The sequence below is a fragment of the Polaromonas sp. genome (genome assembly GCF_029945925.1).
Classification (GTDB): Bacteria; Pseudomonadota; Gammaproteobacteria; order Burkholderiales; family Burkholderiaceae_C; genus Polaromonas.
This window is the reverse complement of record NZ_JAQSDN010000010.1, coordinates 1-57671: the sequence shown is the minus strand read 5'-3', so window position 1 is coordinate 57671 and position 57671 is coordinate 1. Positions and strand designations below refer to the sequence as shown.

General features: G+C 59.1%; 55 protein-coding genes and 2 pseudogenes. 37 read left to right on the top strand and 20 right to left on the bottom strand.

Going from position 1 to position 57671, the window contains the following annotated elements; genetic code table 11:
- Positions 1–14: 14 nt before the first annotated feature.
- Positions 15–344: a DUF4148 domain-containing protein gene (locus tag PSV40_RS03230; RefSeq protein ID WP_300534101.1), complete on the top strand. Its 330-nt coding sequence runs from the start codon at positions 15–17 to the stop codon at positions 342–344.
- A gap of 10 nt (positions 345–354) precedes the next feature.
- Here PSV40_RS03230 and PSV40_RS03225 read toward each other — a convergent pair whose 3' ends face one another.
- Both PSV40_RS03225 and PSV40_RS03220 read right to left on the bottom strand, forming a co-directional pair.
- A complete protein-coding gene (locus tag PSV40_RS03225) occupies positions 355–1713 on the bottom strand; it encodes a heavy metal sensor histidine kinase (protein WP_300534098.1) in 1359 nt (452 codons plus the stop codon).
- A 5-nt stretch (positions 1714–1718) separates the two neighbouring features.
- Positions 1719–2408, bottom strand: coding sequence for a heavy metal response regulator transcription factor (locus PSV40_RS03220; protein WP_096699570.1), 690 nt, complete (start codon positions 2406–2408; stop codon positions 1719–1721).
- 270 nt (positions 2409–2678) lie between these two features.
- On the opposite strand from PSV40_RS03220, the gene PSV40_RS03215 reads away from it, so the two are divergent.
- Positions 2679–3191 (top strand): cupredoxin family protein, encoded by a 513-nt coding sequence (locus PSV40_RS03215; protein ID WP_300534094.1) that lies wholly within the window; start codon positions 2679–2681, stop codon positions 3189–3191.
- 241 nt (positions 3192–3432) lie between these two features.
- Complete coding sequence (locus PSV40_RS03210) at positions 3433–3873, top strand: hypothetical protein (protein WP_300534092.1); 441 nt, start codon at positions 3433–3435, stop codon at positions 3871–3873.
- 61 nt (positions 3874–3934) lie between these two features.
- Here the strand turns inward: PSV40_RS03210 and PSV40_RS03205 are convergent, their stop codons facing one another.
- Positions 3935–5182: an MgtC/SapB family protein gene (locus tag PSV40_RS03205; RefSeq protein WP_300534089.1), complete on the bottom strand. Its 1248-nt coding sequence runs from the start codon at positions 5180–5182 to the stop codon at positions 3935–3937.
- A gap of 844 nt (positions 5183–6026) precedes the next feature.
- On the opposite strand from PSV40_RS03205, the gene PSV40_RS03200 reads away from it, so the two are divergent.
- The 29 genes from PSV40_RS03200 (at position 6027) to PSV40_RS03060 (ending at position 33321) form a co-directional block, all read left to right on the top strand.
- Positions 6027–6449: a hypothetical protein gene (locus PSV40_RS03200; RefSeq protein ID WP_300534087.1), complete on the top strand. Its 423-nt coding sequence runs from the start codon at positions 6027–6029 to the stop codon at positions 6447–6449.
- Positions 6450–6460: 11 nt separating this feature from the next.
- Positions 6461–6721 carry a DUF5676 family membrane protein gene (locus PSV40_RS03195; RefSeq protein ID WP_300534086.1) on the top strand — a complete coding sequence of 87 codons (261 nt, stop codon included), beginning with the start codon at positions 6461–6463 and terminating at the stop codon, positions 6719–6721.
- Between the two features lie 71 nt (positions 6722–6792).
- Positions 6793–8430 (top strand): multicopper oxidase domain-containing protein, encoded by a 1638-nt coding sequence (locus PSV40_RS03190; protein ID WP_300534083.1) that lies wholly within the window; start codon positions 6793–6795, stop codon positions 8428–8430.
- Between the two features lie 59 nt (positions 8431–8489).
- Positions 8490–8720 carry a heavy metal-associated domain-containing protein gene (locus tag PSV40_RS03185; RefSeq protein WP_293595803.1) on the top strand — a complete coding sequence of 77 codons (231 nt, stop codon included), beginning with the start codon at positions 8490–8492 and terminating at the stop codon, positions 8718–8720.
- Positions 8721–8868: 148 nt separating this feature from the next.
- Complete coding sequence (locus tag PSV40_RS03180; RefSeq protein WP_300534080.1) at positions 8869–11340, top strand: heavy metal translocating P-type ATPase; 2472 nt, start codon at positions 8869–8871, stop codon at positions 11338–11340.
- A 171-nt stretch (positions 11341–11511) separates the two neighbouring features.
- Entirely contained in the window at positions 11512–13233 is a 1722-nt protein-coding gene (locus tag PSV40_RS03175) for a DUF3141 domain-containing protein (RefSeq protein ID WP_300534077.1), read from the top strand.
- Positions 13234–13409: 176 nt separating this feature from the next.
- A complete protein-coding gene (locus tag PSV40_RS03170; RefSeq protein ID WP_300534074.1) occupies positions 13410–13712 on the top strand; it encodes a DUF2933 domain-containing protein in 303 nt (100 codons plus the stop codon).
- Between the two features lie 21 nt (positions 13713–13733).
- On the top strand, positions 13734–14396 hold the full coding sequence (locus tag PSV40_RS03165) for an isoprenylcysteine carboxylmethyltransferase family protein (protein WP_300534071.1): 663 nt from the start codon (positions 13734–13736) through the stop codon (positions 14394–14396).
- A gap of 45 nt (positions 14397–14441) precedes the next feature.
- Positions 14442–15188, top strand: coding sequence for a lycopene cyclase domain-containing protein (locus PSV40_RS03160; RefSeq protein ID WP_300534068.1), 747 nt, complete (start codon positions 14442–14444; stop codon positions 15186–15188).
- Positions 15189–15336: 148 nt separating this feature from the next.
- Positions 15337–16392 (top strand): type II glyceraldehyde-3-phosphate dehydrogenase, encoded by a 1056-nt coding sequence (locus PSV40_RS03155; RefSeq protein ID WP_300534066.1) that lies wholly within the window; start codon positions 15337–15339, stop codon positions 16390–16392.
- Between the two features lie 108 nt (positions 16393–16500).
- Positions 16501–17862, top strand: a complete 1362-nt coding sequence (locus PSV40_RS03150; protein WP_300534064.1) for an MBL fold metallo-hydrolase — start codon at positions 16501–16503, stop codon at positions 17860–17862.
- A complete protein-coding gene (locus PSV40_RS03145) occupies positions 17859–19367 on the top strand; it encodes a thymidine phosphorylase family protein (RefSeq protein ID WP_300534061.1) in 1509 nt (502 codons plus the stop codon). Before PSV40_RS03150 ends, PSV40_RS03145 begins: the two co-directional genes overlap by 4 nt.
- A complete protein-coding gene (locus PSV40_RS03140; RefSeq protein ID WP_300534059.1) occupies positions 19364–20251 on the top strand; it encodes a ribose-phosphate pyrophosphokinase in 888 nt (295 codons plus the stop codon). Before PSV40_RS03145 ends, PSV40_RS03140 begins: the two co-directional genes overlap by 4 nt.
- Positions 20248–20751, top strand: coding sequence for a hypothetical protein (locus tag PSV40_RS03135; RefSeq protein ID WP_300534057.1), 504 nt, complete (start codon positions 20248–20250; stop codon positions 20749–20751). Before PSV40_RS03140 ends, PSV40_RS03135 begins: the two co-directional genes overlap by 4 nt.
- 134 nt (positions 20752–20885) lie before the next feature.
- Positions 20886–22157, top strand: a complete 1272-nt coding sequence (locus tag PSV40_RS03130) for a cyclopropane-fatty-acyl-phospholipid synthase family protein (protein ID WP_300534133.1) — start codon at positions 20886–20888, stop codon at positions 22155–22157.
- Complete coding sequence (locus tag PSV40_RS03125; RefSeq protein WP_300534055.1) at positions 22158–22868, top strand: DUF6629 family protein; 711 nt, start codon at positions 22158–22160, stop codon at positions 22866–22868.
- Between the two features lie 176 nt (positions 22869–23044).
- Positions 23045–23677 (top strand): LemA family protein, encoded by a 633-nt coding sequence (locus tag PSV40_RS03120; protein WP_300534052.1) that lies wholly within the window; start codon positions 23045–23047, stop codon positions 23675–23677.
- Complete coding sequence (locus PSV40_RS03115) at positions 23677–24525, top strand: YgcG family protein (protein WP_300534132.1); 849 nt, start codon at positions 23677–23679, stop codon at positions 24523–24525. Before PSV40_RS03120 ends, PSV40_RS03115 begins: the two co-directional genes overlap by 1 nt.
- Before the next feature lie 2 nt (positions 24526–24527).
- Complete coding sequence (locus PSV40_RS03110) at positions 24528–25025, top strand: TPM domain-containing protein (protein WP_300534049.1); 498 nt, start codon at positions 24528–24530, stop codon at positions 25023–25025.
- A gap of 2 nt (positions 25026–25027) precedes the next feature.
- Complete coding sequence (locus PSV40_RS03105; protein ID WP_300534129.1) at positions 25028–26095, top strand: cytochrome D1 domain-containing protein; 1068 nt, start codon at positions 25028–25030, stop codon at positions 26093–26095.
- A 74-nt stretch (positions 26096–26169) separates the two neighbouring features.
- Positions 26170–27465, top strand: coding sequence for an MFS transporter (locus PSV40_RS03100; protein ID WP_300534047.1), 1296 nt, complete (start codon positions 26170–26172; stop codon positions 27463–27465).
- Positions 27466–27483: 18 nt separating this feature from the next.
- A complete protein-coding gene (locus PSV40_RS03095) occupies positions 27484–27927 on the top strand; it encodes a hypothetical protein (RefSeq protein WP_300534045.1) in 444 nt (147 codons plus the stop codon).
- A 217-nt stretch (positions 27928–28144) separates the two neighbouring features.
- Complete coding sequence (locus PSV40_RS03090; RefSeq protein WP_293595786.1) at positions 28145–28555, top strand: hypothetical protein; 411 nt, start codon at positions 28145–28147, stop codon at positions 28553–28555.
- Positions 28556–28676: 121 nt separating this feature from the next.
- Entirely contained in the window at positions 28677–29000 is a 324-nt protein-coding gene (locus PSV40_RS03085; protein ID WP_300534042.1) for a hypothetical protein, read from the top strand.
- Between the two features lie 11 nt (positions 29001–29011).
- Positions 29012–30430 (top strand): TolC family protein, encoded by a 1419-nt coding sequence (locus PSV40_RS03080; protein WP_300534039.1) that lies wholly within the window; start codon positions 29012–29014, stop codon positions 30428–30430.
- Between the two features lie 27 nt (positions 30431–30457).
- A complete protein-coding gene (locus tag PSV40_RS03075; RefSeq protein WP_300534036.1) occupies positions 30458–31870 on the top strand; it encodes a copper oxidase in 1413 nt (470 codons plus the stop codon).
- A 68-nt stretch (positions 31871–31938) separates the two neighbouring features.
- Positions 31939–32436 (top strand): cupredoxin family protein, encoded by a 498-nt coding sequence (locus tag PSV40_RS03070; protein ID WP_300534034.1) that lies wholly within the window; start codon positions 31939–31941, stop codon positions 32434–32436.
- Positions 32437–32462: 26 nt separating this feature from the next.
- On the top strand, positions 32463–32951 hold the full coding sequence (locus tag PSV40_RS03065; RefSeq protein WP_300534031.1) for a DUF411 domain-containing protein: 489 nt from the start codon (positions 32463–32465) through the stop codon (positions 32949–32951).
- A gap of 13 nt (positions 32952–32964) precedes the next feature.
- Positions 32965–33321: a copper-binding protein gene (locus tag PSV40_RS03060; RefSeq protein ID WP_300534029.1), complete on the top strand. Its 357-nt coding sequence runs from the start codon at positions 32965–32967 to the stop codon at positions 33319–33321.
- A gap of 643 nt (positions 33322–33964) precedes the next feature.
- On the opposite strand, the gene PSV40_RS03050 is transcribed toward PSV40_RS03060, so the two are convergent.
- Positions 33965–34750 (bottom strand): AraC family transcriptional regulator, encoded by a 786-nt coding sequence (locus PSV40_RS03050; RefSeq protein ID WP_300534026.1) that lies wholly within the window; start codon positions 34748–34750, stop codon positions 33965–33967.
- Positions 34751–34867: 117 nt separating this feature from the next.
- On the opposite strand from PSV40_RS03050, the gene PSV40_RS03045 reads away from it, so the two are divergent.
- Together PSV40_RS03045 and PSV40_RS03040 are read left to right on the top strand one after the other, a co-directional pair.
- Positions 34868–36454, top strand: a complete 1587-nt coding sequence (locus PSV40_RS03045; protein ID WP_300534023.1) for a molybdopterin-dependent oxidoreductase — start codon at positions 34868–34870, stop codon at positions 36452–36454.
- Positions 36455–36462: 8 nt separating this feature from the next.
- Positions 36463–37362 carry an alpha/beta hydrolase gene (locus PSV40_RS03040; protein WP_300534020.1) on the top strand — a complete coding sequence of 300 codons (900 nt, stop codon included), beginning with the start codon at positions 36463–36465 and terminating at the stop codon, positions 37360–37362.
- A 441-nt stretch (positions 37363–37803) separates the two neighbouring features.
- Here PSV40_RS03040 and PSV40_RS03035 read toward each other — a convergent pair whose 3' ends face one another.
- Positions 37804–37998: a heavy-metal-associated domain-containing protein gene (locus PSV40_RS03035; RefSeq protein ID WP_300534018.1), complete on the bottom strand. Its 195-nt coding sequence runs from the start codon at positions 37996–37998 to the stop codon at positions 37804–37806.
- A gap of 175 nt (positions 37999–38173) precedes the next feature.
- Between PSV40_RS03035 and PSV40_RS03030 the strand changes: the two genes are divergently transcribed.
- Positions 38174–40603: a heavy metal translocating P-type ATPase gene (locus tag PSV40_RS03030; protein WP_300534015.1), complete on the top strand. Its 2430-nt coding sequence runs from the start codon at positions 38174–38176 to the stop codon at positions 40601–40603.
- A gap of 4 nt (positions 40604–40607) precedes the next feature.
- On the top strand, positions 40608–41054 hold the full coding sequence (gene cueR / locus PSV40_RS03025; RefSeq protein WP_300534126.1) for a Cu(I)-responsive transcriptional regulator: 447 nt from the start codon (positions 40608–40610) through the stop codon (positions 41052–41054).
- Positions 41055–41137: 83 nt separating this feature from the next.
- On the opposite strand, the gene PSV40_RS03020 is transcribed toward cueR, so the two are convergent.
- The 13 genes and pseudogenes from PSV40_RS03020 to PSV40_RS02960 all read right to left on the bottom strand — a co-directional run bounded on the left by PSV40_RS03020 (position 41138) and on the right by PSV40_RS02960 (position 54700).
- Positions 41138–41506 (bottom strand): DUF305 domain-containing protein, encoded by a 369-nt coding sequence (locus tag PSV40_RS03020; protein WP_300534013.1) that lies wholly within the window; start codon positions 41504–41506, stop codon positions 41138–41140.
- A gap of 23 nt (positions 41507–41529) precedes the next feature.
- Positions 41530–41865 (bottom strand): annotated as a pseudogene (locus PSV40_RS03015) (four-helix bundle copper-binding protein).
- Positions 41866–41997: 132 nt separating this feature from the next.
- Positions 41998–42453: pseudogene (gene lspA, locus PSV40_RS03010) on the bottom strand (signal peptidase II); the annotation flags it as partial.
- Positions 42454–42455: 2 nt separating this feature from the next.
- Positions 42456–44627, bottom strand: coding sequence for a heavy metal translocating P-type ATPase (locus tag PSV40_RS03005; RefSeq protein WP_300534123.1), 2172 nt, complete (start codon positions 44625–44627; stop codon positions 42456–42458).
- 190 nt (positions 44628–44817) lie between these two features.
- Positions 44818–45189: a hypothetical protein gene (locus PSV40_RS03000; protein WP_300534009.1), complete on the bottom strand. Its 372-nt coding sequence runs from the start codon at positions 45187–45189 to the stop codon at positions 44818–44820.
- A gap of 12 nt (positions 45190–45201) precedes the next feature.
- A complete protein-coding gene (locus PSV40_RS02995; RefSeq protein ID WP_300534007.1) occupies positions 45202–45606 on the bottom strand; it encodes a hypothetical protein in 405 nt (134 codons plus the stop codon).
- Positions 45607–45683: 77 nt separating this feature from the next.
- Entirely contained in the window at positions 45684–46067 is a 384-nt protein-coding gene (locus tag PSV40_RS02990; protein ID WP_300534005.1) for a hypothetical protein, read from the bottom strand.
- A gap of 39 nt (positions 46068–46106) precedes the next feature.
- Positions 46107–49220: an efflux RND transporter permease subunit gene (locus PSV40_RS02985; protein WP_300534002.1), complete on the bottom strand. Its 3114-nt coding sequence runs from the start codon at positions 49218–49220 to the stop codon at positions 46107–46109.
- Between the two features lie 17 nt (positions 49221–49237).
- Positions 49238–50914 (bottom strand): HlyD family efflux transporter periplasmic adaptor subunit, encoded by a 1677-nt coding sequence (locus PSV40_RS02980; protein WP_300534000.1) that lies wholly within the window; start codon positions 50912–50914, stop codon positions 49238–49240.
- Positions 50911–52188 carry a TolC family protein gene (locus tag PSV40_RS02975; protein ID WP_300533997.1) on the bottom strand — a complete coding sequence of 426 codons (1278 nt, stop codon included), beginning with the start codon at positions 52186–52188 and terminating at the stop codon, positions 50911–50913. Before PSV40_RS02975 ends, PSV40_RS02980 begins: the two co-directional genes overlap by 4 nt.
- Positions 52189–52271: 83 nt before the next feature.
- Positions 52272–52649, bottom strand: a complete 378-nt coding sequence (locus PSV40_RS02970) for a hypothetical protein (RefSeq protein WP_300533994.1) — start codon at positions 52647–52649, stop codon at positions 52272–52274.
- A 70-nt stretch (positions 52650–52719) separates the two neighbouring features.
- Positions 52720–53487, bottom strand: coding sequence for a transglutaminase family protein (locus PSV40_RS02965; protein ID WP_300533991.1), 768 nt, complete (start codon positions 53485–53487; stop codon positions 52720–52722).
- A 154-nt stretch (positions 53488–53641) separates the two neighbouring features.
- Entirely contained in the window at positions 53642–54700 is a 1059-nt protein-coding gene (locus tag PSV40_RS02960; RefSeq protein WP_300533988.1) for a tyrosine-type recombinase/integrase, read from the bottom strand.
- Positions 54701–54824: 124 nt separating this feature from the next.
- Between PSV40_RS02960 and PSV40_RS02955 the strand changes: the two genes are divergently transcribed.
- Positions 54825–55757: a DNA-binding protein gene (locus PSV40_RS02955; RefSeq protein ID WP_300533985.1), complete on the top strand. Its 933-nt coding sequence runs from the start codon at positions 54825–54827 to the stop codon at positions 55755–55757.
- A gap of 108 nt (positions 55758–55865) precedes the next feature.
- Here the strand turns inward: PSV40_RS02955 and PSV40_RS02950 are convergent, their stop codons facing one another.
- Positions 55866–56966: a hypothetical protein gene (locus tag PSV40_RS02950; RefSeq protein WP_300533982.1), complete on the bottom strand. Its 1101-nt coding sequence runs from the start codon at positions 56964–56966 to the stop codon at positions 55866–55868.
- Positions 56967–57152: 186 nt separating this feature from the next.
- Positions 57153–57440, bottom strand: a complete 288-nt coding sequence (locus tag PSV40_RS02945) for a hypothetical protein (protein WP_300533979.1) — start codon at positions 57438–57440, stop codon at positions 57153–57155.
- Between the last annotated feature and the right edge of the window lie 231 nt (positions 57441–57671).

Here is a 57671-nt window from a genome sequence, read left to right as displayed (position 1 = left end):
GAAAGGAAATCATCATGTCTACTCAAAAACTTGCGCTTATCGCCGCCTTTGCGGTCTTGTCTGGCGCATCATTGGCCGTATCCGCAGAAATCATTCACCCCGCGGACACGGAGATGGGTTACGTCTCTCATCCCGATCATGCCAAGCCAGGGAAGTCCCGCGCAGAGGTTCGGACAGAGCTGGAGGCCGCCATGAAATCCCCCCGATGGGATTTTTGGGCACGCCTGGGAGCGCCGATGCCGGCACCCTCGATCGGACCGGGCAAGTCTCGCGACCAAGTGCGCAATGAAGCGATAGCGGCCAATCGGGCAGGCCTGATTCCACGCGGCGAGTTCTCCTACTGAACCTTCCGGACTACTGCGGGATGCGAATGCCTACGCGTGTCATGCCGTCAGCGCTTTCACAGAATGCGCGACCTCCGTGCATCTTTGCGATAGCGCTGACTATGGCAAGACCCAGGCCATGACTGTCGCCGGAGCGAACGCGCGCCGGATCGGCTTGGTAGAAACGGGAAAACATCCTTTCCTGCGTTTCGGCCGGAATGGGTGGACCCGGATTGGCAACCGCTATCTCGGCGATGCGGCCGTGCTCGGTCAATGACAGCTTGATGGATTCGCCCGGTGCCGTAAACTTGATCGCATTGGATAACAAGTTCGAAATCGCCCGGCGCATCAGCGCGGGCGAGCAACGTGCGGTAGCTCGACCTTCAATGACAGCCTTCAGCCCGGAATCTTCAAGGAGTGCATCATAGAACTCGCACACCTTCTGAACCTCGGGCCTCAGGTTGGTATCGACCAGGTCCTGAACAACAGTGCCATGATCGGCGTGCGCCAAAAACATCATGTCGTTCACTAGCGATTTGAGGCCTTCCAGCTCCTCCAGATTGGATTCAAGAGTTGCTCGCAAATGCGTCAGCGGCCGATTTGCCGATAACGCCAACTGGGTTCCGCTGATCAGGGTAGCCAAGGGCGTGCGCAACTCATGCGCCACATCTGCGTTAAATGATCTCACTTGCTGGTAGGCCGACTCCAGCCGATCGAGGACGCCGTTGAATGCTTGAGCCAATTCCTCCAGCTCACGAGCGATTCCACTGATATCCAAGCGCAGTGCGAGAGAGTTCGGTGCGATCGTCGCGGCCTGCCGGGACAGGCGGCCTATGGGCCGCAATCCGTGCCGGGTCGCCTGCAAGCTCAGCGTAAAAGTAAGCAGCATGGCGAGTGAGCCGGCCGTCAACATCAGGTAGAGCAGCGCACGCAGCAGTCTGGCGCGCGGGGCCATGTCCAGTGCGATAACAGCCGTGCGAAGCTGGAGGGAACCCGTATTCTCCAGGGATTTACGCGCAAAGGCCATTTTCTTGCCTGAAACCGTCCGCACTTCAAAGTCACCTTCGCGCAGTTGCCTTACCGGCAAGCCGAGACCTCCGTGAACGACCTCATCCCTGTCATTCAGAAGCCAAACCGTCAGTTCACCGTGCCCCGTCATCACATCGTCGATGTGATGACGCAAGGTTTCAAGATTGCCGTCCTGAACTACTTCGTCAACAAAATGCTGCACGATGCGTAATTTACCGGTCACCTCTTCGCGAGCGGTCTGCTCCAGGGTGTATGCCACTCCCCAATAAATGGCGATCCCGGCTGCAAGAAACGTCACGGCTGTAACTCCTGCAAGCGACAGCGCCAGACTTGCCGTGATCGAAGATAACTGGGGCCTCATCAGATTCAGGCGATCAGATCGCGCGTTTCCAACACATAGCCCATGCCGCGGACCGTATGCAACAGCTTGGCAGGGAAGGGATCGTCGAGCTTGGCTCGAAGGCGCCGAACGGCAACCTCCACCACGTTGGTGTCGCTGTCAAAGTTCATGTCCCAGACCTGCTCCGCCAGGGTGGTCCGGGAAAGAATTTGCCCCTGCCGGCGAAGCAAGAGCGTCAGCAGATTGAACTCCTTGGCGGTCAAGTTAAGTCGTTCGCCGGCGCGCATTGCCTTGCGCTTGACCAGATCGAGTTGTAGATCAGCCAAAGCCAGAACCATGGCATCTATCGGGGAACTGCCAGCGCCGCGACGCAGCAGAGCCAGGACACGGGCCAGCAGCTCTGAAAACGCGAATGGTTTGACCAGGTAATCATCGGCACCGTCATGCAAGCCTCGCACTCGGTCTTCCACCTGGTCTCGAGCGGTGAGTATCAACACGGGTACCGGCTTGTTTTTTCGGATCGCTTCAAGCACCCCAAATCCATCCATGCCAGGAAGCATCACGTCCAGAAGTATCAGGTCGTAGTCGCCGCTGAGTGCGAGATGCCTCCCATCGATGCCGTTGTGCGCGACGTCTACAACATAACCGTTTTCGCTGAGACCCTGGCGCAGGTATTCGGCCAGCTTGAGTTCGTCTTCGACCACCAGAAGGCGCATGGAATTTCCTTTTTTTTGACAGCTGATTGTGCGCTCGGGGAGATTACAGATTTGTAATCTCCCGGTGGGTCTGGCGTCGAGGATGGTTATTTAAACTTCTGTTCGTAATGTGATGGTCTTTCAGCTTTACGGACGCGATTTTCCAGTAATCGAAGCGGATGACGCACCTTCGTCGAGATGGTCGGTAAATTCATATCCATTTAGTACATGCCCATGGGCAATATGCAGCACTGATTATTTCTTCCAACACCCACCCTTGAAAGGTATTCCATGAAATCACGAAACATCCTGCTCGCGCTGCCTTGCGCCTTGCTTTCTTTGTCCGCGATGGCTGCCGGCAGCCACGCGGGCAATCACGACGATAGCGCGATTGGCAAGCCTGGCGTCGCATCCAAAGTGACGCGCACAGTCACGGTCGACATGAAAGACGACATGCGCTTTCACTCTTCAAACTTCAACGTCAAACAGGGTGAAACCATCCGCTTCGTCGCAAAGAACTCCGGTAAGGTCAAGCACGAAATGGTGCTGGGTACCGAAAAGGATCTCAAGGACCACTATGAGGTGATGAAGAAAAACCCGGAGATGGAACACGCTGACGACAATATGGTCACCGTAGCGCCGGGTAAAAGCGGCGAGATCATCTGGCAGTTCACAAGCGCGGGCAAGGTTGACTTCGCCTGCCTGCAGCCGGGCCACTTTGACGCTGGTATGAAAGGGCTAGTGAATGTGGCAGCCAGCAAACTACCGCCAAAGAGTGACGACCATAACGATCACAAACACTGACATTTACGGCTGCCAATAGCGATAGGCAGGTCGGCGAGCTCGGTATGTCCGTGGATCAGGCCGGAATGGAAATCCGAGAAAACAGCGATTTTTGAGCGTTCGGTTTGCTCTTGAGGCCAGCAATTGGCAGAGTAACCGCGGCACCTAAGCTTTCGTTGGCATGGGCTACAGTTGATGCATCTCAATCGCATCGGTGCTCAAATTTTCTAGGATCAGATCCTTTACAAACAAGGAGTTCAGTATGCCAATTTCCATGGCGTTTCGCGGCGCCCCCAAGAAGGTTCTGATTGCCCTATCGCTTTTTCTGCCTTTGACGGTCGCGACTTTCGGCGTGCAGGCGCAGGATGGCCCGCAGACTTCACCCCAAGTGTCGGTCCAGCAAGGCGTCACGGTGAAGGTGACACCCAAGGCGGTCGGTGCCAGCATTGTGCGCTGGCAGTTTGCCGTCGTGTTTGACACCCACAGCAGCGACCTCAGCGATGATCTGCTCAAGACCGCAACGCTGATGACTGCCGATGGTCGCGAGATCAAACCGGTTGCGTGGACGGGTGCCGCGCCGGGCGGGCACCATCGCGAAGGCGTGCTCGAGTTTGTCATGACGGCACCTCCGCCTAGTGCCGTTGAGCTCAGGCTGGCGCGTCCGGGCGAAGCGGAATCGCGCGTCTTTCGCTGGAAGTTTTGACGAATTTGGCGCCTGACAGCGTGCAGCGATGTTGGGGCCTTGAAATGCGCTGACGGAAATTTTAGATAAGCATCATGATGGTTGCCGCCGCCGTACCGACAGCGATTGAAACGCTGTAGCCGGCTGCGACACGACGGCCTAGAGATCGGCCGCCGATCACCGTGGCCATCAACGCCTTCATTACCATGTTGGCCGCGACTGCGATGCCGACAGCCGTCACGGTGGGGCGCACCGCCAAGCTGCCTGCAGCCTGCATTTGAAGCACGGTGACCATGATTGCATCGACATCTGCCAGCCCGGAGAGTGTCGCCACCACATACAGGCCCGGGTTGCCCAGCCATTCCCTGCCGGCCTGAGTCAGTACCATCATCACGGCGAGAAACGCGCCGAAGCCAAGCGCCGTACTTAGATCGAACGGCGCGACAGGGTCGCCCTCGGGTGCGATGTCGACCGATGAGTGTCGCTTCCACTGCAATGCGCCCAGGCCGAGTAGCGCGACACCCGCAGCGACCATTGGAACTCCTAGCGGCCTGCCTAGCACAGGCTGAAGCGAGACGACGATCACAGTCATGCGCAGGAACATCATTCCGCAGGCGGCCAAAGTACCGGCTGCCGCGGCATTGGCCAGCCCCGGTTCAGCTCGAGCACGTCTGGCGAGCGTCAATGTGGCGGCGGTCGAAGAGGCGAGCCCTCCCAGCAGACCGGTCCAGAAAATGCCCCGCTGGGGTCCGGTGAAGCGTATTGCGATATGGCCGCACAGAGACAGGCCGGCGATCAGGACGACCGCCCACCAAAGACGATAAGGATTCAATGCCTTGTAGGGGCCGTAGCCGGCATCCGGCAGCAAGGGCAGGATGACCAGCGACAAGACTAGCAGCTGCAGCGCAGCGCTGAGTTCGCGGTGCTCCACCAGCCGTAGCCAGCGGTGCAGTGTGGGTTTGAGGTCCAGCAACATTGCGACGACGACAGATGCGCCGATAGCGACGGCAGCATGGCCGATGCCCGCCAGTGCGCCCAGGGCGTACGTCAGCAGTGCAGCGACAGCGGTAGTTGCACTCAGGCCGCCATGGGCACGCACACTTTCCCGATAAGACACTGTGGAGAGGATGGACAAGCCGGCGAGCCCTGCGGCCAGTGGCCAAGGGCCCAGTGCCTCGCTCAGTACGCCGAGCACGCCGCCCAACAAGCCGAACAATGCAAACGTCCGCAATCCCGCGACCCGGCTCCCATCAGCGCCCTCGCGTTCACGCCACCCGCGTTCGAGGCCGATCAAAATGCCGACGGCAAGGGCTGCGGCAAGAGAAAACACCGTGGACGTAATGGAGGCAGATAGGAGGTTCAGGAAAAGATCTCCAATTTTTCAATCAGAGCCCATATTATCGTCAAGGAGATCCAGCAAACGCCTCGTCTTCTTTGTCAATGCAGGCGGCAGACTGACCGGTTTTGTGATCTAGCTTAAGTTCCACTTGATGTATGTCAATCAGCTATCGCGTTGGCGAGATAGCATTAAAAACATAGATCTGTACCAGCATGAAGCTCTTTTCCAACATCCGCTCAAAACGCAGCATCGCATTCGTAGCGCTGCTGTTTTGGGTGTTTGCCTTGGCTTCAGGAGTCGCCAATGCTTGTCTTCTTGAGGCTCGCGGAACCCATCTCCATGTAGCAGCCGGATTGGCCGATGCAACGCATGCACCCGCCATATCACCTGGTCATGCTGGGGTCATTGCCGACCACGGAGATGACTCCCGTGCTTCCAAGGCACCGTGCCTTAAGGCTTGCGCCGATGACGAGTCCTCTGTGTCTCCGCAGAAATTGCGATCTGTCCAGATCGATCTTGCTGCGGCGCCCTTGGTCGCGGTTCTCTGGACCGCAACTGTTCCTGTCGTTTTCCCGTTTAGTCGAATCGACGAAATGCGGCCCACGACATCTGAGCGACCCCTTCGGGTTCGCTACTCGCGACTAGCACTCTAGCCGTCTGCTGCCGCGTGTTCCAGAGCCTCGCGCTCTGTGATCTTCGCCGCTCTCACATTTTTCCGACGATTTCGGCTCTTGGTCCTCTTGGTATAGCGGGCAGAGTCGGACATCACACCGGTACCTGCACGCGCGCGCATACACACCGTATTTCCCTTCCATCAACTAACCAGGAGTCTGTCATGACCCATCTCCGTTCAATTTCCCTTGCCATCGCTTTTGCCGCCACTCTCACGTTAGCTGCTTGCAATACCGCTCCAGCGATGCCCATGGGCTCGGCAGCTGCGGGCAGCATGGCCCCGCCCGACCATATGGCCAAGATGGACGCGCAGATGAAGACCATGCAGGGCATGCACGAAAAGATGATGAGCGCCAAAACCCCGGAAGAGCGCAGCAAGCTGATGGCCGAGCACATGAAAACCATGCAGGACGGCATGGCCATGATGGGCGGCATGTCCGGCGCTGGTATGGGTGATATGAAAAACATGCCGGGTATGACTGGCGACATGGGCGCGCGCCAGCAGATGATGGAAAAGCGCATGGAAATGATGCAGACCATGATGAAAATGATGATGGACCGGATGCCTGCCACGCCGGCGAAGTAAGGGGTGTGGTCATGACATCGTTTCGTACAGGTATTGCTCTGGCCATCACCGTCGGGGTGTTCTATGCCCTGTGTGCGTTGTTCTGGGCTATCGCCCCAGGGCCCTTTTTGGGCTTCATGAATAACCTTTTCCATGGCATGAACTTCAACAGCATGGTTCAGCCTCGGCCATTCGGGTGGCAGGGTTTCTTGATGGCGCTGCTCGTACTGAGCACCTGGGCGCTATTGGCAAGGACTTTTTTTGCCTGGCTGCTTAATCGAATGACGCGTTGATTGCCGGCTCTAGTGCGCCGGCGGGGTAGTTAAAGCTTGTAAAGGTAAGTTATATGTTGAAGAGAAGACAGTTGTTCCAGTTCGCCAGTGTGGCGGCCGTGGCCGCCGCCGGGGGCGCCGCCTGGATGTATTACGGATCGCCTCGTTCCGGGGCGCTGGCTGGCGGGTCGTTTCGCCACTATCCCTTCGATCCGGTGGCCGCAGATAATTTCCAGCAGAAGCTGTTCATTCCTGTCGGCAGTGGGCCGTTTGGGGTACTCGATGTCGCCGGGCCGCTCAAAATACGCACCACCGCAGCGAGCTTCCCGCTGCTACCCGGTCGCGAATCCCCCTTCCTGCTGTACCAGACCGAGCAGGCGGGCAAGGCCTACCAGAACCCGATATTGCGCATCGAGAGCGGCGCGCGCTTCACGGCCAGCCTGGACAACGCGCTTCAGGAGCCGACCATCATCCACTGGCACGGCTTGCATACACCGGCCAAGATGGACGGGCATCCTCGCGACACCATCGCGCCTAGCGCGCGCTACGACTACGACTTCACCGTGCGCAACCGCGGCGGCACCTACTGGTACCACACGCACGCACACGGGCTAACCGCCGAACAGGCCTATCACGGCCTGGCGAGTTTCTTCCTGGTGGACGACGACGATCAGCGCAGAGTCAGCAAGACACTTGATCTGCAGCTCGGCGTCACCGATTTGCCCCTGGTCATTCAGGACAAGCAGTTCGACGCGCAGGGCAAGCTGTTGTACAAGCCTGGTGCCCATGAAGCCATGATGGGCTGGCTGGGCGACATCGTGCTCGCCAACCTGACACCCAATGCGGTACAGGCCGTCACACCGCGCACCTACCGCCTGCGGCTACTCAACGGGTCGAATGCGCGCATTTACCGGCTCGCCTTCGTCAAAGGAAACAAGGCGCTGGACTTCATCGTCATCGGCACCGACGGAGGCCTGATCGAACGTCCGGAAACGGTGAGCGAAGCCTTTCTCGCGCCGGGCGAGCGCCTTGACGTGCTGTTCGACGCAGGCCAGGCGCGGCCCGGTGAGGACATCTTCCTCAGGAGCCTGGCGTTCGATGCGATGGAAAACGAAGGGCCAACTGCCGGCCCGGGCGGCATGCCTGGTATGAGCGGCATGGGCATGGGCCGGATGATGGCCAGCATGTCCTCGTCACGATTGCCGCTTGGCCTGGAGTTCAACATCTTGAAACTGTCGGTCACAACCGGCGAGCGCGTCGTCGCCAAACTGCCGGCCACGCTGTCCCAGATCAAGCCGATTGCTACCTCCGGCGCCACGCAGCGCAAGATCGAACTGTCGATGGGGCAAATGCGCTTCCTGATCAACGGATACACCTTTCGCATGGACGAAATCGCATTCGACGTTAAACGCGGTGCAGTGGAAATCTGGAGCATCAGCAATCCGGCGCTGGGCATGCCGCATCCGATGCACATCCACGGCTTTTCGTTCCAGGTGCTCGAACGCATTGGCAGCCCGCCCCAGATAGCAGCCACGGCGCGGTTCGGTCAGGGCCGCACCGTAAGCGACCTCGGCTGGAAAGACACCGTGCTGGTCTGGCCCGGTGAAACGGTGCGGGTGGCGATCGACTTCGCTCACGAATACCCCGGCGACCAGACCTATGTGTTCCATTGCCACAACCTGGAACACGAGGACGGCGGGATGATGATCAATTTTCGCGTCAAGGCATGAAGGCGTGGAGGCGAATCTATTCACGGGCTTAGGCAATTCAACTCACGGGAAAACTTACCATGAACACACTTAAATTTGACATCAGCGGAATGACTTGCGGCGGTTGCACGGGTAGCGTGCAGCGCACCCTAAAAAAAATTGACGGAGTCAGTCACGCCGAAGTGACTTTGAATCCGGGTGTCGCTACCGTTGTGACTGATCCCGCCCGGGTGTCGCCCGCGCAAATTGAATTGGCGATCACCAGCCTGGGCTACCCGGCTAAGGCGCGCCCGGCAGATCAAGGTCAATAGGCCCGGCCATGAACAAGAAGAACCGCAAAGACAAGCGCAGAAGAAAAAGTCACACGGCAACTCACGGTGACATGGTTCAGCCCCGGATGTCTCTAATCCAGGCGGCGCCAGGCTGCTGGTCCGCTGAATTATCTGCAATGGGAAACGCATGAAAACAACAACCATCGAGGTCGGCGATCTGGTCTCCACACTGAGCGCCACTGGCGTTGAGAAGCAGCTCTCTACGCTTCCGGGTGTCCATCACGTAAACGTGAACTACGTCGCCGGAAGCGCGACCGTGCACTATGACGAATCGCGGATCGAGCTTGAAACTATCCGGCAACGCGTGATCGACTGCGGCTATCACTGCCGCGGCCAACTCCTCCCAGCCCATGTTTGCGCTCCGGAGGAGCATAAGACGGCAGGAGATGCACATACCCGACATGCCGGGCACACCATGCCTGGCGGCGCAGGGCGCCAAAGCATTGGCGGCGATTCGGGGACAGAGCTGCGAGCTGCTGTGAAAGTTGCACCGGCGGCGCATGGCGACCATGGTTCTCACAGTGGTCATGGCGACCCTTCCGCTAACGGGAAGGCCGACATGATGCATGACATGGGTCACGCACCGGGTATGTCGATGGAAGACATGGCCAAAGACATGCGCAACCGCTTCCTTGTAGCTCTATTGTTCGCAATTCCAGTGTTTCTGTATTCACCAATGGGGCAGATGTTTGGCGACTTTGCTACCCCGTTCGGCATCGACCGCAAGCTGTTCCTGTTCGTCGTCGCGACAGGTGCCATTGCCTATCCGGGCTGGCCCTTCTTCATCGCTGCCTGGCGTGCTGCGCGCAACAAGGTTGCGAACATGGCGACTCTGGTCGTCCTGTCGGTCGGTACGGGGTACGTCTTTAGCGTCGGCGCCACTTTCATTTATGAAGGTGAGGTGTTTTACGAAGCTGCAGCCGTGTTGCTGGTCTTCATTTTGCTGGGGCATTGGTTGGAGATGCGGGCGCGCGCCGGGGCTTCGGACGCGATCCGCTCTTTGATGGACCTGGCCCCGCCCATGGCCACAGTGCTGCGCGGTGGCGTCGAGGTCAAGGTTCCTACCGCCGAGGTATTGGTTGGTGAGACAGTCGTCATCAAACCGGGAGACAAGATTCCGGTGGATGGCGAAATTTTTGAGGGTGGCTCCCAAGTCGATGAATCCATGCTGACCGGCGAATCCATGCCAGTGAAAAAAGTCGTGGGCGATGCAGTCATCGGCGCTACGATCAACAAAAGCGGCAGCTTCCGCTACAAGGCTACCAAGGTCGGCGCCGACACGGCGCTCGCGCAGATAGTCAAGTTAGTTCAGGAAGCGCAGAACTCGAAGGCCCCGGGCCAGTTACTGGCGGATAAGGCCTCGCAATGGCTGGTGCTGGCTGCCATTGTTATCGGGTTGCTCACCTTCAGCGTCTGGTTCTGGGTCTTGGGCCAGCCTTTACTGTTCGCCCTGACTTTAACGATCACGGTATTCGTGATCGCTTGCCCCGATGCCCTTGGGCTGGCCACTCCGATGGCCATCATGGTCGGGACCGGACTTGGGGCCATGAACGGCATCCTCTTCAAGAACGCTGCCGCGCTGGAAAACGCCACCAAGTTGACAGTCATCGTCTTCGACAAGACGGGCACGCTCACGCTCGGGCAGCCAGACGTCGTGGAAATGGTCACCGCGCCAGGTGTCAACGACGCGCAGCTGCTGGCCACGGCAGCGGCTGTGGAGAAGTTCTCCGAGCATCCTTTGGCGCTTGCAATACTCAAGCGAGCCGGCACCACGCCGACTGAGGTTGCGACGGGCTTTACCAATATTGACGGGCAGGGCGCTCGCGCAGCTATCAACGGTGAAAGTGTTTTGCTTGGCAATCGCCAGCTGATGGAATCGGAAAACGTCGCCTTGGAGGAGCTCTCGTCGCAAGCTTCCCGTCTTCAGGGCGGTGGCCGCACCGTGGTGTATGTCGCTCGGGCTGGCAAGCTGATCGGCCTGATTGCCATCGCCGACGCCGTCCGGCCAACCTCCATGGCAACGATCGCCAAGCTGCAGGAGCGCGGCGTGAAGGTCGCAATGATCACCGGGGACAACCAGTCCACAGCGGATCGGATTGGGAAAGAACTCGGCATCGACATTGTTCTGGCCGATGTCTTGCCTGGCCAGAAGGCCTCCAAGATCAAAGAGCTGCAGGCCCAGGGCCATAAGGTCGGCATGGTCGGCGACGGCATCAACGACGCTCCGGCCCTGACACAGGCTGATGTGGGCTTCGCAATTGGCGCGGGCACTGACGTGGCGATGGAGAGCGCCCAAGTCATTTTGATGAAGAGCGATCCCTACGACGTGGTCGGTGCCATCGAGCTGTCACGCGCCACGCTGCGCAAGATGCACCAGAACCTGTGGTGGGCGGTCGGCTACAACGTAATCGCCTTTCCTCTGGCGGCCGGCGTTTTTTACCCATTCACGCTGTCGCCCGAGGTCGCAGCACTGTCGATGTCCGGCAGCTCGGCCCTGGTAGCAATCAATGCATTGCTGCTCAAACGCACCAAGCTCGCCGGCATTAGGCAGCAGAAGCCGCAAGCTTCAACGACAACGGCCGCAGGGGTTTCATCATGATAAAGCGGTACTCGGTTCCAAGCGACCTGGACTCAGATTGTTCAAAACATCGAAGGGTAAATCATGGGCACCAGCACGCGTCGTCCTAAGGGGAAACCTGGGCGAGCTACCACAACAGAGGCCAGGTCTTCAGCCAGACCGGTCACAAACGCCTCACCCGGCGAGGCTGCCGTGCCAAAAGTACAAGCCGCGACGGACATTTTCGGGGCGTTGGATGCCGCTTGGCGCTATTACATCGATTCCGTGCAGCGCGGCGTGCTGTTTTTCGACGTTCTACGCGAACGCGGCGACAACATGCTTGCCCACGAGCGCGCTGGCCAGCCGCCTTTGCTCGACTTTGAGCATGAACTGGTGCTGGATGCCCGCACTTTCGACAAACCCTCCAACTACGCGCTGCTGCGCATCACACGCTGTGGTCCCACACATGCCAACGATTTCGAGCGGCAAGACCTGAGGCCGGTTCTGGTGATTGATCCGCGGGCCGGTCACGGTCCAGGTATTGGCGGTTTCAAGCACGACTCCGAGGTTGGCGTGGCACTGCACGAGGGGCACCCGACCTATTTCGCCAGCTTCTTCTCCGAGCCTTGCCCGGGCCAGACGCTCAGTAACGTGATCCATGCGCTGCGCGCCTTTGTAGAAGAGATCGTGCGTCGCCATGGCGTGGCACCGGTTCTTTACGGCAACTGCCAAGGTGGTTGGGCCGTGGCGCTGCTGGCCGCCGAATGTGAGGGTCTCGACGGTCCGGCAGTGCTCAATGGCTCGCCTTTGTCGTACTGGGCCGGTGCCGAAAAAGTGAACCCGATGCGCCTTGCTGGCGGCCTGCTGGGCGGCGAGTGGCTCACGCATCTGATGGCCGATCTTGGCGGTGGGCGGCTCGATGGCGCCTGGCTGGTGCAAAACTTCGAGGGTCTAAATCCGGCCAATACCTGGTGGGAGAAGAACTACAACCTTTACGCCCATGTGGATACCGAACGCGAACGTTTCCTTGAATTTGAACGCTGGTGGTCAAGCTACTTTTTTCTCAGCCGCGAAGAAATCCTCGCCACCGTTGAGAACCTGTTCATCGGAAACCGGTTAGAGCAAGGCCAGGTCCAACTCGACTCGTGCGATATGGCCGACCCCTGTGTCGTAGACCTGAAGCGCATCCGCAATCCGATGGTGATCTTCGCCTCCAGCGGCGACAACATCACACCACCGCATCAGGCGCTGGCCTGGCTTCCCGCGATCTACCCTGACACAGCCGCGCTCAAAGCCGCGGGACAGCGCATCGTGTACCTTCTCAATCCGCATGTCGGGCACCTGGGAATTTTCGTGTCAGCCAGCGTTGCACAACATGAACACCGAGCCATTCTGGAAAACATCGAAACCTTCAAGAATCTGGCACCCGGGCTGTATGAGATGAAGCTCGGAGAGCCGGTCAAAAGCCGGGCAGTGCGCGGAGCTGGAAAACCAGCTGGCGGGGATACGTCATTGCCAAGGCACAAAGTCTGGTTCGAGGAGCGACGTATCGAGGACTTGCAGTTCAACTATCCACGCAAGGCCTTCGAGAAAGTGGCAGTAGTGTCGCAGTGGAACGAGTTGGCATATCGCACCTGGATCAGCCCCTGGATCAAGTGGAGTGCCAACCCGGTGTCTGCATTCACGCAAAAGTGGGGCCACCCGATGCGTCTGCGGCGCTACCTGTTCTCGCCGCAGGTGACGCCGGTGATGGCTTGGGTGACCCTCGCCGCGGAGTGGGTCCGGCAGAACCGACAGGCTGCATCCAAAGATAACCCATGGCGGTTACGGGAAGAGGAGGGGGGGAAATTTATTTCCGGCGCGCTGGAACAGTGGCGTGTACAGCGCGATGCTGCCGAGGAGCGTCTGTTCACAACCTTATACGGAAGATCATGAAGTACTCCTATCGCGATCGACGCCATTCGATGGTGACAGCTCATACAGCATCCGTGCCCATAGCACCGGACTCCGAGGAATTTAGCCATGAATGAAGAGCCGCGCATTTTGACATCCCGTACACGGCCTTTGAGCCCTGTATTTTTTCCAACCACGATTCTCGAAAGGACCTTCACATGAAACGCTTACTTTCCTTACGCCGCCGCCAACGCGGCAAGGTCTCGACCTGGATATTCGCTGGTTTTGCGGCGGTCGCGCTGTTCTTCCTTTTGGCAGAACATCGCGCTCATCTTTTCGGCTGGTTGCCCTTCCTGCTCTTGGGGGGCTGCGTGTTGATGCATATGTTCCACGGCGGTCATGGGGGCCACGGTCAACATCGATCTGACGATACGCCCGGCCGCCGCGACCAAGACGCGGCACCCGGAGAGGGTGCCCCGAAGCCGGGCGCATCAGCGTCATCTGGCACCCACCACCACTGAACCTATATCGGAGTCAAGGAAATGGACCAATCTTCTGCACCAGCCTATGGGCTGTGGACGCTGGTAGTCATCAATTCACTGGTGTTCATTATTTTCGCTTTTAGTTTCGCCAAGCCGCAGAGCCCAAGGGACTGGCGCTCGTTCAGTGCTTTCTCCGGGTTTCTGGTGGCGCTTTTTGCCGAGATGTATGGCTTCCCGCTAACCATCTACCTGATGTCGGGATGGTTGAGCACCAAGTTCCCGGGTGTGGACTTCCTCTCGCACGATGCCGGTCATTTGTTGGAAGTGATGTTCGGCTGGCGTGCTAATCCCCACTTCGGTCCGTTTCATCTGCTTAGCGCCTTATTCATCGGCGGCGGCTTCTGGCTGCTGTCCGCAGCTTGGTCGGTGTTGTACGCGAACCAGCGTGCAGGAACACTTGCTCAAAGTGGCGCATATGCAAGGGTTCGGCATCCCCAGTACGTGGCGTTTGTGATGATCATGTTCGGCTTCCTGCTGCAGTGGCCAACGGTACTGACGCTGGTGATGTTCCCAATCTTGTGTGTGATGTACGTGCGGCTTTCCTATACGGAGGAGCGCGAATCGGCACAGCGTTTTGGGGATGAATGGGATCGCTACGCGAGCCGAACACCTCGATTTATTCCGAACTTTGGCGGATCGCCCTCGACTCAACACCCCACATAACACGTCGTCGGACATTGAAAATCATCTCACTTGGAGCGCAACGACATGACCGACGATCCATCTTTCCGCTATGCATGGTTAATCTGGGCCTCGGCATTTATGGTGCCGTGGGCACTGCTGTTCTACTTCCGCCCCGAACTGCGCCGTCCCATGCTTTGGGCCAGCATGCTGACCACACCCTTCGGTCTGACAGAGCCGCTGTTCGTGCCCGCCTATTGGAATCCACCCAGTCTGTTTGACCTGGCCCAACGAACAGGCTTTGATATTGAAAGCCTGATCTTCCGTTTCGCGATCGGTGGCCTAGGCGTGGCCGGCTATCGCGCTCTAACTTCATTACCACTCAGAAGCATGGATCACCGAGCGAGATCGATGCCACAGCATCGCTGGCATCTGTTGGCACTAGCCTCTCCACTTTTCGTCTTCGGTGGCCTGATGGTGCTGCGTTGGAACCCAATTTATCCCGGAATTCTGGCGATGTTTTCAGGGGCAATGGCAACACTCTTTTGCCGGCCGGACCTCTGGCGAAACACACTCTTCGGCGGAGGCGTTTTTCTGGCGCTGTATGCGGTCTTTCTGCTCGGGTTGAAGTGGTTTTGGCCCGGTTACGTTGAGGCCGTCTGGAACCTGGGCGCCTTGCTTGCCTGGCGTCCGGGTGGTTTGCCTATAGAGGAGCTCTTGTTTGGTTTCGCTTTCGGCATGTACTGGAGCAGTGTTTATGAGCATCTCACCTGGCGGCAGCGGGACATGGCGCGGATTCGCCGAGTCGTAGGCGCCGGAAGAGGTGCTACGTGAAAAGAGACTCGTGCTGCCGTGCCGGAAGGACGAAAGCGAAGGGCGCGTCGGCAGCGATATGGCTCGCTGAGCCCGACCTCGCAGGCGTCCTGAGGCGTGACGCCCCAGATCTCGCGGTAGCCCAGTATCGATTGATAAAGGAGAACGAATGAACAACATGATCCAGGTAGGCATCGTTGGCTACGGTGTGATCGGCAAGCGTGTTGCCGAAGCCATCAAAAGTCAGCCGGATATGGCATTAGCGGGCGTAGCCGATGTTGCCGCAGACTGGCGCATTCTGGGCGCCGTGACGCAACAAATACCCCTCTATGCCGCGGACGCGTCGGCAAGCCAGCGCATGCGAGAGGCGGGTTTTCATCTCAGCGGGTCGCTGGATGATCTCTTGGGCATCAGCGACATCGTCGTGGACTGTACGCCCAAGCGCGTTGGTGCCAGCAATGCGGAGCGCTATCGCGCCGCCGGAAAGGCATTTATTCTTCACGGCGGCGAAAAGCACGAAGTAACTGGGCATTCCTTCGTGGCTGAGGCGAACTACGCCTCGGCGGTCGGTCGCCCAGCGACCCGTGTGGTGTCTTGCAACACTACATCGATCGTTCGCACCCTGGGTGCACTCAAACGCGCCGGCTTGCTCAAACGCGCGCGCGGCACACTGCTGCGGCGCGCCACCGACCCATGGGAAAGTCATCTTGGCGGCATCATGAACACGGTGCTTCCCGAACCTTCGATTCCGAGCCACCAGGGGCCCGATGCGCGTAGCGTTGATCCCGATCTCGACGTGGTGACGATGGCGGTCGCTGTTCCGACGACGATTGCGCACGTCCATTATTGGGCGGTTGATATGACACGTTCAGCGAGCAAAGAGGAAGTTCTGGAGATCTTTTCCCGCTCCAGCCGGATCGCCCTAATCAAAGGCAGTACCGGCCTCACTGCCCCAAACGTGGTCAAGGAGTTGATGGCCGACAGCGGCCGACCGCACGACAGCCTGTACGAAGTAGGACTTTGGTCCGACATGCTGCACGTGGAAGGCGCGGAGTTGTTTTATGCCTACATGGTGGACAACCAGGCCATCGTTATTCCAGAGACGATAGACGCCATCCGTGCGCTTGGGACAAGTGGTGTGCCGGCAAGCGAATCCATGGCCATGACAGACGCCTCTTTAGGCGTGGGTGCACCGTTCGCATCAAAAAAATGGCCTTTGTCATGAGAGCGGGGTTTTTTTGTATACGACCGGTGGTTGTTGTACTGCAATGGCTAAACCAATGTTTGTGTCACCCGAAGCCCAATTTTCAATCACTTGCCTGAAAGTTCCCACATGAAACTCTCATTCCTCGGTGCCGCAGGCACTGTCACCGGTTCGAAGACGCTCGTCACCCATGAAGGGAAACAGCTGCTTGTCGATTGTGGTCTGTTTCAAGGCTACAAAAATTTGCGCTCGATGAATTGGGAGGAATTTCCCTTCGATCCGAAACAACTCGATGCCGTCGTCCTGACGCATGCCCACCTCGATCATTCCGGGGCCTTGCCGTTGCTCGTCAAGCAGGGTTTTCGTGGTCCGGTATTTGCCACGCCATCCACGATTGAAGTCTGCGGAGTTCTGCTGCCCGACAGCGGAAGGTTGCAGGAAGAAGACGCGGAGTATGCCAACCGCCGCCAGCGGTCTAAACACACACCAGCCCTGCCGCTGTACACCGAAGAGGATGCTTTCCGGGCCTTGCGTCGTCTGGAGCCGTTGCCTTTTGATGCCCCCGCCAGAGGCGTCGCCGGTATGCATCTCCGCCTACGGCCAGCGGGGCATATTCTGGGCGCCGGTTCGGTCGAGGTGACGGCGGGCGAGACCACCATCTTGTTCTCAGGCGACCTGGGCCGCCCGGACGATCTCGTCATGCGGGCGCCTGCGCCTATCGAGCGGGCTGACTATATCGTCGCCGAATCGACGTACGGTGACCGCCTTCATGACGGGGCAGATGCCGAAACTCTGCTGGGCGAGGTGATCAGGCGCACGGCCGCACGGGGAGGTGTCGTAGTAATTCCCGCGTTTGCAGTCGGGCGAGCTCAATCGCTTTTGTATTCGATTTACCGCTTAAAAGAGCGTTCGGAAATCCCTGACATGCCCGTATACCTGAACAGCCCGATGGCAATCGACATGACCGATATCTATCACCGCTATCGCGCCGAGCACCGGCTGTCGCCGGAGGAGTGCATCGGGATGTGTCAGGTCGCGAAAATGGTTCGTACAGTAGAGGAGTCGCGTGCGCTGGTCGCCCAACATTACCCGGCCGTCATCGTGTCGGCAAGTGGCATGGCCACTGGTGGGCGGGTGCTGCATCACCTAAAGGCGCTGGCGCCGGACAGACGAAACACCATTGTGTTCGCCGGATTCCAGGCTGGGGGCACACGCGGCGGCAGGATAGTTGCCGGCGAGAAAAGCATTCGCATTCACGGGGAGGATGTCGCCGTCAATGCCGAAGTGGTGTCTTTGCCAGGCATGTCCGCCCACGCCGACGCGCGCCAGATCGTCGATTGGCTCAAAACTTCTCCGAAGGCACCTCGGGGTGTTTTCCTCAATCATGGCGAACCGGCTCCGGCAGATGCGCTCCGGCAACGCATAGAGCGTGAACTCGGCTGGTCTGTGACCGTCCCGCGGCTGGGCCAGACCTTGGAGATTGCACGATGAACGGAGTTGGATTGCGGCTGCGTCCCCTGGGGATAGACACACACCAGGAATTCGTGATCTACATGCGGCGTGATTGCCACGTCTGCCGCGCTGAAGGGTTCGAAGCGCAAACACGCGTCGAGGTAGACCTGCACGACCGTCGCATCATAGCGACAATCAACGTCGTCGATTCAGATCTTCTGGCGGAGGGGGAGGTCAGTCTTTCAACCAGCGCCTGGAAAGCGTTGAATGCCATTTTGGGAGACATCGTCGGCGTGGCGCATGCGCCGACACTCGACTCTCTGAGTGCCATGCGTGCCAAGATCTACGGCCATCGGCTTGATGCCCCTGCGCTCAAGGCCATCGTGACGGACGTCGCTGCGGGCCGATATTCGGATATGCACATCGCCGCCTTCCTGAGTGCCTGCGCGGGTGGGCGTATGGACCTCCAGGAAACAATCGATCTGACGCGAGCAATGGTTGACGTGGGGGAGCGTATTGATTGGGGGCGAACCCCCATTGCGGACAAGCACTGCATAGGAGGTTTGCCTGGCAACCGGACAACTCCCATCGTGGTTGCCATTGCCGCTGCAGCTGGGCTGACAATGCCAAAGACTTCATCCCGCGCGATCACTTCACCTGCTGGTACCGCCGATGTGATGGAGACGGTGACCCGTGTCGATCTGGATCTACCTGCAATGCGCCGCGTGGTCGAGCGCGAGGGCGGCTGTTTTGTATGGGGAGGGGCGCTGACCCTGAGTCCGGCGGATGACTTGCTGATCCGCGTTGAGCGTCCACTGGACCTTGATAGCGACGCCCAGCTGGTCGCGTCCGTGTTGTCCAAGAAGATTGCCGCCGGGGCGACGCACGCGGTGATCGACATTCCCGTTGGTCCCACCGCCAAGATTCGGACCAATGAAGATGCGCATCGCCTTCAGGTCCTGCTTGAACAGGTAGCTGCTGCACATGGAATCCACTTGCGGGTTGTCCGCACGAACGGTGCACAGCCCGTTGGGCGTGGCGTTGGCCCTGCACTGGAAGCGCATGACGTCCTGGCGGTGTTGCGCGGTGCGGCTGCGGCCCCTGTGGATCTTCGCATGCGGTCGCTGGTGCTGGCGGGAGATCTTTTGGAGTTCTGCGGGCATAGCATTCCAGGCGCTGGCAAATCGGAGGCTTGGCGACTACTTGACAGCGGCGCGGCCTGGGACAAGTTTCAGGCTATCTGCGAGGCGCAAGGTGGGTTGCGCGAGCCCGGTGTCGCCCCTTTGCTTGAAGCGGTGACAGCCGAACGTACCGGCTATGTCTCCGGCATCGACAGTCGACGGCTCGCGCGGGTTGCGAAACTCGCCGGTGCGCCTGGCGCTCCCACTGCCGGGCTCACTTTACATGTGAAGTTGGGCGATCCTGTGCAGCTTGGTCAGCCCTTGTTCACATTGCACGCGGAGGCACCGGGAGAACTGGCCTACGCTAAGCGCTATCTCGCGACGCACCCGATTTTGACACTGGGCGAGGAGGCAAAATCATGAAGCCCGTGGGGATCGCCATGCCTGGCAATGAACGTCTTACCGACGATCTGGCTGCTCATTTTGATTTCGATCGCGGACTTGCAACGGTTCGCCGTTTCCCCGACGGAGAATCCCATGTGAGGGCTGAAACCTCGGTCGAAGGGCGACATGTGTTCATCGTGTGCACGCTTGACCGACCGGATGACAAACTGGTGCCGCTCCTGCTTCTGGCATGCGCCATCCGCGAAGCTGGTGCGGTATCGGTCGGCTTGGTGGCTCCATACCTGGCCTACATGCGTCAGGATCGGCAGTTTCACGCGGGTGAGACGATCAGCGCTCAGCATGTGGCAGCGTGGATCTCACGCCATGTGGACTGGTTGGTCACTGTAGATCCTCATTTGCACCGCATTGCGGAGCTATCGCAGGTTTACAGTATTCCGTCGCGGGTGGCCCATGCGGCAGACGGCGTCGCAAGCTGGGTACGGCTCAATGTAAACCAACCGCTTTTGATTGGGCCTGACGAGGAAAGCGCCCAGTGGGTAAGGGATGTGGCGCAGCGCGCGGAAGTGCCTTTCATCATATTGGCAAAGACCCGGCGAGGCGATCGTGATGTCAAAGTGTCCATCCCTGAGGTTGATCGCTGGCGCTCGCACACGCCAGTGCTGGTGGACGACATCGTTTCGACCGCACGGACCATGATCGAAACCGTTGGCCATCTACGCCGTATCGGTCTGGCCGCACCCGTGTGCGTGGCTGTGCATGCTGTGTTCGCACAAACGGCTTTTGAGGATCTGCATGCGGCCGGTGCGGCTGACATAGTGAGCTGCGACACGATTTCTCACCCGTCCAATCGCATCGCACTGGCCTCCGCCATTGCAGCCAGCGTGCGCGAGTTTCTTCCATGAATCCGAACCAGACTATCCGGGAGGCCGCCATGTCGTTCGTGTTGTCAAAACTGGCTGCACTTTTTGTGCTGCTCATCCTCGCACTTGGGTCGTCCGCCGTTCTGGCACAGGCACGCCTCGAACGCGACGGTGTGGTTCTCTACTGGGGTCTCGTGCCCGCTGCCGTCGTGTCAGAGAAACACGCTTTGGAAGACATGCACGGTGTCGTGCCGCAGGACGGTGGCCAAGTCCATCACCTCGTCGTAGCTCTGTTCACAAGTAGCGGCGCGCGTATCGGGGACGCCGTGGTGCGCGTCCAGCTCAGCGAAACCGGGATTGTCGATGCACCGCCAAAGTACCTGACGCCGATGAGTGTCAACGGCCAAATGACCTACGGCCAGTTGTTCTCGACCGCCAGGAGCGGGCCGTACCGCTTCCGCGTCATGGTCAAGCTGGCCAGCCGAGCCACCGAGATCGAGTTCGCTGTGTCGGCCTGGTCACCTCATCGCGAAGTCCGCTAAGCGATCCGCTCAAGAACCCGTCAGTCAACTTTCGGAGGCCCACAGTGACAAGTAACACATCGTCCCTTGCTTCAGGCCGCGCGTCGGATGCGGCCTCTGCACATTTGACGGCTGTCAGAATCTTCGACCGCTTGATGCGAGGCTACGCTGGATCAGCTTCCCTGCGGCTGTGGAACAACATCCTGCATGCGCCCGGTGATCAGTTGCCATCCTTCACGCTAGTGCTGCGCGATCCCGCCATCCTGCGGCGTCTGATTCTTGAGCGTAGTCCGCTGTTGCTGGCGGATGCCTACTTCCGGGGTGTGATTGATTTCGAGGGTGACCTGTACAGCGCACTCTCACTAAAGACGCATTTCGAGCGCCTGTCCCTTACCTGGCGCGACAAGCTGGCCCTGCTGCGCGATGCCTGGCGCCTGCCCGCCATGACGGATCCCAATCTCAAGCCGGGCGATACCTTGGCTTCCCGGATCGCCCGGCGTTTCTCCCATCGCCACTCGAAAGACAGTGACCGTGCCGCGATCCAGTTTCACTACGACGTCTCCAACGAGTTCTACCGCTTATGGCTAGACGCGGAGCGCGTGTACTCCTGCGCCTATTTCACTAGCCTCGACGAATCGCTGGATCAGGCGCAGCGCAACAAGCTGGAGCATATCTGCCGCAAGCTACGGCTTCAGCCCGGCGAGCGGCTGCTTGACATCGGCTGCGGCTGGGGGGCCCTGGTGTGCTGGGCTGCCAGGCATCATGGGGTGCGGGCCCACGGCATCACGCTTAGCCAGCAGCAGTTCGAGTACGCCCAGCAGCGTATCAAGGCAGACGGGTTGCAGGAACTGGTAACTGTGGAGCTGCGCGACTATCGGGACATGGCCGGCGAAGGCGTCTACGACAAGGTGTCGAGCGTCGGCATGTTCGAGCATGTTGGCTTGAGCAACCTGCCGACCTATCTGTCGACCGTCATGCGCCTGCTGCGTCCTGGCGGACTGTTCCTCAATCACGGCATCACGCACGACGAAGAGGGCTGGAACAAGACGGTGGCCACTGAGTTCATCAACCGCTATGTCTTCCCGGATGGCGAACTCGATTGCGTCAGCAACATTCAACTCGGGATGGAGCGCGCGGGATTCGAAATCCACGATGTTGAGGGTCTGCGGCCGCACTACGCGCTGACGTTGCGCCATTGGGTGCAACGACTGGAGGCCAACCGCGACGCTGCGCTGCGCGAAGTTGGCGAGGCGACCTATCGTGTTTGGCGCTTGTACATGGCAGCCTGCGCGCTGGAGTTCGAGTCTGGTGGAACAGGGATTTACCAAATTCTCGCCTCCAGGCGCAACCTTGGCGAATGCCCGGTTCCACTATCGCGGCGCGACCTCTACGCAGACTGCAATGGCCTAAATTCAGGAGTGAATTGAATGTGCTTTTCCGCCACGGCCAGTTTCACCGCGGGTGCCTTTTTGCTTGGCCTGGGTACGCTGACGCTGCGGTCGGCGCGGTGTCGACGCGAATTGCCGTTCGCCGCAATACCGCTGTTGTTCGCAATCCAGCAGCTGAGCGAGGGTGTGATTTGGCTGACGTTTAGCCACGAGGCGCCCTTGCTCAATACGGTGATGACACATGTGTATTCCTTCTTTTCACATGTGTTGTGGCCAGTCTACGTGCCGGTCGCCGTGTTGCTGATAGAACCACCCGGACGCCGACGGCAAGCGCTTGTCGTTTTTTCCGCCGCTGGCATCGCGGTGGGAGCATACCTGCTTTACTTCCTGGTCGCATTCCCCATCGTCTCGCGGCCCATCGGCCAGCACATCGAGTACGTTTCACCGCATTTCTATGCTGCGGTGGCCATGACGCTGTACCTGATGTCAACCACCGTCAGTCTTTTGTTGTCAACGCATAGAACGGTGAAAACCTACGGAGTCCTTGCGCTGTTGTCCTTTGGCTTGGCCTATTGGTTCTATACAACCTGGTTTATCTCGGTATGGTGCTTCTTTGCCGCGCTGTTGAGCGTTGTCGTTTCTCTTCACTTTCTTTTGCTTAGAGACGGACATCACAAGCCGAAGCGCATGTGCGGGCATCCGGCGTTGGATCGACTATCCGAACGCAGCCCGCCTGATCACTATTCATAGGAGTACAAACACTAGACATGGTGAAGACCCGCATCGTCGTCGGGCACCGTTGCACTGTCAAGCGGTTGGGGAAATCTGCTTGAACTGCTGCTGCGTGGTTGTGAGGGTTGTAGTCAATCTGACTGGCCTTTGCTCTTTGAGACAACAGTTGAATTAAACATTTTGGAGAAAAGAGTATGCGAAAACTATTGGCTGTCCTGACCGCAGCATTGGCGCTGAGCCTAGCGGGCTGTGGGTACAACACATTTCAGACAAATGACGAGCAAGTCAAGGCGAGTTGGTCGGAGGTCGTCAACCAATACCAGCGCCGTGCGGATCTGGTTCCCAATCTCGTCAATACCGTGAAGGGCGAAGCAAAGTTCGAGCAGGACACCCTGGCGAGGGTGATTGATGCGCGTTCAAAGGCTACATCAATCCAGGCTACCCCGGAGCTTGTCAATGACCCCGTGGCATTTCAAAAATTTCAGCAGGCTCAAGGTGAATTGACTGGTGCATTGTCGAGGCTGTTGGCTGTTTCAGAGAACTACCCGAACTTACGGGCCAATCAGGGCTTTCGGGATCTGCAAGCGCAGCTGGAAGGGACCGAGAATCGCATTACGGTTGCGCGCAACCGCTATATAAAATCGGTGCAGGACTACAACGTGACGGTGCGGTCCTTTCCCACCAATCTGACAGCGATGGTGCTCGGCTACAAGCAAAAGTCTAACTTCACCGTCGAGAACGAAAAGGAAATTTCCAAGCCGCCCAGTGTCGGTTTTGACTCCGCACCGGCAAATCCCAAAGTCGGTGCTTCAGGTGTAGCCAGGTGATTGAGAGAAGCGCAGGCAGGGCCTTATTCCTTGCATTCACACTTGGCTGGGCTGCATTCTCTATAGCGCAAGCACCGGTCCCGCCTTTGACTGGGCATGTCATTGATCTAACCGGCACGCTTGCCGCAGAGCAGAAGGCCTCACTGGAGAAAACGTTGACAGCGTTTGAGGCAAGGAAGGGCAGTCAGCTTGCTGTCCTGATAGTCCCGTCATCAGCGCCGGAAGAAATCGAGCAATTTTCCTTGCGGGTTGCTGAGCAATGGAAGCTCGGACGAAAGAAAGTTGATGACGGTGCTATCCTGGTTGTTGCCAAAAACGATCGCACGCTACGTATTGAGGTGGGATATGGCCTGGAAGGGCCGCTCAATGACGCTACCAGCAAACGCATCATCAGCGAAACCATTCTGCCTCGCTTCAGGCAGCAAGACTTCTACGGTGGCATCACGGCCGGGGCCGAGCAGATCATCCGCGTCGTTGACGGTGAGCCCTTGCCGGCACCCATCGGGCAACCTGCCACCAGTACCGGAGACGTCCGGCAGTACGCCCCTATCCTTTTCATTGTCGCTCTCGCAGTGGGCGGCGTGCTGCGGGCGACGCTGGGCAAAGTACCCGGTTCGCTGGTCACAGGTGGGGCAGTTGCAGTAGTTGCCTGGCTTATCGCTGGCGCCTTATCCGTGGCGTTGCTCGCTGGAGTGATCGCGCTGTTCATCACGTTGTTGGGTGGAGGCATGGGCGGGCATGGACACGGCGGGCACTACGGAGGAGTCGGGCGAGGCGGCTTTGGCGGCGGTGGCTTCAGAGGAGGAGGCGGTGGCTTCGGTGGCGGCGGCGCGTCGGGGAGATGGTAATCATGAATATCAAACGCATCTTGACGCATTTGCTGCTCACCGAAGGGCGGGTCAGGCGAGCCTTTCCGCGCAGTACTTTGAGCACTATCGAAAAAGCTATCAAAGCAAGCGAGACCGCACATGTCGGAGAAATCCGATTTGTCGTGGAGGGCGGGCTGGACGGCATGCCGCTGTTTAAGGGGCAGACGGCCAAAGAACGGGCCGTTGAAGTTTTCTCGCAACTCCGCGTTTGGGATACCGAAGACAACAGTGGTTTGCTGATTTACTTGCTGCTCGCTGATCGGGCGGTAGAAATTGTTGCCGACCGCGGGATTCACGCAAAAGTGGGATCACAGGAATGGAGCAAGGTTTGCCGCCAGATGGAAACGGCCTTCAAACAATCGAACTATGAGAGCGGTGCGCTCAAAGGCGTGCAGGCTGTGACGCTGCATCTGGTGGAGAATTTTCCCGCCAATGGTCGCAGTGTTGATGAACTGCCGGACAAGCCGGTAATCCTTTAAGGCTGGTCGATTTCAAATTTAGGAGTGTCATTACTATGCGAAAAAGCTCAATGAAATGGTTGGTCTCAGCTATGCAGATCAGTGCGCTGTTGGCTGCCGGGGCGTCCTACGCCGCGGCGGAGAAGGTCTATGTCGCGGATGAAGAGGGGAACACTGTCAGCGTCATCGACGCGACATCCTTCAAGAGGATCGGCAGCATCCCGGTCGGTCAAGGCCCGCACAACGTCCAGGTCGCGCCTGATGGCAGGCAGGTCTGGGTGACCAACAACGGTGAACCGGCAGAGGCGGTCCACAACATGCCCAAGTCCGAGCATGGCGCAATGGCTGGCAGCGGAGAAATTTGGGCCATTGACACCACCACCGATGCGGTGGCGGCTAAGGTGCCAGTCGGCATGCATCCCGCACACGTGGTCGTGACGCCCGATGGCCGTTTTGCTTACGTCGCAAACGGCGGCGAGAACACCGTTAGCGTGGTGGATATTTCTGCGAAACGGGTTGTTGACACAATTCCGGTCGGCGCCTCCCCACACGGCATGCGGATCAGTTCGGACGGCAAACAAGCCTGGGTCGCCAACCTCAAGGGCGGAACCATCTCGGTCATTGACACGGCGGTACGAAAGGAAACTTTGCAAATCGCTGTCGGCAGGGGTCCCGCGCAGGTGGGTTTTACGCCCGATGGTCGGCTGGGGTTCGTGTCGCTGTCTGGGGAAAACCGGGTCGCCGTGATTGACCCTGTGAGTCGAAAGGTTATCAGCAGGATAGCTGTGGGCACAGTTCCGATTCAGTTGTACGCGACACCTGACAGCCAGCTATTGTTGGTGGCGAATCAGGGAACACGGCAAAACCCAGGTAGCACTGTCAGCATCATTGATCTTCGTAGCTTCAAGGTCGTATCGACGATCAAGACCGGAAAGGGTGCTCACGGCGTGGCAATTGATCGCAAGGGACTCCATGCCTTTGTGACTAACCTTTACGAGGACACAGTCTCCGTTATCGATATCTTGCAGCGCAAGGTGATCGCCACCATCCCTGTCGGCCGTCTGCCCAATGGTGTCAGCGTGACCCCTTGACCATGGTAGGGCTATGCGGCAACAGGGCAGCAATGGCGAGCTAAGGTTTTCAGCATTGAAATTTTATTACTGCAATGACTTCTGTCTCTCCGTTAACTGCAGCGGCTGATCTCCCCAGATTGCAGCCTGTGCAGTTGGGGTGGCTGGCTGCGGCGGTGTTTGTTGTGTCGGCCGGTTATGGGGCGCTCATGCCTCTCTTGCCGGGATGGCTGTCTGAGTTGACGCCAGGTGCGACTGAGGCTGAAATTGCACGCCACGTCGGCTTTCTAAGCGGCACGTACGCTGGCGGCGTACTGGTCGGCGCCCCTCTGTGGGGTGTGATGTCGGACCGCGCCGGGCGGAGCCGGATACTGGTTGTTGGACTCGTTGGCTACGTTGCTAGCCTGCTTCTTTTGCTGGTTCCTACATTTAGCAGCCTGTGGGGAATGTATGTGCTACGCGGTGCAACTGGCTTTTTCGTGGCGGCGGTGGTTCCGGTTGTTGCCGCACTGGTTGCTGAACACACTCCCAGGCAGCAGCGCGCGCGGCGCTTCGCTTGGCTCAGTGCTATGTCGCTACTCGGATTTCTCTTCGGACCTGGGATGGGAGTCATAGCAGACGGGATCGGCGCATTGTTGATTTCAGGGGTGGTTTCCCCCTCGCTCTCGGCACGTCTTGTTATTGTTCTTTCCGCTGTGCTCGGTGCGACCATGATGGCGGGACTCACCGTGACGCTGCCTACGACGCAGCCTGCCAACGCAGCGGCGCAGATAAGTCCGGGTGCTTCCACTGAAGGACGCCATCTCGCGTTGTGGTGGATGAATGGAGTTGTCATGCTCGTGCTCGCGGGTTTTGAGTTGGGGATACTCCTGCAAGGACAGCAACACCCTGGCGTCTCTTCGCGCGAGATCGGATTGATGTTCGCCGAGTGCAGCCTTGTGATGCTTGGTGTCAACGCCCTGCTGTTTTTCACGAATATGCTTGAAAGAGTTCAAAGCAGATGGTTGATCGGCGTAGGGTTGCTTTTTGCGATGGCAGGGCTGCTGGTGCTCGCTCGCCATCGATCAGACATTTGGATGTATGTGGGCATCAGTCTTACAGCCGCTGGAACCGGTTTGGTTCTCCCAGTCATCGCCTACTTGGGCGCGAGTGTTTCGCGACAGATGCTCAGCGTTACGATGGGTGGGCTTGCCGCGGCGGCTAGTTTCGGGCAGACGCTCGGATCGTCCGCCGGCGGATGGATCTTCGGTGCTTTCGCCCGTGACAGCTTCGCATGGCTAGCTCTTCCTTTGGCGGTGATGCTCGTGCTCTTGCTGATGTGCCCGCGATGGTTGTCGGCCGTCTACGCGTCGCCGACCATTCAACCGGCTTTGCCAGAACCGCGTGACTGAGTAATCATGGGGCACACCATGGCAAAACTATTATTAATAGCTGCAACCATATTCGTGGTTAGCGTACCGCTCAATTTTCTGTGGGAGGTGGCGCAGATGCCGCTATATGTGGAGGAAGGTGACTTGTTGGAGTTTGCAGTACATTGCGTCGTCCCCAGCCTAGGGGACGGCCTAATCGTACTGATTATCTTTGGCGTCGGCGTCATTGTGCTGGGCCGGACGGACTGGTTTAGCCAGCCGGGACTCGGCGGTTACGCTCTGATGATCTTTACCGGATTCGCTATTGCCCTGGCTATTGAATGGGGCGCTGTGTATGTCTTAGACCGCTGGAGTTACACGGCGCGCATGCCACGCTTACCAGGCTTGGGTGTCGGCCTTTCGCCAGTGCTGCAAATGCTGGTATTGCCACCCGTCATATTCAAGTTTTCGACATGGTGGCTTGACCGGAAGCAGCGTGACTAAGCCGTTGAGGCGATTCACATTCATATGGGCCTCCGGGTTTGCGTTCATCGTTATTCCGTGGCGGTGGGAGATACCGTGCCTGGCGTAGAGCAATAGAACATTTTCAAACCCCGGAAGGTTCGTGAATTCCAAGCCTTGGCGGCAGTGGTCAGCGCAAAACTGATCTTTACCCTTGTGACACAGCAGGACTAACAACACCGGGTAGAATCCGACCACTATGTTGCGCTTTCGCCACTTGTTGCTTTGCTTGATGATGCTGGCCTTGCCCCTGCAGGGTTTTGCTGCGGCATCCATGCTTTATTGCAGCTCGAGTCCAGGCCACGAGACCGCGCAAAGTCAGATGATCGCCGTCGCACCTCATCTTGCGGATGGCATTGTCTTGCAGCATGAGCCCACACAGGCTGCACTGCTGGTGCAACAGGTCGACAAAGCATCCGACGTCCAATCGCAATTACCGGACGCCACTCACAAGTGCGGCGTATGCGCTTCTTGCTGCAGCGTCGTGGCCATCGCTGATTTGCCCCGTACGGTCGCAATCTCGCCTTCCCCCCATGCTGATCTGGCCGAGCCTTTCGTGCTGATCGATACCGTTCCCTCGCGCCAGCCCGAGAAACCACCTCGCGCCTGACGCGCCTGTAGAGCTGCGGCCGTTCGCGCCGCAGTAGCAGGCACTTTTCATCTGTTCGCCCTCGAAGAATCCCTTGCGGGATGACTTCGTGTTCGCCGCCCTTTGAAAACGCGAGGAATTCATGTTTAAATCTTTGTTGACTAGTTCGCTGGTCCTGCTATCCGCCTTGCCGGCGCTTGCATTAGCACAAGCCGCTCCCGCAAGTGCTCCATCAGCCGCGCCAGCCAATCCGGCGGCGGCATCATCACCCACGCCCCCAGAGTACCGCTCAGCATTCGAAGGCTATCAGCCGTACACCGACGAAAAAACGCTCTCCTGGAAGGAGGCAAATGATCGCGTTGGCAGCATCGGCGGATGGCGCGTATACGCCAAAGAAGCACAAGAGCCCTCGGCCCCAGGCGCCTCAGCTAATCCCGACCCGCATGCCGGGCATTCCAAACAGTGACAGGACGACCCATGAAAAGAATTTTTCGACTGGGCGCACTGACCGCCGCCGTCTTTGTGCTGGCGGGCTGCGCTTCCGTCAACATTGATCAGGCTGTTCAGGACGCCAACGACTCGACTACCACATTTACTGGCGGCAAGCTTGAGCTCAGCCGTACCGCACAACAGCAGCAAGCCAGGACCAAGCTGACCAACGAGCTGCTGGGCAAACCTTTGTCGATGGACGACGCCGTCCAGCTGGCGCTGGCGAACAGTCCGGCTGTGCAGACCTTGCTGGCGCAAAGCTGGTCCGAACTGGCTCAGGCCAACCAGGCAGGGCGGATCAGCAACCCTGTTTTTACGTTTGAACGGATCCGCTTTGCGGATGAGCTGGAACTGGGCCGCTTGCTATCGTTCGGCTTGCTGGACCTGTTGACGCTGCCGCAGCGCCGGATCATTGCGCGCGGGCAAACCGACCAGGCCAAAGTCCAGCTCAGTGCCAATGTGGTCGAGCAGGTCACACAGGTGCGTCAGGGCTGGGTCAGGGCAGTCACCGCTCAGCAGACGCTGCAATACGCTGAACAGGTCAATCGCACCGCGCAAGCGAGCGCCGAGCTGGCCAAACGCATGCAGCAGGTGGGCAATTTCACCAAGCTGCAGCGGACGCGCCAGCAGGCCTTTTACGCGGATGCCACGGCGCAGCTGGCATCCAGCCAGCACGCCGCGACTGCTGCGCGGGAGGAGTTGATCCGTCAATTGGGTTTGACCGACGCCCAGGCCAAAGAGCTGAAGCTCCCCGAGCGCCTGCCCGATCTGCCCAAAGCGCCGCGTCAACCCGAGGTGGTCAATGCCAATGCCATGCAGCAGCGCCTGGATGTGCAGATGGCGCGTAGCCAGCTCGATATCGCTGGCAAGTCACAAGGCCTGAACCTGCTCAACAGCCTGGTGGATGTGGAGTTGGGCATTCGCAGGGACACCGTTTTTGACAATTCGGCCGGCACCAGCACGCCCAGGCGGGGGTTCGAGCTGGGGATCCGGCTGCCGATCTTTGACTGGGGTAGCGCACAACGCGGTGTCATGAACGCCCAGTCCCTGGCCGCCGCCAGCCGCTACGAAAGCACGGTGCGCGGCGCGTCATCACAGCTTCGCGAAAGCTACTCCGCCTACAGGACTGCTTATGACGTTGCCAAGCACTACCGCGACGAAATCGTTCCGCTTCGCAAAACAATGGCTGAAGAAAACATCCTTCGCTACAACGGCATGCTGATCGGCGTCTTCGAATTGCTGGCCGACACGCGAGACCAGATATCCAGCGTGACTGCGGCGATCAACGCCTACCAGCAGTTCTGGCTCGCCGATGCCGCGCTTGCCGCGTCGATGACGGGCAAGCCGACCTCCATGGCCATGGCCGCAGGGGGTGCCACCAGCGGCGGCGCCGAAGCCGGCCACTAGACCTGATCAACTATTTACGGAATTGACATGACAAATCGAAGAAATTTTCTTACAGGTGCAGGGGCAATAACCACCGCTGTCGCTGCCGCGGCCGTCAGCAGGGTCGCCATGGCTGCGCTGCCTGAGCCGGTCCTGCAAACCAAGCCCGACACCATGGCGCCGTTGATGCCCAGCACTGGCCGCCCGTACAACCCCGTTGTGACCTTGAATGGTTGGACGCTGCCCTGGCGCATGAATGCCGGCGTCAAGGAGTTCCATCTGGTGGCCGAACCTGTGGTGCGCGAAATGGCACCGGGCTTCAAGGCCCATCTCTGGGGATACAACGGCCAGTCCCCCGGGCCAACCATCGAGGTGGTCGAAGGCGACCGTGTCCGCATTTTTGTCACCAACAAGCTGCCCGAACACACCAGCATCCATTGGCATGGTCAACGCCTTCCAAACGGTATGGACGGCGTTGCCGGATTGAACCAGCCGGCCATTCCGGTGGGTAAGACGTTTGTGTACGAGTTTGTGGCAAGACGGCCTGGCACGTTCATGTACCACCCGCATGCCGACGAGATGACGCAAATGGCCATGGGAATGATGGGATTCTGGATCACTCATCCCAAGGCCAAGCACCCACTGATTGATGACGTGGACCGGGACTTCGTATTTTTGCTCAATGCCTACGATATCGACCCTGGTGCCTACACGCCGAAAATCATGACCATGCTGGACTTCAACCTGTGGAGTTGGAACAGCCGTATCTTCCCTGGCATCGATCCGCTGGTGGTTCGCAAGAACGACAAGGTCCGGATCCGCATCGGTAATTTGACGATGACCAATCACCCCATGCACTTGCATGGGCACGAGTTCCTTGTGACTGGTACCGACGGCGGGCCGACCCCAAAATCCACCCGCTGGTACGAGGTCACGACCGACGTCGCTGTAGGCCAGATGCGGCAGATCGAGTTCCTGGCCGACGAAGAGGGCGACTGGGCGTTCCATTGCCATAAAAGCCACCACACCATGAACGCCATGGGCCATGACGTCCCAACCATGATCGGCGTCGAGCACCGCGGCATTGCCAAGCAAATCACCAACCTGGTTCCTGACTACATGGTGATGGGCGAGCGCGGCATGGCGGACATGGCCGAAATGGAGATGCCATTGCCAGACAACACCGCGCCCATGATGACCGGAACCGGCCCGTTCGGCTCGGTCGAAATGGGTGGCATGTTCTCAATGGTCAAGGTACGCAAGAACCAGAAAGCAGGTGATTACAAAGATCCGGGATGGTACAAACACCCGCCCGGCGAGGTCGCCTATGAGTGGACGGGCTCACTGCCCAACCCTGCGCGCTTCGCCGCGGAAGGTGGCAAATCGATGCCAGTCCAGAACATGCCCGCCAAGGAAGTTGAAGTCCAGGTTCGCAAGCCCATGGGCAATATGAAGCATTAATTCCGGATACGCCGTATCCACTGACTCTTTCTCTCAATTTTTCATCAAAACTAACTCAAGGAAACTCTATGAAAAAAATCAACATCGCAATCTTTGCCGCTCTGATCGTCGGCGCAAGCACCTTCGCCATGGCGCATGGCGACGAAGCCCACGCTAAAAAAGCAGGTCCCGTCAAAAAAGAACAGAAGGAGTGGGGCATCGCCGGTGATACCAAAAGCGTTACTCGCACGGTGACTTTCACCATGACCGACAACATGCGTTTCAACCCTGACAAACTGGAAGTCAAGCAAGGCGAAACGATCAAGTTCGTCATTAAGAACGGCGGGAAAGTCATGCACGAAATGGTGATTGGCACCAAGAAGGACCTGGACGAGCATGCCGCACTGATGATGAAGTTTCCCGGCATGGAGCACGAGGAGCCCTACATGGCCCACGTCGGCCCCGGCAAGACAGGCGAGATCGTCTGGACCTTTAACAAGCCAGGCACTTTTGACTACGCCTGCCTGATCGCTGGCCACTATCAGGCTGGGATGGTGGGGAAAGTCACTGTGGTGGCCTCCAAGTAATCACCTGAGCCCAAGGCGGAGGCCTCATGAAAAAACGCTCGTTCCTCCAAATTTTTCCGGCATTTGTAGCCGGCGCGCAGCTTGTTCTTAGTGGCGGCACGTTCGCTAAAACCCGCCACATCCTCGAGGTCTGGAAAGACCCGGAGTGCGGCTGCTGCAAAGACTGGGTGAAACACTTGGAAGGCAGCGGCTTTGATGTGCGGGTCCATGACAGTGGCAATTCATCGGCAAGAGTCCGGCTTGGCATTCCTGTCAAGCTAGGCTCATGCCACACCGCGCAGGTCGGCGACTATGCCGTTGAAGGCCATGTACCGGCGCGAGACATTCAGCGTCTGTTGGCGGAACGCCCGAAGGCGATCGGCTTGGCAGTGCCCGGCATGCCTGTGGGCTCCCCGGGCATGGGCGGCTCCATCTATGGAAAGCGCAAAGCCGCTTACGACGTGCTGCTGGTCAAAGCCGATGGCAGCACCAGCATTTTTAAGTCTTACTTTTCAAAATCTCTCACTGTTTCCTGAAAGGAAATTAACCATGAAATTCCTCAAAACCGTTCTGATCCTCGTTGCCCTGTTTGCCGGTGCAGCTCACGCGCAATCGACCATGAACCACGGTAGCGGTGCTATGCCGATGGGTGAAGCAAAGAAAGATGCCGCTGCACCCGAGGCCAGCATGGCCGACGGTGAGGTTCGCAAAGTGGACAAAGAAGCCAAGAAGATCACCCTGAAGCACGGCGAGATCAAAAATCTGGACATGCCAGGCATGACCATGGTGTTCCAAGTCAAGGATCCAGCCATACTGGACAAGGTCAAAGCAGGCGACAAGGTGCGTTTCACCGCGGAGAAGGCCGGCGGCGCCATTGTTGTGACCGACATCCAACCAGCGAAATAGTGGCCATCGATCTGCCGGGCGGATGCACCGGCGGATCCAGCGGAATGTTCTGATGCCACACGAATTTCGTAATTTGCCGAATGTTTCGCACGAAACACTGACCACTGCACTGGTGGCCAGTGCCGTGGCGGCGCTGATGATTTTTGCGCTAATAGGCTATCTGCTGTGGCGCGACAGAAAGAAATTAAAGGCAGGAAAGGCAGCGCGCGGGCACCCGCGCCGGGTTCGAAGGAAGAGGCCGAGGTAGGGTCAAGAAAATCGAGATTGCATTAAATTGGCTTGTGCACTGCAGGCCCTGAAAGGCAGCGAAAGATTTCATCGACGGTTCTGGTGGTCGTTGCCTTTAACGGCAACAGTCTCAGTGCTCGCCATGTTCGGGCACAAATTAGGCTGGTTTGGAATGGGCACACAGAGCTGGGTTGAACTGATGCTGTCGCTGCCCATCGTCAAAGCCCGAACATGTGGACCCTGGTGGGTTTGGAGACGGCGGCCGCTTTTGTGTACCGCGTGGCACGGCACCGCTTGCGCCGGGGCAGTGGCTGGTGTGCGCGGCGATGGCCAGCGTGGTGTTGATCTACAGTGAAATGCAAAAACTGTTCAACCGCCGGTAGGGTCCATAAGGTGCCGACAGGCAACAAATATATCAACCGTTCGCGAAGCAGACGAATACCTGATCCCGGCGTCCGAACAAGAAGGACGGGGCAACACCGAAGGTCCCCCGGAAGGTGCGCGAGAGATGGGACGAGTCGCTGAAGCCGGCCGCGTGCGCAGCCTCGGTCAATGTACTCCCCATCAGCGCCGACTCCACTGCCCGCCACAGCCGCTGCCACAACACATAGCGGCGCAGGGGCATGCCGATCTGTTCGGTGAACTGATGGCTCAGCCAACTCGGCGACATATTCAGCGCAGCAGCGAGAGCAGACAGGCGCAGCGGTTGATCGAGTTGGGTGCGGATCAACGCCAGGCTGTCCACGATGCGCGGGTCGAGTATGCGGCGTTGTTGCGCGGCTTCGACCAGTCCCAACCATGCGAGACAGATCGCATCAGCCTGTTCGACGGAGCCCCCGGTGGCTGCGAGCTGCCGCAGCGCCTCGACGGTAGAAGACTGAGGGGCGGCGGCCCGGATCGCTGTCGCGCCTTGCGATGGTGCTTGCAGCGCCGCGAACTCGGCGCTCTCAGCTTCCACATAGACGATGGCCGTCGACGTGGCGGTGGCGATGAGCTCATGCGGTTCGTCTGGCGGAACGTAGAACCCCTGGTGCTCACCCCACTTCAGATCCTCTCCGGAGCGTAAGCGCAGCGGCCCGTCGAGCCCCACGCAAAGTTGCGCCGCATGATGATGATGCATGCCCGCGTCCATGCCAGGCCCGAGATAGAGCAAGCGGTGCGGCCAGAGATAGAGGCGGATCGTCGGTAGTTCGTTGGTCACTTGTTTGCCAGTTTATTCTAGCCCGGCGGGGCCAAGGGGGCGAGACTGCTGACATATGGAGGCCGTGGGGTTTCCCTACCGCCAACCGGTCAAATCTTTGACGCGAAGCGAAACTCTATGATTTATTCGGAACTCTGGCTCGGAGGATTGGGCGCGGCCCTGGTGCAGGTAGCGGCAGGCGAGTTCGCCGCCGCGGTACACGGCACGCAGACCTCGCCCCTGCGCGCAACCGGCCGTTGGTTGATCGACGTCATTCCGACACCCCTGATCGATCTCGGGGTGGCGCTGTTGCGCCGGGCGGATAAACCTGTCATTGCTGCGACGTTGCTGCTGCTGTCATTGAGTGTGCCGGCGCTGGCCGCGCTCGCCAGCCGCGCGGCGCTCGTCGTGGCGCTCGTGCTACTCGGGGTCATCGGGCTGGTGGCGCTGTGGCGGCGTGACGAACTGAGCCGTGTCGCTGCGTGCGGCATCGGACTCGCAGCGCTTGCCGGTGGGGCCGGCGGCATGTTGTTGTCGCCCACGGGGGTCTTGGCGATTATTTTCGCGCTGGCGCTGGGGGTAGCCGGGTTGCGCGCCGCGGCGCGATCCCGTTCCCAGCGCCATCAGCCGGTGTTGCCGTTGCCGCAGCAGCCTTTGCCGACCGCCTCTTCTGGCGCCACGCTGGCCATTCCCGGCATCTCCCCTTTGTTTACGGCGCCGGAACGGTTCTATGTGACCGACGTGACGTTCCCAACACCCATGGTCGATCGGCACCGTTGGACGCTCACAGTCGTCGGCCTCGTCGACCATCCTCTTTCGCTGACTTACGACCAATTGCTTGCTTTGCCGTCGGTGGAGATCGATGCCGTGCTGATGTGCGTGCATAACCCGGTGGGCGGTCCGTTCATCGGCAACGCCCGCTGGCAGGGCGTGCGGCTTGCCGACCTGCTTGCCAGCGCCGGCGTATCAGAGAACGCCGATCACACTCGTTTGCATTCGGTTGACGGCTTTACCGCCGGCTTCAGCCTGGCGCTGATCGAACAAGGCTACGAACCACTGCTCGCCTACGCGATGAATGGTGTGCCTCTGAGGCGAGCGCACGGTGCACCCTTGCGGTTGCTGGTGCCGGGTATTCACGGCTATGACTCCAACATCAAGTGGCTGCAATCGATCGAGGTGACACGCTTCGAGCACGCAATTGACTATGCGGAGCGCAAGGGCTGGCCGCGCGTGCCGTCGCGCATGGGGCCGCAATGCCGAATCGATGTACCAGTCACCTCGGCGAGCCTGTCGCCAGGTGAGCAGGTGGCCGCTGGTGTGGCCTGGAGTCCACCCCACGGGGTTATGCGGGTCGAATTGCGAGTTGATGGCGGCGCCTGGCAGGTCTGCACACTGGCGGACGCCTTGGGACCACGCGCATGGCGTCATTGGTCCGTCCGCTGGCAGGCCACTTCGGGTCGCCACTTCGTCGAAGCACGAGCCTGGGGGCGTGATGGTGTGCAGAGCGAAACCATCGCTGCGCCATACCCCGGCGGTGCCGGCGGATACCACCGCGTGGAGATCAGCGTCGACGAGCGGCACCCACCACGGTCTCGTCAGTTTGTTTGGTGGCTCGCCGATCATGTGCGCGGCCGCTTGCAACTCGGGCGGTTGGGCCTGCAGGCTTGGCGCCGAGATCGGCCAGGTGCGGCGCCGAAACCCCTCAGCGGAACGACGAATCGGTAGCCGAGGACATGGCCATTTCTGAATCGCTCGGCGACCTGCGCACCCTCGAGATCGAGGACGGCCGCATCGAATATCGCATCCGCGGAGAGGGTCCGGGCCCCGCCGTGGTCTTCCTCCACGGCATCATCGCCAACGCAGATGTCTGGCGCGGAGTCGTCTCGGATCTCGCATCCGATCACCGCTGCGTGGCACCTGACTGGCCACTCGGTGGGCACCGGCTCGGGATGCGTCCCGGCACGGACTTCTCGTTACCCGGGATCGCACGCATGGTCGAGCGATTCCTTGCCGCGGCGGGGCTCGATCAGGTCGTGCTGGTGGCCAACGACACGGGCGGCGCCGTGGCCCAATACGTCGCCGCCGCTCACCCGCAACGGATCGCCGGGCTCGTGCTAACCCCCTGCGACGCATTCGACAACTTCCCCCCGCCGCCGATCCGGCATCTGCGTCTCTTCGGGCGCACTCCTTGGGGCCTGTGGCTACTGGCCCAGACACTGCGCTGGCGCTTTGTGCAACGGCTGCCGATCGCGTTTGGGCGGCTGACCGAGCGACCTATTCCCGCTGCCATCATGCGTTCGTACACAGGTCCGCTGCGGGACTACGCGAGCACACGGCGCGACTTCGCGGCGCTGGTCCGGCAGATCCACCCACGCTACACAATCGACGTGGCACCGCGCTTGGCGAGCTACCGCCGGCCCGTGCTCCTGGCGTGGGCTCGGGAGCGGCGACGTTTCTTTCCGCTCGATCACGCGCATCGGCTGGCGGCGATCTTTCCGGATGCCAGAGTCGAGATCATCGAGGATTCGGGGCCGTTCGTGACGGAGGACCAACCCGCTGCCGTGGCGGCTGCGATTCGCAAGTTCGTGGCCGGGCAGGTTCCTCATCGCGCAGAGATTACCGCACCGTCCTGAGGTCGCTAGATCTGCGGCGCCGCATGCCGCATTTCGGCAAGCATTTCCGGCTCGTCCACCCATCCAAACCACCGGTTCATCTGGAGTTTGAGGCTCACGTCCGGGTATGTCGCGCAGGAGTTCGTAACTCCAGGTGAGCGCAAGGTCAGCAAGGGTGATCCCGGGCTGTCATGAAATTCGATATGCGTGCTTATACCTACGAAGATTCCGCTATGTGGTTCGTCACCAGGTTGTATCAGGGACAAACCACTAACTTTCGCCCCCTGGGCGAAGGCTTTGCGCCGGTGTATAGCGGATCCGTGGTGGGTGGCATCGGCACCGCTTCCAGCTCTGGCGCCTGTGTTTCGTATTGCTCATCCACCGGGGCAACGACACAGCTGATATGTCATCCAGAGATATCGCCTCCCAAACGCGGGGTGGTGTGCGGTCATCAACCGGACCTCAAAGTGCCGGCGGGTAACCAGCTTCGGTCAATGCCTCGACGAAATCCGACCGGTCTTCGGTCGATTCGATCTTGACCATTTTGGTGTTTATGTTGACATCCACCTTGGAGTTGGGATCGACGAGCTTGGCGGTCTTGGCGACGGTACTGGCGCAATGGCCGCAGCTCATATCTGGCAGGTTGAATTCAAGCATGGGAGGCTCCTCAAAATTGGAATGCCTAAATTTAGACCTTGCCACCGTGGCAAGGTCTAAATGTTTCGTCACATATCCACATGCAGGACAGGGAATCAACTTCTTCCGGCTTGACCCTTCCATGGTGGGAAGGTTCAGAATTTCCCTCATCGCCGCCATGCCGGCCTAAAAGCAGATGAGGAACACCGTGAACACAGCAACATCACTTCAACCCAGCGCGCCAGGCCAAATCGACTGGACCTTGCCAGTCGAGGGCATGACTTGCGCGTCCTGCGTCGGTCGCGTCGAGAAAGCTCTGTCGGCCATTCCGGGTGTTAGTGAGGCGAACGTGAACTTGGCAACCGAGGCGGCCACCGTCCGGGCCGATCAGGGCGTGGCCTTGAATGCGTTGCGCGCAGCCGTCGAGAAGGCCGGATATACGGTGGGCGAACAAACGGTGCAGTTGAGTATCGAGGGCATGACCTGCGCGTCCTGCGTTGCTCGCGTCGAAAAAGCCCTGCTCAAAGTGCCCGGCGTGACCTCCGCCCAAGTCAATCTGGCCACCGAAACCGCCGAGGTTAAGCTTGCGAGCCGTGATCTGGACGTTAGCGCGCTGACTGCGGCGGTGGCCAAGGCCGGCTATGCCGCGCGCGCGATCGCCGAGGAGAAGAGACAGGGGGAGGCGGTCAAGGGTGGCAACGATTGGTGGCCGGTGGCTGTCGCAGCCGTGCTGTCGATTCCGCTGGTCATCCCGATGGTCGCCATGCTGTTCGGCATCGAATGGATGCTTCCTGGCTGGGTGCAATTTGCCTTGGCAACGCCAGTGCAGTTCTGGCTGGGCGCCCGGTTTTACCGCTCTGGCTGGAAAGCACTCAAAGCGCGTGCCGGCAACATGGATCTGCTGGTGGCCCTTGGGACCTCAGCTGGTTACGGTCTGAGCGTGTACCAATTGCTGGTTCACGGTGACCATGGAATGGCACACCTCTACTTTGAGGCCTCAGCAGTAGTGATCACCTTGGTGTTGCTCGGCAAATGGCTGGAAACTCGCGCTAAACGCCAGACGACCGAAGCCATTCGCGCGCTCAATGCGTTGCGGCCGGAAACGGCCCGAGTACGCCGGGACGGACAGGATCACGAAATGCCGATCAGTCAGGTGCTCAAGGACGATCTTGTGGTTATTCGGCCGGGCGAACGTGTACCGGTGGACGGCGTGGTGGTCGAAGGGGCCAGCCAGATCGATGAATCCCTGATTACTGGCGAAAGCCTGCCGGTGGCCAAACACGAGGGTGACAAAGTCACCGGAGGCTCCGTGAATTCGGAAGGCTTGCTGTTGGTAAAAACCACTGCCATTGGCGCCGAATCGACCTTGGCGCGCATCGTGCGGCTGGTCGAATCCGCCCAGGCGAAGAAAGCGCCTATCCAACGGTTGGTCGACAGGGTCAGCGAGGTCTTTGTGCCGGTTGTGATTGGCATTTCGCTAGTCACCTTACTTGGCTGGGGCCTCACCACGGGCAACTGGGAAAACGCCATCCTGAACGCTGTAGCGGTGCTGGTGATTGCCTGCCCCTGTGCTCTTGGCCTAGCGACACCCACGGCAATCATGGCCGGCACCGGGGTTGCCGCCCAGCATGGAATTTTGATCAAGGACGCCGAAGCGCTCGAGATCGCGCATGGCGTCAAAGTGGTTGCGTTCGACAAAACAGGCACGCTTACCGAAGGCAAACCAGAGTTGGTAGCAGCCGATGCTGTCGACGGCAATCGCCTGGCTTTTCTTGCCGCAAGTGCCTCCATCCAGGCGGGGAGCGAACACCCCCTAGCGCGGGCCGTTATGGATGCCGCTGTACAAGAGGGTGCCCAGCTGACATCGGCGGCCAAAGTTCGCGCTATTGCCGGCCGCGGCATGGCGGCCGTGGTGGCGCAGCGTGACCTGCGCCTCGGCAGTACACGTTTCATGGATGAACTGGGAGTGGGCTTGGGGCCCTTATCGGGGCGTGCCTCCGAGCTCCAGGCCCAGGGCAGGACGGTGTCATGGGTAGCTGATATCACAGACCAGCCTGTTCTGTTGGGCCTGCTGGCATTCGGCGACACGGTCAAACCGACGGCGGCGCTGGCCATCGCCAAGCTCCACGAGCAGGGTGTCAGGTCCGTACTGGTGACGGGCGATAACCGCGGCAGCGCCCAAGCAGTGGGCAAGCTGCTAGGAATTGATGAAATCCGTGCCGAAGTGCTGCCGGAAGACAAAGCCCGCATCGTGGGGGAACTCAAAGCCGGGGGCATCATCGTCGCCATGGTGGGGGATGGCATCAACGACGCGCCCGCCCTGGCAGCTGCGGACGTCGGAATCGCCATGTCCACGGGAACAGATGTCGCGATGCATGCTGCGGGCGTGACGCTCATGCGCGGCAACCCGGCCCTGGTAGCTGATGCAATCGACATCTCGCGCCGTACCTACGCGAAAATCCGGCAGAACTTGTTTTGGGCGTTTATCTACAACGTAGTGGGCGTGCCGCTGGCAGCCTTTGGTCTTCTGAGCCCGATCATTGCCGGAGCAGCCATGGCTTTTAGCAGCGTCAGCGTGGTGACGAATGCCTTGATGCTGCGCCGCTGGAAAGGAAGCAACACATGAACTAATCGAATATGGGGGGCGATTCAACATTGGCGAAGCCGCTCGTCAATCCGATGTCTCCGCAAAAATGGTGCGGCATTACGAGTCACTGGGCCTTCTGCCCAGTGTGGACCGCACAGATTCCGGGTATCGCCAGTACACCGACAAAGAGGTTCATACGCTTCGCTTTATAAAGCGTTCCAGGGACTTGGGATTCAGCATGGCAGAGATTTCCGAGCTGCTCACACTTTGGCAAAACCGACGACGTTCAAGCAGCGATGTTAGGAAGATCGCGCTCAAGCATGTGGCTGATCTCAACGAGAGGATGTCAGAGATGGAAGCGATGAAACGGGCCTTGGAGGCCCTAATTCATTGTTGTCATGGCGACCACCGGCCTGACTGCCCAATCCTTGACCAGTTGGGTCAAGTTCAAAAAGTCCCCACCAGTGTCAAGACTCGCCGTAGTGACTGACACATCGCAGGATTGGGGACCGAATATTACTTTTACTCGCTCCTGTGCGGGTGCTTTGCGAGGAATTTGTCAAACTGGGCTATTTATTTTTTCTGGTCAGAAATGATTTTCTTAGCCATTCTTAGCATTTCAGGATCTTTACCGCTGCGCAAATGAGCCTCCGCCATGTCGATGGCGCCTTGGTGGTGCATCCGCATCATCATGGCAAAGTCCGCGTCGGCATTGCCGGTCATTTTCATCGCTGCCATCTTGTCGTTGTTGTCCTTCATCATGGCCTTCATGTCCATGCTACCTTGCATTGGAGCAGAGGCCGCGGGTGTTCCTTGCATCCCTGACATGGCGCCACCGGCCGCTCCGGACGACTGTGCATGAACGACAGGCGAAACAAGAGTTGCAGCCAAGATCGCTGCGCCGAGACCGCAGTTATTTAAAAGAGTGAACTTTGAAATCATGATTTTTCCTTTTATTGAATTGGTTAAGCCATCGTCGCCATGTTCCGGCACTCTTGGGCGCATGCACGGCAGGCCCGCGCGCAGGCCTGACAATGGTTCATGTCATGCTTGGCGCACTCGTCACCGCAGTCTTGGCAGACGTCTGCGCACGCTTTGCAGAACGTGTTGGCGTTTTCGCTGCCTCGTGCCATAGCTGAGGCCACCATCGAACATATCTGCGCGCAATCCGTGTCCAGCGCGATGCACCGGGCCATCATTTTGACGTCAGGCTCCTACAGGCATGAAGCGGCACAGTGATTCCAGACAATGACGCATGCGTTACACGCCTCAATGCATGCGGCATAAACTTGATGTGGCATAGCGATCTCCAGAACGAGCGTATGGGCTGGAATTATTTTCACATGCTCATTCGGAGCTCCCTCATGCTCTGTAGTCCAAAGCCGCTAGCTACAGGAATCCCGACGGACGGCCTGGCTCGTTTCAGGCCTGGCTCAATCAACTTGCAACAGCTTTCGATTCAATGCAGCCCTAATCACGCACAACGCACCAACAAAAATCATGCCGTCCGCCAGATTGAACGCTGGCCAGTGCATGCCCATCCAATGGAAATCTAGAAAATCGACAACCTCTCCGCGGACAAGTCGGTCGACAACATTTCCAAGCGCGCCGCCGAGGATCAGGCAATAAGCGGTTGCCTCTATGGGAGGCGGCTTTCGCTGGAGTTCACACATCAGCCAGACTGAAACACCCAACGCCAATGCACTAAGACCATAACGCTGCCAGCCCCCCGCGTTTGCGAGAAAACTGAACGCCGCGCCGGGGTTGGTGACATGGACGAGATTGAAAAAAGCGGTGAAGGGCACTTGCTCTCCATAGGCGAGGACTTGAGTGATCGCCAATTTCGACGCCTGGTCAAGCACTACCAAAATGCTGGCATAACTTTTCCAATTCATTTTCGCAGCAACCTCAGTCCGTTGACCACAACCAACAGACTGGCGCCCATGTCGGCAAAGACTGCCATCCACATGCTTGCGCTGCCGAATACCGCCAGTACAAAGAACACCGCCTTGACGCCTAGCGCGAAGCTGATGTTTTGCAGCAGGATGGCATGCGTGCGTCGGGAGAGTCTGATCGTCTCTCCTACCCGCTGCAGGTTATCGTTCATGATGACAACATCCGCTGTTTCCATGGCAATGTCAGTGCCCGCGGCACCCATGGCAAAGCCTATGTCGGCTTGAGCCAGCGCTGGCGCGTCATTGATGCCGTCGCCCGCCATGCCGGTGGGCCCGTACTGCACCTGCATTTGCTGGATGGCTGCAAGTTTTTCTTCTGGCAGCAGATTGCCCCTCGCGTCGGCTATCCCGGCAAGAGCTGCCACAGATTTAGCGGTCGCTGCGTTATCGCCGGTGAGCATGACGGTGGTCACACCGAGGGACTGCAGCTCGGCGATCGCCTGCCGGGAGCTTTCCTTGATGGTGTCGGCGACCGCGAAGATGCCCAGTACCGCCTGGTCGTCGGCCAGTAGCGTGACGGTGCGACCTTGTTCCTCGTGGACGGCCAGCACAGCCTCAAGCTCTGAGGAGCATTGCTTGCGCTCCTCTACCAGGCGGTGATTGCCCAGAATATAGGATTTTCCATCCACAGTGCCCTGCACGCCGCGTCCGGCAAGCGCCGTGAAGGCGTCAACAGAAACCGTCTGCCCGTCAAGTCCGGCGGCGATGGCTTTTGAGACCGGATGATCCGAGCGAGCGGACAGGCTGGCAGCGATCTGGCGAACAAATTCCTTGTCTGCCAGATGCCACACCTGCCAATCAACCAAAGCGGGTTTGCCTTCGGTCACTGTTCCTGTCTTGTCGAGCGCAATTGCTTTCAGCCGTCGGGCATCTTCCAGATAGGTGCCGCCCTTGATAAGAATGCCGCGCCGCGCAGCTGCTGCTAGGCCACTGACCACAGTAACTGGCGTTGAAATGACCAACGCGCATGGGCATGCAATCACAAGCAAAACCAAGGCCTTGTACAAAGCCTGCATCCAGGTCCAGTCGAGCATGAGAGGCGTCAGCAGCGCAATACCCAGAGCCATGACAAATACGGCAGGCGTGTAGATGGCGGCAAATCGATCCACAAACTTCTGGGTGGGCGCGCGTGTCCCCTGTGCCTGCTCCACTGCATGGATGATGCGCGCCAGCGTGGAGTCATTGGCTGCCGCAGTTACCCGGATTTCCAGCTCGCCGGCTTCGTTGATCGTGCCGGCAAAGACCGCATCCCCTGGCGCTTTATCGACGGGAATACTTTCGCCGGTCACCGGCGCCTGGTTAACCGCGCTGTTGCCTGTGAGCACCGTGCCGTCCAGAGGCACCCGGCCCCCCGGCTTGACGCGCACCACAGCATTCAGGGGCACGTCTTGCAAGCCCAGGGGCTTCCAGCTGTCGTCGGCCTGCCGCGTTTCTGCCTCTTCCGGGGCCAAGGCCAGCAACCCTTTAATAGCATTTCGGGCGCGATCTACTGCCAGCGCTTCAATCAGCTCGGCGATGGAATACAAGGCCATCACCATGGCTGCCTCGGGCCACTGGCCAATCAAAAACGCCCCGGTGACGGCGACCGTCATCAAGGCGTTGATGTTGAGCTTGCGCTGAAACAGCGCCGTCAGTCCCTTCTTGTAAACGTCGAGGCCCGCCAGATAAATGGCTGCCAGCGCCACACCCATGCCTGCGAGCTTCCAGGCCAGGGTATCTGGCGCGAAAAAGCTGAGTGCCTCGGCCGCCCCAGCAAAAACCAGTGCAGCAACCAATCGCGCCACACCAGCCGAAACACCGTGCTCATCGCCGGCTGTTGCGCTTTGTTTGCCCTTGGCAGGGGCCAATGGCAGCATCTTGAAACCGGCCTTGCCGATGGCGTCCACGGCTGCCGCGATGGCCTCCTGCTGCGCATCAATCGCAAGTGTCCGCGCCACCAGCTGAAAGTTGAGCGAACGTATTCCAGGCACAGATTCCAGGGCGCGTCGTATATCTGCCTCCTCAGATGCGCAGTCCATATTAGGAATGCGAAAAATCGCGCTACCCAAGGGTGACACAGCCGACGAGTCAAGAGGCTCTTTCGGAGTTGTATTACAGCAGTCAGACATGATTTTGTTCTCCATAGCAGGATTCAACACCTTAAAGTGACTTGAAGGTCAAGCAATTCGTATTAAAAGTCCATCTCACTGATGTGCTTGTGAAAATCGGTGCGGCCGTACGGCCAAAATGCGGCTGGTCCGTGCAGGTCCTAGGGCATCGATCTGCCATCCGGTAACGCTTCCCCAGAATGGAATCACTTCACTCCAGGCGCGGCCTGACCGACGCATTGCTTCGGGGTTCAAGTGATCTATCGCAGTCGGTCACATTCATGTAAACAAGTTCGTCCACGCGCACACCTGAACTCGGGCGAAGCGGCACCACTCTTTTGCGTGGCCGGTTTAAATGCCTATACGAAAGCACAACAAATTTGTCAGTTGCAAGCTGCTGTGGCAACGCCGCGTCACGACAGTCCGAGAATTGTGGTGTGGGAATTTCGGAAGCGTGCCCTATCTGAATGACTTTGGCTTCGCGCCAACCGTCGGCAAAGTCGTACTTTCCCTCATACACAGTAGCGCATCCAGCAAGGGCGAAGGCCGAAAGACAGACAATTAGCGCGTCTCTGTATTTCATGTGGATCTCCATTTACTCAGCTGTGAGCTTTGATCCCGTTTGGTTGCCATCAGTAGCGTAAGTCAGTGGTGTTTCGGCGATACCCGTATCACGTTCAAAGAAATTGCAACCATCAGCGCCGTGTTCACACGCAACCAGTTCACACTGAATCGTGGTGTGAAAGACCGAAAAACGTTTCGCCACGACAGTCTTGATTTTTTCAATGACTTGTGTAGGCGCCACGTCCGATGCGTGTACAACGTGGGCGGTCAGGCTGTTCTTGCCGCTGGTACGTACCCATACATGCAGATCGTGAACATCGGTAACACCCACGACCTCATGCATGGCGGCCCTCACTTCATCCAGCGAAACACCTTCGGGTGTTCCTTCTAAAAGAATATTCAGGCTTTCCTTGAGCAACACCCAGGTGCGCGGCAAGACCCACAGGCCAATGCCGACTAGGTAAGTGCATCCTGCAAAGGCTGTGTTGGCTAGCGCCGAGCGCAGATGAACGATTACTTCAATTCAAAGCGCGCGGTGGCGGGCGGCTTCCCCGCCAGCGTCACGACGGCAATGCCCTTGGTTCCCTTGACGGCTTTGAATGTGCCTTTGGCTTCAAGTTTGTCGCCGACGGGCAGCAGCTCGGCTTCAGACTTCTCCGTACCATTGAGCAAGGTGACTTTGGCTTTGGCGCCGTCAAGCCTCATCGGCTTGCCGTGGTCACTGATGTAAATCTGCAGCACGTCGGGCTTGGCCACAATTTCCAGGTCGCCGGCTTTGGTCTCTACCACCACGCCACCGAATTTGGCGTCATGGCCGTGATCGCCCGCGGCCATGGCTGTCCAGCCCGTCAGAGCGAGGCTGGTAGCGAGAGTCAGCTTGATAAAAGTGTGTTTCATGGGATTACCTTTCAGTCAGGGTCAAAAAAGCGAGGGAAATTAGAAAGTTTCAGAACCGGAATCTGCGACCAGCGCCTCAATCGGTTTCCGGCCAAACATCGCGACCATGGCTGGCGTCAAAAACGAATCAAGCAGGGTCGAGGTGATCAAGCCCGAAAAAATCACCACCGCCACTGGGTGCAAAATCTCGGTCCCCGGCATGTCGGCTTCAAACAGCAGCGGTGCCAGCGCCAGCGCTGCCACCAGAGCAGTCATCAGTACCGGCGTGAGGCGCTCCTGCGAGCCGCGCAGGAGCATGGCGCTGCCAAAGTTTTCTCCTTCAAAAGCGCACAGGTTGATGTAGTGCGACACCTTCAAAATGCCGTTTCGGATGGCTATGCCCGCCAGCGTGATGAAGCCAACCAGTGCCGCTACTGACAGCGGCTGCCCGGACAGCCACAAGCCCACCACCGCACCCACCAGTGCCAGCGGTATGTTGGCCATGATGATGGCGGCCAGTACACCAGAGCGGTAGCGCGAGTAAAGAATCAAGAAGATCATGGCCACTGAGCCCAGCGACAGCAAGCCAATCAAGCGCGATGCCTCTTCCTGCGCCTGGAATTGACCGCCCATCGTGATGAAGTAGCCCTCGGGTAGCGCGGTGGCGGCTATCGCCACCCGCATGTCGGCTACCACTTCGCTCAGCGCACGGCCCTGGGTATTGGCCGACAGCACGATGCGCCTGCGCCCGTCGTCGCGACTGACCTGGTTCGGGCCGTCGCTTTCTTCCACACTGGCGAGCTGGCTCAGTGGTACGCGTCCGCCCGGTGTGTCTATCATCAGGTTACGCAGGCCTTCAATGCCGCGCGAGGTTTCGGGAAGGCGAAGCACCAGATTGAAGCGGCGGCTACCCTCAACGATCTGAGTGACCTTCTCGCCGTCAATCAGCACCTGCAGCTCTTGCAGAAGTTTCGCCGGCGGCAGGCCAAGGCCCAGCGCGCGGTCATAGTCCACCTGGATCCGGATCTGGGGCGTGAGCACCTGCTTTTCAACCTCCAAGTCCACCACGCCGTTGATGCCGGCGAGCTGTTGCCGCAGCGCCTCGGCCTGCGTGCGCAGGGTGTCCAGGTCATCGCCAAAAATCTTGATCGCGATTTGCGAACGCACGCCCGACAACATATGGTCGATACGGTGGCTGATCGGCTGGCCGATGCCAATGGCCGCCGGCAAGGTCGCAATGCGGCTCCGGATGTCGGCGTAAACCTCTTCCACGCTGCGGTCGCTGCGTTTGAGTTTGAGGTCGAGCTCGGACACATGCACCCCTTCGGCATGTTCATCGAGTTCGGCCCGGCCCGAGCGACGGCCGACGTGTTCGACTTCCGGAATGCCGGCCAGTGCCTTTTCGGCAATCGTTCCGATGCGGGCCGACTCGGTCAAGGTGGTACCGGGGTTCAAGCGCAGGCCGACCAGCGCTACGCCCTCGTTAAAAGGCGGCAAGAAGGTCGTCGGGAAAAACGGCACGGCCGCCATCGCCAGTACGGCCGCTGCCGCCCCGGCCAGCACCCAGGCGCGCGGCGCCAACAGCACCCGGTTCAGTGCAGTGGCGTAGCGCGTCTTGACCCAGGTCTGAATTTTGGTGTCCCCATGCTCCAGGCCTTTGATTTTTGGCAGCAGGTAATAAGACATCACCGGCGTCAGCGTGACCGACACCACCATGGACGCCAGCAGAGACACGATGTAGGCAATCGCCAGCGGTTGCATCAGCCGGCCCTCTATGCCGGGCAGGAAAAACAGCGGCAGCAATACCAGCACGATGATGACGGTGGCGATCAAGATGCCGGAGCGCACTTCCAGCGTGGCTTTGGCGATCAGCTCCAGCGGCCCCAGCCGTCTGTCAGGGTGGGCGGCGCGGTCCATTTTCAACCGACGCAGTACGTTCTCGACGCCGACCACCGCGTCATCGACCAGCCCGCCAATGGCAATCGTGAGTCCCCCCAGCGTCATGGTGTTGATCGACAAATCGAAGTAGCGAAACACCAGCACCGTGATCATCACAGACACCGGAATGGCAGTCAGTGAAATCAGCGTGGTGCGGATGTTGAGCAAAAAGAAATACAGCACCACCGCCACCACGGCAGATGCAGCGAGCAATTTGCCGCGCAGGGTGTCGACTGAGGTCTCGATGAAGTTCGCCTGGCGCATGGTGACCTGCGGCGCACCCATGCCGGATGGCATGCCTTTTTTGAGTTCCTCAATCGCGGCCTCGACTTTTTCTGTCAGTGCCACGGTGTCGGCGTCGGGCTGCTTCTGGATGCCCAGGATAACTGCCGGCTGGCCGTTCAGGCCCGCGTCGCCGCGTTTGATGGCGGGTGCAAAAGTGACTTTGGCAACCTGGTTGAGCTGGATCGGTTTGCCGTTTTGAAACGCAACTGGCAGGCGTTCCAAATCTTGCAGGCGTGTGGTACGGCCGATGTTGCGTATCAGGTATTCGCGCGAATTGAGCTCAAGAAAACCGCCGCTGGAGTTGCCTGAGAAGCCTTTCAGTGCAGCTTCAATACTTTCCAGATCCACCTTGAGCGCCGCCATCAGCGCAGTGTCGGGTTGCACCTGGTACTGCCGCACCTCGCCACCAATCGGCACCACCTGGGCCACACCTGGAAGGGTCAAGAGGCGCGGGCGCATGACAAAGTCGGCGTATTCGCGCACCGCCATCGGGCTGATCTTGCTGGTATCAATCGGCAGTGCCAGCAGCATGATCTCGCCCATGACGGAGCTGATAGGACCCATGCCGACGTGCTCCACGCCCTGCGGCAATTGCTCGCGCGCGGTTTGCAGTCGTTCACCCACCATTTGCCGGGCGCGGTAAATGTCGGTCTTCCAGTCGAAGGTGACATAAACGAATGACAGGCCGACGCTGGAGATCGAGCGAATGCTCTCCACTCCCGGTATGCCGCCCATGGCGATTTCCAGCGGCGCGGTGATCAGTTGCTCGACTTCTTCGGGCGCCATGCCGCCTGCTTCGGCCTGCAGCGTCACCGTGGGTTTGTTCAGGTCGGGAAAGACATCGACCGGCATTTTGACCAGCGTCAATGCTCCGACCAGCAGCAGCACCACCGAAAGCACCACCACCATCAGCCGGTTGCCGAGGGAGGCGTAAATGAGTTTTTCAAACATGTTCTGCGATCCTGAGCTCAGCGGACCTGATTGACCAGGGGTGCGCCTTGCGTCACCACCCGGTCACCGGCCTTCAGACCATCCACAATCGCAACGGTGCTACCGTCCAGCGGTAACTGCCGCACGGTGCGGGGTGCGAACAGTTCGGCGCCTGTGTGCACCCAAACCATGTCCTGGTTGCTGGCGTTTTTGACGACGGCACTGGTGGGCACGGCAAAACCCTTGACCTGGCTTTTGGTCTGTACCGTCACTTTGACCGGCTGGTTGATGGACAGTAGCAGGGCGGTTTTGCCTGGCACGGTGCGAAACACCAGCGGGATGGCGCCCTCGCGCAGGCTGTTCCCGGCGCCGACAAACTGCAATGGCACGCTGGTGCCGGGTGCCGCACTGGCGCTGGCCGACGCAATGTTGCCCGACAGCGCGGCGTCAAAGGCGTTAGCTTCCACACTCATGCGAGTTGGATCGACAATTTCGAACAGCAGGTCACCCGCATTGACCACCTGCCCGGCCACCACACTGGCGGCTGCAATCACACCGGATACAGGTGCCCGGAGCGACTCCGTGGCGGACACACTGCCGGCAACTGCGGCCGCGCGTTGCTGCAGACTGGTCACGTCGGACCGCGCCGCTTCGATGTCTTTTTGCGGCACCGTGCCTTCGAGCTGCTGCAGCCGCTCCACGCGGCGGACTGCCAAGGTCAGGCTGGCATTAAGCTCCGCGCTTTGTGCCTGCTGGTTGGCGCGTTCGATCGCGTTGCTGGAAGCGCGCACCAAGGCCAGCACCTCACCCTTGCGCACAGCTTGACCGAGTTGCGGCAGGCCGCGTGGACCGGCTTCAATGCGTCCGGCCTGCGTAGGCTGGACCTTGCCGCCAGCGTTGCTGTCGAGCACCACCCGACCCGTCAGCTCGACGGTGGTGGGCAGGGAAGCTTCCTCGGCGACAAGGGTTCGCACGCCGAGTTGCCTTTGGCTGGCCTTGGGCAAAAACACGCCGCCGTCGCCCAAGCGCTGTGGTGCGTTTCCGCCCGCTGCGGGTGTGGCTTCCCCGCCGTGGTCGTGGCCTGGGCCGGCCTGCGCGTCCCAGGGTGCGGCGGTACCGAGGGCAAGCAGGCCGGCCGCCATCAGACCGGCAAACCCTGTGCGGCGGCGCATGCGCCATGCCACAGCGGCCAGCGCCACCAGCAGCAGCGCAGCGCCCACATAAGCTGCCCATCGCAGCCAGGGCCGCGTCTCCCCCGCATGATCGTCATCGGCATGAGGGTCGGTGATGACCAGGTCGCCGGCCAACAGGTCGGTGTCTTTGCCCGCGGCGACCACAAAACTCACAGACAGTGTGCCGGGCTGAGCCAGCAATTCATGCTTGAAGCTGTAGCTGCCGTCGGCCTGGGGTGTGGCCGCGCCCTTGGCCGTACCGGCTTCGACCTCGATTTTTGCATCGGTGACCGGCTCGTTGCTGGCATAACGGTCCAGGTAAATTTTCATCTCACCGTTGTCGACCACGCCAACCAGCTCAAACAGCTCGGAGTGGCTGTTGATACGCGGTGAGGTGACGGCGCTGGCTGCTGCTGGCGCCTCTGCACCATGGTCTCCTGCCGCCCAGGCCGGGGCGAAGACACTAAATGCTATGAAAATAATAGCTGCCAGCGCTTTATGGACAAGGGATAGAGGCCTATTAGGCTTAAATATTGCGTTCATGGGAGCAGTCCAAGGGCTTGGTTCAATTGAGAAATGGCGCGTTGCAGACCCACACGGGCTCGCGCCAGGGAAAGATCGGCTTCAAATTTTTCGCTGTCGGCGCGCAGGCGGGTTGGCAGGTCCGACTCGCCGAGGCGGTAGGCCTTGGCGACAAGGGTCTGCACCTCGCTGCTGAGGCGTGCGCGTTCGGCCATGTTGGCCTCTGTTCGGCGGGCGGCATCAAACTCGACCAGGGCCGACGCCAGCTCGCCGCGTGTCTGGCGTTGGACGGTATCGAAGTCCGCTTGGGCGTCATCAAGTTCGGCGCGTGCTGCCGCGATGCGCGGGGCATTGCGGTTGTCGGTTCCGAAGGGGATCTTCAGTGCCAGGCGCAAACTGGTCTCACCGGCTGCAGCGAAAGTTGCGCGTTCACGCGTGACGCCGACCCCGATAGCCATGGGATCACGTTTGTCGGCTTCGCTCAGCTCCAGCTTTGCCTGCGCCGACTGGACGCGCGTTTGCGCCGCCTGCACCGCAGGATGGTCAGGGCTGGCGGTCGCATTGGCAGGAGGTAACGCGTCTTCCAATGAAGGCGTAGCAGTCAGCCCGGTAAGGGCCAGCCACTTGTTCTGCAGCCGGGCCAAGTTCACCTCCGCCTGCTCCCGACTGGTGGCAGCTTGTTGCACAAGTGATTGGGCCTGCAAGCCATCCACGCGCGCGCTGTCGCCGGCCTTGACGCGGCGATCCACGTCCTGCGCCAGCACCAGCGCTTCGCTGTGTTTGCGTGTTGCCAGTTCACGTTCGGTGCGTGCCAGCGCAAGGCCGGCGGCCACTTCACGCACCTCGGCGGCGAGCTTCAGCCGCGCCATCAACTGCTGAGGTTCAAAGGCCAGGCGTTGGGCCGCGGAGTCCCGCTGGGCGGCGCCACGCACGCCCGGGCTCCAGATCGGCAACTCCAGCTCGGCTTCGTATTCACGAAAGCCGCCGTTGTTGTTGAAGCGGTCGCTGCGTTGCGCCAGCAGGGCGCTGGGTGAGCCGTTGATCCAGGATGATGCGGCGCGCTCGCGGGCCTGCAGTTCCGCGCGGCGGTTGTCGGCGCTGCGGGCTGCCGGGCTCAGTGCCCAAGCGGCATCCAGTGCTTCACGCAGACTGGGGCCTTGCCTTGCCGGCACTGTAATTTCGGGAACAAGCGGTGGGGGCAGCGTTTGCGCGCTGGCGGTGGCTGCGACGGCAGCCGACAAGGCGAGCGTCGCATAGGCAGGCCATGCACGATGCAAGCGGGAAAAGTAAAGCAAGAGCGTTCTCCGAAGTGACTAAAACTTCGGCGAACCTTTGCGCTGGCGCGGACTATGGAAAAGGCGTTACAGGTCCGTCAGCTTCAGAGGTTCACCACGGCTGGCGTGGTGAATTTCCATTTGGGGCGCTCAATGCTGTCGGGTTGTCCTCGGCTGGTCCAGACCTGAGGCCTGGGCAGCGGGGCGGCAACGTCCCCAACGCTGTACCGAACTTCGGCAGTCGTGAGCATGCCGGTTGTGTGGCTGTGGCCACAGTGGCTCTGGCTGCAGGCCTCGCCTTGGCCATGGTCATGAGTCACGCTCGATTTTTCAGCGCCTCCGGCACCCGTGAATTGGTCTCCGATGGCATGGGCGGCCACGTGGCCCAGCTCCTGCGCGGCGTCCGCTGCCGCGTGAGCATACGCGCCGCCTGACAGTAGCGCCAGCCAGACAATAAGGAAGTGACAAATCAAACGTTTCACGGGCGCTATCCTAACAGCCGGCAAAGTCCCCGCGCCGCGCAAGGGCTGACTTGGAGGGGTGCCGGAGTGCTCATACCTTTGGGCTCCACGCAACTCCTTGCGTAGAAGTCTTGCCAGCTCCGGTGGATACCGACTGTGTCGCACGGATGCGCGCGACATTCCGGTTCATTGAGTGGCGAATCCAATGCTGGTACAGCCAGCGCTTGAGGCCGCCCAGGTTGGCGCCATGCCGGGCGTAAAAGGTGTCGGGATCGGCAAATACGCCGAAGTCACCATTGATGCCTTCCTTCTGGATATAAGTGTCCGAGCCGCACCAGGCAACCGCAGGCGCTTGCAGATTGGGGGTAGCTGCGCCATAGCCACTAAAGGCTTTAACGCCGGCAAACCTGCGCTGCAGACTGCTCAGGTAGCGGTCATCCAGGATGAAACCCTCAAGATTGACCCAGCGCCCCTGCACCTGGACTTCGACCCAGCTGTGGATGATGCTGCGGGGCGCAAGCGCATAGGCAAGTCCGGTGATGGCGCCCTTTTGCAAAGCCTTGTCAATGGTGAAACCATGAAAGCGGCAGGCGATACCTGCGCCGCGCAGCAAGGCCATAAACAAGGTGCCTTTGGTGTTGCATTGGCCGATGCCGTCGGCCAGCACCCGGGATGCAGGCAGTGTGTCATCTTCGTTGTAGCCGAAAAGAATCTCGTTGCGCACAAAGTCATAGATGTGCCCTATGCGTTGATGCTCGTCTAGTGCGAGCCAGCCGCGTTCGACGATCAGGGCGCGTAGCGCAGGATTTTGGTAGTCCAGCAGTGGCGTGCTGGCGAGTAAAGGGTCTTGGGGCGGCATTGGGAATAGGTCTTATAAGAGAGTTGAAGGAGTAATTGGAAACCTTCAAGTCACTTTAAGGTCAAGGTGTCGGATTTAATTCCCCGTGACGTCTCATGGACATCAGGTACGTCAGCGCAAGACCTGACCACTTCAACAAAGCATCTGCTTGGCGTCAACCCATCAATTTCGCGGCGGAGCTACTAACGGAGGCGTCAACGCGAAAGTAGCCCACAACAGTCGCCACGCTGCGATGCCCCGTCATGGCCATGGTGTCGGCCAACGGCACTTCCTGCCGCCCAGCTTCGGTCACAAAACCCGACCTCAGTGAGTGCGCAGTAAACTCGCCCACGATCCCGGCAAGGGCACATCGCTCCTTCACGATGGCTCGAACCACAGCAGGGGAGAGCGCTTCGCCCAGATGCCCGCCCTTGCGGACACTCCTAAAAATCGCCCCCGATTCAATCCCGCTAGCCCGCAGCCAGGCCGCAAGCGCCACAGCAGCCGCACCCAGCAGTGGCTTGTTGTTCTCGGGCAGGTCCACACCCGCCTGGTTGGTCTTGGAATAAGCTAGGTTGTAGACAAAGCCCTCTGGGATGGGCTTCAGGAACTGCATGTCTGCCCCCGTGACCTCGGAACGCCGGCGCCCGCCGCTGGCCCAGGCAAACAGCAATAAGGCGCGGTCGCGTTTGCCGCGCAGCGAGTCGTCGCAGGTGGCCAAGATGGCCTGCAGGGGATCTTTGGTCAGCGCTTCTTTCTTCTGAGGCAGGGCGCCGCGTTTGGCGTAGGCCTTGCGCGTGCGTGACAGCAGCTCGCGCACCGTGGGATCTTGGCAGGGGTTTTTGAGTTCGCGCACTTGGTGCGCTTTGGACAGCACGGCAATCCGGTGCACAAGGGTGTTGTGGGCCAGTGCGCCAAGCTTGCCTTTGTAGCCGGCCTGGACCAGCGTCTGGTCGATCAGGGCCGGCAGCTCGGATACCAGGCCCTTGTCCGTAGTGCGCTCGGCATGGTCGACGATGAACTGCAGCACGCAGGGGGAGGGCACAGGCAGTTGGATCTGGCCGCCATAACGGATGCCGTACCAGGCGGCCCAGTAGCGCAAGGCGCTTTTGTAGCTGGCCATGGTGTTTTTGGATTCGCCTTCGCGCAGCAGTTCCTCGACCGCACGCTGCGTGACGTCGCTGAGCTCGGTTGGCTGCAGAGCCGGGACTTTCTGAAGGGCAGGCAGGCGCATGTTTGGCTTAGGGCGATTTATTGATTAAATTCATACATGTTATGTATGATGTATTACATAACTATCAAATAGATCACGATAACAATCTCTTATCGTTGGTAAATATAGCGACTGAGGCGAAGCCATGCAATCGAAAAGTACGAGAGGTGTTCAGCAGGAAGAAGTTTGGGCCGCAGCGGACGCGTTGATCGCCGCCGGCGAGCGCCCGACGATTGAGCGGGTGCGTTTGAAGATTGGTCGAGGCTCGCCAAATACCGTCAGTCCCATGCTGGAAAGCTGGTTTGCCACCCTCGCGCCGCGGCTTGGGGTTGCGGCGTCGGGCGCCCAGCCGGCAGAGGAAGGTGCGCCTAAAGAGCTACGCCAAGCGCTTGATAACATTTGGGCGGCTGCTGTGGCAAATGCGCGCGACAAAGCGGACAAGGCGCTCGCCCCTGAGCACGACAAGCTTGCGCAGCAAGCCCTGGAGCTGGAGGTCTCGCGTCAGGAAGTTATGCAGCAGGAGACCGCGCTGGCCGGGCGCGGCGTTGCTCTGCAATATGCAATGGAACTGGCTCAATCGCAGCTGCGGGATCAAGCCATCCTGTTTGAAAAGGCGGGGCGTGAACTTGAAAGCGCCCGCAGCAGCTTGGCCACCTTGGTTCAGGAGCGCGATGCTGACAGGCGCCAGTTCGACGAACAGCTTCTCACCCTCTCTGGGGAGCGGCAGCGTATAGAGCAACGAGCGTCGGCGAACGAAAAGCGCCTGCTGGAAGAAGTAGATCGCGCTCGTCAGGAAACGAAACAGTTGTCTCGGGTCCTGGAGGACGCGGGACGGAAGCACGCCATTGAAAGGCAGACACTTGAGCACACGAACGCCGCGCTGGGTAATCGTGTGCAGACAGGGGAAATCGAGCTTGCCACATTGAGGGAACGGCTTCAGGGTGCCGAAGAACGAGCAAAAAAGCTGGACGAGCTGCTAGCGGCTACTCGACAGCTAAAGCGACCGGCTAAAGGCAAATCTGAAAAGTCCCCAGCAAGCGGTCGCCGTGCCACTGGCGCGGCAAAGCGACAGCCCTAAACGATGTCCGGCAGCCATCTAAATAGGCCAGACAATATTCGGAAACAAAGACGGAGATGATGATTTTTTTTTGGTCAGCCCGTGCTGGCAGCTTACGACTCGACCGTTCTAAAAGTTACCAATGCGCACCTTTTCAATTAATCGCCGATTGTGCAGTTTCGGGGTCTCTTCAAATTTGCTGAAATAAACTCCTGACGCGAATTTGATTTTCCATCCGTCGCTTCGGACGCGTGAGCCATACATCTGAAGGCTTGCTACGTTGGCATGATTCGCCAATTCCAGCAAGGCAGTCCATTTCGCCTGATCATTGGCGAGAGGGGAGTCAGTGATCCCGCGAAGTTGACGCAGTTCATCCTCAAACGACAGGTTGCTGAACAGAAGAACGTGAGACAGTCTGGTGAGTTGCCCGTGCAACTCGAACTCGCAATCCGTGTAACTGATAGCTTGCCAGATGAAGCGAGAGGCCCTGGGTGAAAATCCGTTATCCAGCGGCAGGTACTTGGCTTCCAGACCTATCGGATCAGGCTTGAAACCCTGTGCGACCAGATGCGCGCGGGGAACGAGGATGTAATCGATTTGCACACGGGTTCGCGCGGTCAGGTGATGACCTCGTACTTCTGTTGCTACTTCGAAATCCCGCTCAATCATGGGATGGAGCCAAGAGCGAAGCTGAATTTCAGTCTCGAACGGCACGAAAGACGCCGGCTGGGGATCTGTGAACGTAGCCGAGTGGTTGCGCTGGAGGTGACTGATGATGAACGGTAGACGCCTTTGCCACTGCATCCTGTGGAGGGCGGGTATTGCCGCATCCAATGCTTGGGAAGCTTGAGTGAGCTGGGCGAAAGAGGCATCACGGTCAGCCTGTACTAGAGCCTGAAATTCGGCGCGCTGAGGTGCAAGTCCCGGATCGATCAGGTCTGCCAGAGCGCCTTTGGCTTCGCTCAAGTCTTGATCAACCGAAAACCGCTGCGCGTTGTACGTGGTTGCCAGATCGGTGCCGAATTCAAGGGTTTCCGCCGTAGCACTCGTTCTTTTTTTCGCCTCGCCGCGTTGTTGACCACAGATAGTGCACTGTTCCACGAGACAGCGCCCACCTCCTTGAACCGTTCGCAGTCGGAGGGAGAGAGACAGCCTGCAATCATGTTGCAGCTGATTTTGTTGCGCAGTCAACCGCGCGATCTTCGCCGTAAGGTCTGTGATTTTGTCCATAGTATGAGGCTAGCTTGAACCCAGGGCGCGCGACCTTTTGAGGAACGATGCCGTGCAAGCTTTCTAACGAGTTACGCCGCACATAAAGTGTCTGGATTGTGATGTTCCGAGATCGCTGCCTCCTCCCTTGGCAAAAAGTCGTTTCTTTCACCTCTCAAACTGACTCCGCTATTGCAAAGTTATCGATCAACGAGACTCTTCGAACAAATGCAATTGCGCAAGCAACGCTACCAACCTATTCGCTAAATTTGAGGCATTTGCCGATGCCTCCTGAACCTCATATGTGCCAGTTGACATCCCTCCATAAATGAACTCAACGAAATTTGCAAAACCCTCCGCACCTAGCGCCTCTTGCCGGATCGCGGTATCAATACGGTCATAGGTTTCTGGCTCCCTGGCGGCAACCCCTCCTAGTGTTGGGTGCGCTTCGTAAATGCCGGGGGCAATCTTGTCAATTTCGACGGTCAAAATCATTCTTTTATCCTCAATCCAGTTGTCACACGGACTCCATGCGGGAACTCTTCGCTTCAAGAATGACGAACCTTCCATGCTGGCGGCGAAAAGAAGTCATTGCGACCATCGTGGTGGTGAGCGTCGGTTCCAGCGGCCGGCGGACAGAGTTACAGATGCCCGCTCTTTGGTTAAGCCTTTAGGGATGGTCTGAATAACTCCCCGCCACATCGAGTAGCGGGGTCGTATTTTTCA

What these genes read in the sequence shown, in the direction of transcription:
- PSV40_RS03065 (WP_300534031.1), top strand. Translation starts at nt 32,463, where the DNA reads ATGAAAAAACGCTCGTTCCTCCAAATTTTTCCGGCATTTGTAGCCGGC.
- PSV40_RS03200 (WP_300534087.1), top strand. Translation starts at nt 6,027, where the DNA reads ATGACCCATCTCCGTTCAATTTCCCTTGCCATCGCTTTTGCCGCCACT.
- PSV40_RS03135 (WP_300534057.1), top strand. Translation starts at nt 20,248, where the DNA reads ATGAATCCGAACCAGACTATCCGGGAGGCCGCCATGTCGTTCGTGTTG.
- PSV40_RS03085 (WP_300534042.1), top strand. Translation starts at nt 28,677, where the DNA reads ATGTTTAAATCTTTGTTGACTAGTTCGCTGGTCCTGCTATCCGCCTTG.
- PSV40_RS03185 (WP_293595803.1), top strand. Translation starts at nt 8,490, where the DNA reads ATGAACACACTTAAATTTGACATCAGCGGAATGACTTGCGGCGGTTGC.
- PSV40_RS03120 (WP_300534052.1), top strand. Translation starts at nt 23,045, where the DNA reads ATGCGAAAACTATTGGCTGTCCTGACCGCAGCATTGGCGCTGAGCCTA.
- PSV40_RS03140 (WP_300534059.1), top strand. Translation starts at nt 19,364, where the DNA reads ATGAAGCCCGTGGGGATCGCCATGCCTGGCAATGAACGTCTTACCGAC.
- PSV40_RS02945 (WP_300533979.1), bottom strand. Translation starts at nt 57,440, where the DNA reads ATGATTTTGACCGTCGAAATTGACAAGATTGCCCCCGGCATTTACGAA.
- PSV40_RS03035 (WP_300534018.1), bottom strand. Translation starts at nt 37,998, where the DNA reads ATGCTTGAATTCAACCTGCCAGATATGAGCTGCGGCCATTGCGCCAGT.
- PSV40_RS03170 (WP_300534074.1), top strand. Translation starts at nt 13,410, where the DNA reads ATGAAACGCTTACTTTCCTTACGCCGCCGCCAACGCGGCAAGGTCTCG.
- PSV40_RS03130 (WP_300534133.1), top strand. Translation starts at nt 20,886, where the DNA reads ATGCGAGGCTACGCTGGATCAGCTTCCCTGCGGCTGTGGAACAACATC.
- PSV40_RS02990 (WP_300534005.1), bottom strand. Translation starts at nt 46,067, where the DNA reads ATGAAACACACTTTTATCAAGCTGACTCTCGCTACCAGCCTCGCTCTG.
- PSV40_RS03000 (WP_300534009.1), bottom strand. Translation starts at nt 45,189, where the DNA reads ATGAAATACAGAGACGCGCTAATTGTCTGTCTTTCGGCCTTCGCCCTT.
- PSV40_RS02985 (WP_300534002.1), bottom strand. Translation starts at nt 49,220, where the DNA reads ATGTTTGAAAAACTCATTTACGCCTCCCTCGGCAACCGGCTGATGGTG.
- PSV40_RS03150 (WP_300534064.1), top strand. Translation starts at nt 16,501, where the DNA reads ATGAAACTCTCATTCCTCGGTGCCGCAGGCACTGTCACCGGTTCGAAG.
- PSV40_RS02980 (WP_300534000.1), bottom strand. Translation starts at nt 50,914, where the DNA reads ATGAACGCAATATTTAAGCCTAATAGGCCTCTATCCCTTGTCCATAAA.
- PSV40_RS03195 (WP_300534086.1), top strand. Translation starts at nt 6,461, where the DNA reads ATGACATCGTTTCGTACAGGTATTGCTCTGGCCATCACCGTCGGGGTG.
- PSV40_RS03060 (WP_300534029.1), top strand. Translation starts at nt 32,965, where the DNA reads ATGAAATTCCTCAAAACCGTTCTGATCCTCGTTGCCCTGTTTGCCGGT.
- PSV40_RS03100 (WP_300534047.1), top strand. Translation starts at nt 26,170, where the DNA reads ATGACTTCTGTCTCTCCGTTAACTGCAGCGGCTGATCTCCCCAGATTG.
- PSV40_RS03165 (WP_300534071.1), top strand. Translation starts at nt 13,734, where the DNA reads ATGGACCAATCTTCTGCACCAGCCTATGGGCTGTGGACGCTGGTAGTC.
- PSV40_RS03090 (WP_293595786.1), top strand. Translation starts at nt 28,145, where the DNA reads ATGTTGCGCTTTCGCCACTTGTTGCTTTGCTTGATGATGCTGGCCTTG.
- PSV40_RS02955 (WP_300533985.1), top strand. Translation starts at nt 54,825, where the DNA reads ATGCAATCGAAAAGTACGAGAGGTGTTCAGCAGGAAGAAGTTTGGGCC.
- PSV40_RS03215 (WP_300534094.1), top strand. Translation starts at nt 2,679, where the DNA reads ATGAAATCACGAAACATCCTGCTCGCGCTGCCTTGCGCCTTGCTTTCT.
- PSV40_RS03020 (WP_300534013.1), bottom strand. Translation starts at nt 41,506, where the DNA reads ATGATTTCAAAGTTCACTCTTTTAAATAACTGCGGTCTCGGCGCAGCG.
- PSV40_RS02965 (WP_300533991.1), bottom strand. Translation starts at nt 53,487, where the DNA reads ATGCCGCCCCAAGACCCTTTACTCGCCAGCACGCCACTGCTGGACTAC.
- PSV40_RS03155 (WP_300534066.1), top strand. Translation starts at nt 15,337, where the DNA reads ATGAACAACATGATCCAGGTAGGCATCGTTGGCTACGGTGTGATCGGC.
- PSV40_RS02950 (WP_300533982.1), bottom strand. Translation starts at nt 56,966, where the DNA reads ATGGACAAAATCACAGACCTTACGGCGAAGATCGCGCGGTTGACTGCG.
- PSV40_RS03030 (WP_300534015.1), top strand. Translation starts at nt 38,174, where the DNA reads ATGAGGAACACCGTGAACACAGCAACATCACTTCAACCCAGCGCGCCA.
- PSV40_RS03125 (WP_300534055.1), top strand. Translation starts at nt 22,158, where the DNA reads ATGTGCTTTTCCGCCACGGCCAGTTTCACCGCGGGTGCCTTTTTGCTT.
- PSV40_RS02960 (WP_300533988.1), bottom strand. Translation starts at nt 54,700, where the DNA reads ATGCGCCTGCCTGCCCTTCAGAAAGTCCCGGCTCTGCAGCCAACCGAG.
- PSV40_RS03110 (WP_300534049.1), top strand. Translation starts at nt 24,528, where the DNA reads ATGAATATCAAACGCATCTTGACGCATTTGCTGCTCACCGAAGGGCGG.
- PSV40_RS03075 (WP_300534036.1), top strand. Translation starts at nt 30,458, where the DNA reads ATGACAAATCGAAGAAATTTTCTTACAGGTGCAGGGGCAATAACCACC.
- PSV40_RS03180 (WP_300534080.1), top strand. Translation starts at nt 8,869, where the DNA reads ATGAAAACAACAACCATCGAGGTCGGCGATCTGGTCTCCACACTGAGC.
- PSV40_RS03070 (WP_300534034.1), top strand. Translation starts at nt 31,939, where the DNA reads ATGAAAAAAATCAACATCGCAATCTTTGCCGCTCTGATCGTCGGCGCA.
- PSV40_RS03220 (WP_096699570.1), bottom strand. Translation starts at nt 2,408, where the DNA reads ATGCGCCTTCTGGTGGTCGAAGACGAACTCAAGCTGGCCGAATACCTG.
- PSV40_RS03230 (WP_300534101.1), top strand. Translation starts at nt 15, where the DNA reads ATGTCTACTCAAAAACTTGCGCTTATCGCCGCCTTTGCGGTCTTGTCT.
- PSV40_RS03145 (WP_300534061.1), top strand. Translation starts at nt 17,859, where the DNA reads ATGAACGGAGTTGGATTGCGGCTGCGTCCCCTGGGGATAGACACACAC.
- PSV40_RS03045 (WP_300534023.1), top strand. Translation starts at nt 34,868, where the DNA reads ATGATTTATTCGGAACTCTGGCTCGGAGGATTGGGCGCGGCCCTGGTG.
- PSV40_RS03160 (WP_300534068.1), top strand. Translation starts at nt 14,442, where the DNA reads ATGACCGACGATCCATCTTTCCGCTATGCATGGTTAATCTGGGCCTCG.
- PSV40_RS03225 (WP_300534098.1), bottom strand. Translation starts at nt 1,713, where the DNA reads ATGAGGCCCCAGTTATCTTCGATCACGGCAAGTCTGGCGCTGTCGCTT.
- PSV40_RS03005 (WP_300534123.1), bottom strand. Translation starts at nt 44,627, where the DNA reads ATGTCTGACTGCTGTAATACAACTCCGAAAGAGCCTCTTGACTCGTCG.
- PSV40_RS03210 (WP_300534092.1), top strand. Translation starts at nt 3,433, where the DNA reads ATGCCAATTTCCATGGCGTTTCGCGGCGCCCCCAAGAAGGTTCTGATT.
- PSV40_RS03080 (WP_300534039.1), top strand. Translation starts at nt 29,012, where the DNA reads ATGAAAAGAATTTTTCGACTGGGCGCACTGACCGCCGCCGTCTTTGTG.
- PSV40_RS03095 (WP_300534045.1), top strand. Translation starts at nt 27,484, where the DNA reads ATGGCAAAACTATTATTAATAGCTGCAACCATATTCGTGGTTAGCGTA.
- PSV40_RS03040 (WP_300534020.1), top strand. Translation starts at nt 36,463, where the DNA reads ATGGCCATTTCTGAATCGCTCGGCGACCTGCGCACCCTCGAGATCGAG.